This window comes from Hahella chejuensis KCTC 2396 (assembly GCF_000012985.1).
GTDB classification, from domain to species: Bacteria; Pseudomonadota; Gammaproteobacteria; order Pseudomonadales; family Oleiphilaceae; genus Hahella; species Hahella chejuensis.
In genome coordinates, this window is the sequence record NC_007645.1 from 4,624,670 (window position 1) to 4,681,007 (window position 56,338).

At 54.5% G+C, this 56,338-nt stretch carries 58 protein-coding genes (1 of these 58 only partly in view); 22 read left to right on the top strand and 36 right to left on the bottom strand.

Going from position 1 to position 56,338, the window contains the following annotated elements:
* The first annotated feature begins 285 nt into the window (after positions 1–285).
* Positions 286–1,308, top strand: a complete 1,023-nt coding sequence (locus HCH_RS20100; protein ID WP_011398266.1) for a Fe(3+) ABC transporter substrate-binding protein — start codon at positions 286–288, stop codon at positions 1,306–1,308.
* Positions 1,309–1,484: 176 nt separating this feature from the next.
* Positions 1,485–3,170, top strand: coding sequence for an ABC transporter permease (locus tag HCH_RS20105; protein ID WP_011398267.1), 1,686 nt, complete (start codon positions 1,485–1,487; stop codon positions 3,168–3,170).
* 66 nt (positions 3,171–3,236) lie between these two features.
* Here HCH_RS20105 and HCH_RS20110 read toward each other — a convergent pair whose 3' ends face one another.
* Positions 3,237–4,910, bottom strand: a complete 1,674-nt coding sequence (locus tag HCH_RS20110) for an AMP-binding protein (protein ID WP_011398268.1) — start codon at positions 4,908–4,910, stop codon at positions 3,237–3,239.
* Positions 4,911–5,472: 562 nt separating this feature from the next.
* Here HCH_RS20110 and HCH_RS20115 point away from each other — a divergent pair.
* The 6 genes from HCH_RS20115 (at position 5,473) to HCH_RS20140 (ending at position 11,975) form a co-directional block, all read left to right on the top strand.
* Positions 5,473–5,868 carry a hypothetical protein gene (locus HCH_RS20115; protein WP_011398269.1) on the top strand — a complete coding sequence of 132 codons (396 nt, stop codon included), beginning with the start codon at positions 5,473–5,475 and terminating at the stop codon, positions 5,866–5,868.
* Positions 5,869–5,982: 114 nt separating this feature from the next.
* Entirely contained in the window at positions 5,983–6,948 is a 966-nt protein-coding gene (locus HCH_RS20120; protein ID WP_011398270.1) for an ABC transporter substrate-binding protein, read from the top strand.
* Positions 6,949–7,015: 67 nt separating this feature from the next.
* The gene (locus HCH_RS20125; RefSeq protein WP_011398271.1) at positions 7,016–7,915 is read left to right on the top strand and encodes an ABC transporter permease; all 900 of its coding nucleotides are present in this window, start codon (positions 7,016–7,018) and stop codon (positions 7,913–7,915) included.
* Positions 7,912–8,706: an ABC transporter ATP-binding protein gene (locus HCH_RS20130; protein WP_011398272.1), complete on the top strand. Its 795-nt coding sequence runs from the start codon at positions 7,912–7,914 to the stop codon at positions 8,704–8,706. Before HCH_RS20125 ends, HCH_RS20130 begins: the two co-directional genes overlap by 4 nt.
* 194 nt (positions 8,707–8,900) lie before the next feature.
* Positions 8,901–10,031, top strand: coding sequence for an FIST signal transduction protein (locus tag HCH_RS20135; protein ID WP_011398273.1), 1,131 nt, complete (start codon positions 8,901–8,903; stop codon positions 10,029–10,031).
* Between the two features lie 33 nt (positions 10,032–10,064).
* Positions 10,065–11,975: a putative bifunctional diguanylate cyclase/phosphodiesterase gene (locus HCH_RS20140; protein ID WP_011398274.1), complete on the top strand. Its 1,911-nt coding sequence runs from the start codon at positions 10,065–10,067 to the stop codon at positions 11,973–11,975.
* Between the two features lie 178 nt (positions 11,976–12,153).
* Here HCH_RS20140 and HCH_RS20145 read toward each other — a convergent pair whose 3' ends face one another.
* Positions 12,154–13,146, bottom strand: a complete 993-nt coding sequence (locus HCH_RS20145; protein WP_011398275.1) for a threonine ammonia-lyase — start codon at positions 13,144–13,146, stop codon at positions 12,154–12,156.
* A 108-nt stretch (positions 13,147–13,254) separates the two neighbouring features.
* Between HCH_RS20145 and HCH_RS20150 the strand changes: the two genes are divergently transcribed.
* Entirely contained in the window at positions 13,255–14,100 is an 846-nt protein-coding gene (locus HCH_RS20150) for a sulfurtransferase (RefSeq protein ID WP_011398276.1), read from the top strand.
* 393 nt (positions 14,101–14,493) lie between these two features.
* On the opposite strand, the gene HCH_RS20155 is transcribed toward HCH_RS20150, so the two are convergent.
* From HCH_RS20155 to urtA, 8 genes are all read right to left on the bottom strand, one after another.
* Positions 14,494–14,853 (bottom strand): histone-like nucleoid-structuring protein, MvaT/MvaU family, encoded by a 360-nt coding sequence (locus HCH_RS20155; protein ID WP_011398277.1) that lies wholly within the window; start codon positions 14,851–14,853, stop codon positions 14,494–14,496.
* A 632-nt stretch (positions 14,854–15,485) separates the two neighbouring features.
* On the bottom strand, positions 15,486–16,061 hold the full coding sequence (locus HCH_RS20160; protein ID WP_011398279.1) for a hypothetical protein: 576 nt from the start codon (positions 16,059–16,061) through the stop codon (positions 15,486–15,488).
* A 379-nt stretch (positions 16,062–16,440) separates the two neighbouring features.
* The gene (locus HCH_RS20165; RefSeq protein WP_011398280.1) at positions 16,441–16,866 is read right to left on the bottom strand and encodes a hypothetical protein; all 426 of its coding nucleotides are present in this window, start codon (positions 16,864–16,866) and stop codon (positions 16,441–16,443) included.
* Positions 16,867–17,091: 225 nt separating this feature from the next.
* Positions 17,092–17,787 carry an urea ABC transporter ATP-binding subunit UrtE gene (urtE, locus tag HCH_RS20170; RefSeq protein ID WP_011398282.1) on the bottom strand — a complete coding sequence of 232 codons (696 nt, stop codon included), beginning with the start codon at positions 17,785–17,787 and terminating at the stop codon, positions 17,092–17,094.
* Positions 17,788–17,840: 53 nt separating this feature from the next.
* A complete protein-coding gene (gene urtD / locus HCH_RS20175) occupies positions 17,841–18,599 on the bottom strand; it encodes an urea ABC transporter ATP-binding protein UrtD (RefSeq protein ID WP_011398283.1) in 759 nt (252 codons plus the stop codon).
* Positions 18,600–18,608: 9 nt separating this feature from the next.
* The gene (urtC, locus tag HCH_RS20180; RefSeq protein ID WP_011398284.1) at positions 18,609–19,862 is read right to left on the bottom strand and encodes an urea ABC transporter permease subunit UrtC; all 1,254 of its coding nucleotides are present in this window, start codon (positions 19,860–19,862) and stop codon (positions 18,609–18,611) included.
* Positions 19,862–21,541 (bottom strand): urea ABC transporter permease subunit UrtB, encoded by a 1,680-nt coding sequence (urtB, locus tag HCH_RS20185; RefSeq protein ID WP_011398285.1) that lies wholly within the window; start codon positions 21,539–21,541, stop codon positions 19,862–19,864. The genes urtC and urtB overlap by 1 nt, the downstream gene beginning before the upstream one ends.
* A 103-nt stretch (positions 21,542–21,644) precedes the next feature.
* Positions 21,645–22,934, bottom strand: coding sequence for an urea ABC transporter substrate-binding protein (urtA, locus tag HCH_RS20190; RefSeq protein ID WP_011398286.1), 1,290 nt, complete (start codon positions 22,932–22,934; stop codon positions 21,645–21,647).
* A 322-nt stretch (positions 22,935–23,256) separates the two neighbouring features.
* On the opposite strand from urtA, the gene HCH_RS20195 reads away from it, so the two are divergent.
* The 10 genes from HCH_RS20195 to pdxH all read left to right on the top strand — a co-directional run bounded on the left by HCH_RS20195 (position 23,257) and on the right by pdxH (position 30,834).
* Positions 23,257–24,330 carry an urease accessory protein UreD gene (locus tag HCH_RS20195; protein ID WP_158304981.1) on the top strand — a complete coding sequence of 358 codons (1,074 nt, stop codon included), beginning with the start codon at positions 23,257–23,259 and terminating at the stop codon, positions 24,328–24,330.
* Positions 24,331–24,450: 120 nt separating this feature from the next.
* Positions 24,451–24,753, top strand: a complete 303-nt coding sequence (gene ureA / locus HCH_RS20200) for an urease subunit gamma (RefSeq protein WP_011398288.1) — start codon at positions 24,451–24,453, stop codon at positions 24,751–24,753.
* A 20-nt stretch (positions 24,754–24,773) separates the two neighbouring features.
* A complete protein-coding gene (locus HCH_RS20205) occupies positions 24,774–25,079 on the top strand; it encodes an urease subunit beta (RefSeq protein ID WP_011398289.1) in 306 nt (101 codons plus the stop codon).
* 63 nt (positions 25,080–25,142) lie between these two features.
* A complete protein-coding gene (gene ureC / locus HCH_RS20210) occupies positions 25,143–26,846 on the top strand; it encodes an urease subunit alpha (protein ID WP_011398290.1) in 1,704 nt (567 codons plus the stop codon).
* A gap of 16 nt (positions 26,847–26,862) precedes the next feature.
* A complete protein-coding gene (gene ureE / locus HCH_RS20215; protein ID WP_011398291.1) occupies positions 26,863–27,468 on the top strand; it encodes an urease accessory protein UreE in 606 nt (201 codons plus the stop codon).
* Between the two features lie 14 nt (positions 27,469–27,482).
* Positions 27,483–28,151 (top strand): urease accessory protein UreF, encoded by a 669-nt coding sequence (locus tag HCH_RS20220; protein ID WP_011398292.1) that lies wholly within the window; start codon positions 27,483–27,485, stop codon positions 28,149–28,151.
* 44 nt (positions 28,152–28,195) lie between these two features.
* Positions 28,196–28,810, top strand: a complete 615-nt coding sequence (gene ureG, locus HCH_RS20225) for an urease accessory protein UreG (RefSeq protein WP_011398293.1) — start codon at positions 28,196–28,198, stop codon at positions 28,808–28,810.
* Positions 28,811–28,862: 52 nt separating this feature from the next.
* Entirely contained in the window at positions 28,863–29,456 is a 594-nt protein-coding gene (locus HCH_RS20230) for a HupE/UreJ family protein (RefSeq protein ID WP_011398294.1), read from the top strand.
* 235 nt (positions 29,457–29,691) lie between these two features.
* Positions 29,692–29,982 (top strand): hypothetical protein, encoded by a 291-nt coding sequence (locus HCH_RS20235; RefSeq protein WP_011398295.1) that lies wholly within the window; start codon positions 29,692–29,694, stop codon positions 29,980–29,982.
* 213 nt (positions 29,983–30,195) lie between these two features.
* Complete coding sequence (gene pdxH, locus HCH_RS20240) at positions 30,196–30,834, top strand: pyridoxamine 5'-phosphate oxidase (protein WP_011398297.1); 639 nt, start codon at positions 30,196–30,198, stop codon at positions 30,832–30,834.
* A 37-nt stretch (positions 30,835–30,871) separates the two neighbouring features.
* Here the strand turns inward: pdxH and HCH_RS20245 are convergent, their stop codons facing one another.
* A complete protein-coding gene (locus HCH_RS20245) occupies positions 30,872–31,447 on the bottom strand; it encodes a hypothetical protein (protein ID WP_011398298.1) in 576 nt (191 codons plus the stop codon).
* Positions 31,448–31,671: 224 nt separating this feature from the next.
* On the opposite strand from HCH_RS20245, the gene HCH_RS32595 reads away from it, so the two are divergent.
* Entirely contained in the window at positions 31,672–32,217 is a 546-nt protein-coding gene (locus tag HCH_RS32595; RefSeq protein ID WP_049781032.1) for a DUF6231 family protein, read from the top strand.
* A gap of 47 nt (positions 32,218–32,264) precedes the next feature.
* On the opposite strand, the gene HCH_RS20255 is transcribed toward HCH_RS32595, so the two are convergent.
* Positions 32,265–32,984 carry a glutamine amidotransferase gene (locus HCH_RS20255; protein ID WP_041598824.1) on the bottom strand — a complete coding sequence of 240 codons (720 nt, stop codon included), beginning with the start codon at positions 32,982–32,984 and terminating at the stop codon, positions 32,265–32,267.
* 287 nt (positions 32,985–33,271) lie between these two features.
* Here HCH_RS20255 and HCH_RS20260 point away from each other — a divergent pair, with 287 nt between their 5' ends.
* Positions 33,272–33,556, top strand: a complete 285-nt coding sequence (locus tag HCH_RS20260; protein WP_011398302.1) for an acylphosphatase — start codon at positions 33,272–33,274, stop codon at positions 33,554–33,556.
* Between the two features lie 58 nt (positions 33,557–33,614).
* Positions 33,615–34,196, top strand: coding sequence for a tyrosine-type recombinase/integrase (locus tag HCH_RS33920; RefSeq protein WP_148212633.1), 582 nt, complete (start codon positions 33,615–33,617; stop codon positions 34,194–34,196).
* A gap of 884 nt (positions 34,197–35,080) precedes the next feature.
* On the opposite strand, the gene HCH_RS20270 is transcribed toward HCH_RS33920, so the two are convergent.
* The 24 genes from HCH_RS20270 to HCH_RS20385 form a co-directional block, all read right to left on the bottom strand.
* Complete coding sequence (locus HCH_RS20270) at positions 35,081–35,794, bottom strand: SMI1/KNR4 family protein (RefSeq protein ID WP_011398303.1); 714 nt, start codon at positions 35,792–35,794, stop codon at positions 35,081–35,083.
* A 68-nt stretch (positions 35,795–35,862) separates the two neighbouring features.
* Positions 35,863–36,429 (bottom strand): ankyrin repeat domain-containing protein, encoded by a 567-nt coding sequence (locus HCH_RS20275; RefSeq protein ID WP_041598825.1) that lies wholly within the window; start codon positions 36,427–36,429, stop codon positions 35,863–35,865.
* An 87-nt stretch (positions 36,430–36,516) separates the two neighbouring features.
* Entirely contained in the window at positions 36,517–36,756 is a 240-nt protein-coding gene (locus HCH_RS33925; RefSeq protein ID WP_011398304.1) for a hypothetical protein, read from the bottom strand.
* A gap of 65 nt (positions 36,757–36,821) precedes the next feature.
* Positions 36,822–37,103, bottom strand: a complete 282-nt coding sequence (locus HCH_RS20285) for a hypothetical protein (RefSeq protein ID WP_041598827.1) — start codon at positions 37,101–37,103, stop codon at positions 36,822–36,824.
* A gap of 117 nt (positions 37,104–37,220) precedes the next feature.
* Positions 37,221–37,670 (bottom strand): hypothetical protein, encoded by a 450-nt coding sequence (locus HCH_RS20290; protein ID WP_011398305.1) that lies wholly within the window; start codon positions 37,668–37,670, stop codon positions 37,221–37,223.
* Between the two features lie 100 nt (positions 37,671–37,770).
* Positions 37,771–38,223, bottom strand: coding sequence for an SMI1/KNR4 family protein (locus HCH_RS20295; protein ID WP_041598828.1), 453 nt, complete (start codon positions 38,221–38,223; stop codon positions 37,771–37,773).
* A gap of 96 nt (positions 38,224–38,319) precedes the next feature.
* Positions 38,320–38,649 (bottom strand): hypothetical protein, encoded by a 330-nt coding sequence (locus tag HCH_RS20300; RefSeq protein WP_011398307.1) that lies wholly within the window; start codon positions 38,647–38,649, stop codon positions 38,320–38,322.
* 314 nt (positions 38,650–38,963) lie between these two features.
* Positions 38,964–44,207 carry a fibronectin type III domain-containing protein gene (locus tag HCH_RS20305; protein WP_011398308.1) on the bottom strand — a complete coding sequence of 1,748 codons (5,244 nt, stop codon included), beginning with the start codon at positions 44,205–44,207 and terminating at the stop codon, positions 38,964–38,966.
* 207 nt (positions 44,208–44,414) lie between these two features.
* The gene (locus HCH_RS20310; RefSeq protein WP_011398309.1) at positions 44,415–45,158 is read right to left on the bottom strand and encodes a hypothetical protein; all 744 of its coding nucleotides are present in this window, start codon (positions 45,156–45,158) and stop codon (positions 44,415–44,417) included.
* A gap of 384 nt (positions 45,159–45,542) precedes the next feature.
* Entirely contained in the window at positions 45,543–45,935 is a 393-nt protein-coding gene (locus tag HCH_RS20315) for a hypothetical protein (protein WP_011398311.1), read from the bottom strand.
* Positions 45,935–47,800: a hypothetical protein gene (locus HCH_RS20320; RefSeq protein WP_011398312.1), complete on the bottom strand. Its 1,866-nt coding sequence runs from the start codon at positions 47,798–47,800 to the stop codon at positions 45,935–45,937. The genes HCH_RS20315 and HCH_RS20320 overlap by 1 nt, the downstream gene beginning before the upstream one ends.
* A 253-nt stretch (positions 47,801–48,053) precedes the next feature.
* Entirely contained in the window at positions 48,054–48,419 is a 366-nt protein-coding gene (locus HCH_RS20325; protein ID WP_011398314.1) for a hypothetical protein, read from the bottom strand.
* Positions 48,420–48,432: 13 nt separating this feature from the next.
* Entirely contained in the window at positions 48,433–48,849 is a 417-nt protein-coding gene (locus HCH_RS20330) for a phage tail tube protein (RefSeq protein ID WP_011398315.1), read from the bottom strand.
* 2 nt (positions 48,850–48,851) lie between these two features.
* Positions 48,852–49,226, bottom strand: a complete 375-nt coding sequence (gp17, locus tag HCH_RS20335) for a tail completion protein gp17 (protein ID WP_011398316.1) — start codon at positions 49,224–49,226, stop codon at positions 48,852–48,854.
* Positions 49,223–49,723, bottom strand: a complete 501-nt coding sequence (locus HCH_RS20340) for an HK97-gp10 family putative phage morphogenesis protein (RefSeq protein ID WP_011398317.1) — start codon at positions 49,721–49,723, stop codon at positions 49,223–49,225. Before HCH_RS20340 ends, gp17 begins: the two co-directional genes overlap by 4 nt.
* Positions 49,720–50,058, bottom strand: a complete 339-nt coding sequence (locus tag HCH_RS20345; protein ID WP_011398318.1) for a phage head closure protein — start codon at positions 50,056–50,058, stop codon at positions 49,720–49,722. Before HCH_RS20345 ends, HCH_RS20340 begins: the two co-directional genes overlap by 4 nt.
* Positions 50,055–50,342, bottom strand: coding sequence for a head-tail connector protein (locus tag HCH_RS20350; protein ID WP_011398319.1), 288 nt, complete (start codon positions 50,340–50,342; stop codon positions 50,055–50,057). Before HCH_RS20350 ends, HCH_RS20345 begins: the two co-directional genes overlap by 4 nt.
* Complete coding sequence (locus tag HCH_RS20355) at positions 50,342–51,535, bottom strand: phage major capsid protein (RefSeq protein WP_011398320.1); 1,194 nt, start codon at positions 51,533–51,535, stop codon at positions 50,342–50,344. The genes HCH_RS20350 and HCH_RS20355 overlap by 1 nt, the downstream gene beginning before the upstream one ends.
* 5 nt (positions 51,536–51,540) lie before the next feature.
* On the bottom strand, positions 51,541–52,098 hold the full coding sequence (locus HCH_RS20360; protein ID WP_011398321.1) for an HK97 family phage prohead protease: 558 nt from the start codon (positions 52,096–52,098) through the stop codon (positions 51,541–51,543).
* Positions 52,088–53,296 carry a phage portal protein gene (locus tag HCH_RS20365; RefSeq protein ID WP_011398322.1) on the bottom strand — a complete coding sequence of 403 codons (1,209 nt, stop codon included), beginning with the start codon at positions 53,294–53,296 and terminating at the stop codon, positions 52,088–52,090. The genes HCH_RS20360 and HCH_RS20365 overlap by 11 nt, the downstream gene beginning before the upstream one ends.
* On the bottom strand, positions 53,296–55,014 hold the full coding sequence (locus HCH_RS20370) for a terminase large subunit (protein WP_011398323.1): 1,719 nt from the start codon (positions 55,012–55,014) through the stop codon (positions 53,296–53,298). The genes HCH_RS20365 and HCH_RS20370 overlap by 1 nt, the downstream gene beginning before the upstream one ends.
* A 14-nt stretch (positions 55,015–55,028) precedes the next feature.
* The gene (locus HCH_RS20375) at positions 55,029–55,505 is read right to left on the bottom strand and encodes a phage terminase small subunit P27 family (protein ID WP_011398324.1); all 477 of its coding nucleotides are present in this window, start codon (positions 55,503–55,505) and stop codon (positions 55,029–55,031) included.
* A gap of 146 nt (positions 55,506–55,651) precedes the next feature.
* On the bottom strand, positions 55,652–55,939 hold the full coding sequence (locus tag HCH_RS20380; RefSeq protein ID WP_011398325.1) for a hypothetical protein: 288 nt from the start codon (positions 55,937–55,939) through the stop codon (positions 55,652–55,654).
* A 140-nt stretch (positions 55,940–56,079) separates the two neighbouring features.
* On the bottom strand, positions 56,080–56,338 hold the 3' end of the coding sequence (locus tag HCH_RS20385) for a hypothetical protein (protein WP_011398326.1). The gene runs 404 nt beyond the window's last position; only the last 259 of its 663 coding nucleotides appear in the window; its start codon lies off the right edge, out of view; the stop codon is at positions 56,080–56,082.

Below are 56,338 nucleotides of genomic sequence, written 5' to 3' on the forward strand. Positions count from 1 at the left end.
CTTGCAGGCTTTTTATCAACTTACTCAAACGCTGACAGGTTGCTTCTTGGATTAATAGATCAAGGCGTCATTGTTTTCATCAACATATTTTTACCCCCGCCTATCCAACGATATAGCGGCGCAACCGTCGTTAAGCGCTTGTTCTTGCAAGCAAAGCAGTTCGATTTTCCATACCTGCGACGAGATTTCAAATAGTGGGCTCAATTTATGCGGGCTTGACACGGTCACAAAATTACTGAGAATTATTTTCATTATATTTACTTTTATTTTTTGAGAACTCTTATCATGCCAAAAAAGACCGCTTCAGTTTTCAAAGCCGCTCTCCTTTCCACCTTCTGTTTGACGCCCCTGGCCGCTCAGGCTGCCGAGGAAGTCAACGTCTACTCTTACCGTCAAGAATTTCTGATCCAGCCTTTGCTTGATACGTTCACCAGCCAGACCAACATCAAAGTCAATGTCGTTTTCGCCAAAGAAGGCGTGGCGGAAAGACTAAAACGCGAAGGCGCCAACAGCCCCGCGGACTTGGTGTTAAGCACGGATATCGGACAATTGCAGGAACTGACTGACGCCAAAGTGCTGCAACCGGTAAAATCCGACGTATTGAACGCCAACATTCCGGAACAATACCAGGCGCAGGATGATTCCTGGTTCGGCCTCACCGCCCGTGCGCGCGTTATTTACGCTTCCAAGGAGCGTACCGAAGTGAAAAGCATTTCTTATGAAGACCTGGCCAAACCAGAGTGGAAAGGCCGCATATGCACGCGCTCTGGCAAGCATCCGTACAACATCGCCCTGTTCGCCTCCATGATCGCCCACCATGGCGAAGCTAAAACAGAGGAATGGCTGCGAGGCTTGAAAGAGAATCTGGCCCGCAAGCCCCAGGGCAATGATCGCGCGCAAGTCAAAGCCATTAAAGACGGCATTTGCGATGTTTCTCTGGGCAACAGCTATTACTACGGCTTGATGCTGACGGATGAAAATCAGATTGAATGGGCCCGCGCAGTCAATTTGATTTTCCCTAACCAGAATGACCGCGGCTCGCACGTGAACATCAGCGGCGTCGCGCTGACAAAAAGCTCACCCAACAAAGCGAACGCCATCAAACTGATGGAGTTTTTGACAGAGAAACTGGCTCAGAAGATGTACTCCGAGAATAACTACGAATACCCGATTAAGCCCGGTGTGGAGCCATCTGGCCTGGTGCTTTCCTGGGGCGAATTCAAGCGCGATGAGCTACCTTTGTACAAAGCCGGCGAGCTGCGCGAAAAAGCAGTGAAAATGGTGGATAAAGTCGACTTCGACGGCTGATCGCACGCAACGACCGCCCAATAACAAGCCGAAGCCCGGACGCTTCGGCTTTGGCGGCTAGCCGCGGGAGACGGGGCCTGCGCATGTCAGGCCCCGTCGTTGCAGATAAATAGAAGGGAGCTATTTGTCTGCCTGATTAATATAAACTCGGGAACTGGCGGTAAGGTCACCCATTAATGGAAGCAGTATCAGCCCCGGTTATACGGGAGCTTTCCAAACACGCGACGACGGACTCTCCAGACGCCCGCCCCTGGCGTTATTTCAGCGCGATTGTCGCTTTGATCGCCGTCATACCTCTGCTCGCCGTCATTTATGTAGCGTTTTTTCCCACTGAGAATATTTGGCCTCACCTTTGGAGCACGGTGTTGCCGCGCTACCTGGAAGCCACATTTTTTCTGATGCTTGGCGTGGGGTTGTTGGCCACTTTTTTTGGCGTCACTTCCGCCTGGTTGGTGGCGTTTTATCGTTTTCCCGGCCGCAAACTGTTTTCCTGGGCGCTGCTGCTTCCTTTTGCAGTGCCGGCCTATGTCATCGCCTACGTTTATACTGACTTGCTGGAATACTCTGGTCCGGTGCAGGCGCTGTTACGGGAGTGGTTCGGCTGGCGCACGCCGCGCGATTACTGGTTCCCTCAGATTCGCAGTCTGGGCGGCGCCATCATTATGTTCTCCCTGGTGCTGTATCCCTATATCTATCTGACCTGTCGGGCGGCCTTGATGGAGCAGTCAGACAGCCTGCTGATGGCCAGCCGCTCTCTGGGCGCCGGAGCCTTGCGCACTTTTTATCGCATCGTGCTTCCGATTATTCGCCCCGCTCTCGCAGTCGGTCTGGCGCTGGTGCTGATGGAAACGCTCAATGACTTCGGTACTGTCAGCTTTTTCGCTGTGCAGACACTGACGGCCGGGCTTTACGATACCTGGCTGAATCTCGGCAATGTAGGCGGAGCGGCGCAAATCGCCGCGCTCATGGTGGGCATCGCCCTGGCCTTGCTGTATCTGGAGCGCGCTTCACGCCATAAGTCCAAAAGTTATCAAAGCGGCGGCCGCACGCGCCCGCTGACGCCCACGCAACTTACCGGAAAGTCTGCGTACATCGCCTCCGCATTCTGCTTCCTATTGGTATTTTTCGGCTTTCTGGTTCCCGCCTCCGTGCTCGGGTACTACTCCATCGAATACTTCGACGTCAGTTGGAATTCGGAATTCTTCCACCTGGCGATGAACTCATTGAAACTGGCGACTATCGCCGCTGCGCTGCTGGTCGTTGTCGGCGCGTTATTGGCCTACTCTCAACGCATCGCTCCCAGCGCTCTCAATAAGTCCATGGCGCGTTTGGCCTCCGTCGGCTACGCCATGCCCGGCGCTGTACTGGCTATCGGCGTCATTGTGCCTTTGGGCGCATTGGATAACAGCATCGACGGCGTCGCCCGCGATTATTTCAACACCAGCACCGGATTGATATTCAGCGGCACCATCGCCGCCATTATCTACGCCTATTCCGCACGTTTTCTGGCCATATCCCTCGGTTCCGCAGAGAGCGGGCTGGGTCGCATCACTCCTTCCATGGATCAAGCCGCCCGCACGTTGGGACACAGCTCTTTATCCATTCTCACCAAAGTGCATATACCTCTGCTCAGTCGCAGTATGTTGACGGCGGCGATTATCGTGTTCGTCGATGTGCTGAAGGAGCTGCCGGCCACACTAATCCTGCGCCCGTTCAACTTTGAGACCCTGGCGACATATCTGTATCAATACGCGTCGGATGAATTGCTGGAACACAGCGCCCTGGCCGCCCTGTTTATTGTGGCGACGGGAATTATTCCCGTCATTCTGCTGAACCGGGCCAGTACGGCGAAACAATATTGAGGAAAGGCGACGCGCCAAATCGGAAAACGGCCAGGGGAGCATACTCCCCCGGCGCCTGGCGATTACTTACTGCCAGATAACCGGCGCTTTAGCGCTATACCACTGCTCCAGGTGAGGCTTGTAGGCCTCTTCAATGACATTGCGCTTCAGTTTCATGGTGGGAGTCAGAAAATTATTTTCGATGGTCCATTGCTCAGACACAACCGCAAGAAACTGCAGACGCTCATGGGGATCGACACTGGCGTTGATGTCCTGCAACAGGTTTTGCAAACTCTTCTCCAATGACTGACGAAAGTCCGGATTGGTCCGTTTCGGATAAGCATCATCCGACAGCATGACCAGACAATGAGGCTGGGGATAGTCGGAGCCCGCCACGCACACCATTTCAATCTGAGGATGGCTGATGATGCGGTTTTCAAGCGGCGCAGGGGCCACATATTTGCCCTTGCTGGTTTTGAACAACTCTTTCTTGCGTCCGGTCAGCTTGAGGCGCCCCAGATCATCCACCTGACCAAGGTCGCCGGTGCGCAAAAAGCCGTCTTCGGTCAAGGCTTCAGCGGTTTTATCCGGCTCTTTGTAATAGCCCATCATGGTGGCTGGACTTTTCACCAGCACCTCGCCATCGTCCCCCAGACGTACATCCACGCCAGGAAGCGCCTCCCCCACATAACCCACTTTGGTTCGTCCCGGCTTGGTCATATGGGAATAGGCGAAGTTTTCCGACATGCCGTAGCCTTCCAATAGCTCCAGTCCGAGTCGACGATACCAGCTGAGAATATCCTGAGATAAAGGCGCTGAGCCGCTACCTGCGAATCGAACATGCTCCAACCCCAACCCTTTCAGTACTTTCTTTCTGATCAGATGCGATACGCCGGGGATTTTCAGCAAGAGATTCAGCTTTTCCTCCGGCATTTTGCTCAAGACGCCAGCCTGAAACTTGGTCCAGATCCGGGGAACCGCCAGAAACAGGGTCGGCTTGGCCGCTTTCAAGTCTCGCACGAAGGTGTCCAGGGATTCAGCGAAAAACACGTGGAAGCCGGTATATAACGCGCCCATTTCCACCACAAAACGCTCAAACACATGTGACAGCGGCAGGTAAGAGAGCATCCGCTCATGAGAGCCGACATCCAGAAAGTTCACAACGCCATCCGCCGCGAAGGCCAGATTATTGAACGACAGCATCACGCCCTTCGGCATCCCGGTGGAGCCAGAGGTATAGACGATGGTCGCCAGTTCTTCATGTTTTCTGGCCGGGCTTTCCTCCAGAGGATGCGTATTGGCGACAATATCCTCCCAGGTGGGGAAGTCGTTGGGGGGGCTGAGCGGGTAGGAAATACAATGTACGTCTTCTGGAACGCCGGCTTTCATGCTGTCCCAATCATCCAGCTTGCCGACGAACAGGACCTTGGCCTCGCTGTGCTCCAGAATCTGTCGAACGCTTTCCGCGCTCAACGTCGGATATAAAGGAACCGATACATAGCCCGCCATCCAGATGGCCAGATCGCTCATGATCCAGTGGGCGCAGTTTTTCGACAGGATGGCCACCTTGGCGTCTTCCGGCAATCCCAGCGAACGCAGATACGCCGCCATGCGACGCGCTTCCTGCGCAGTCCGTTGAAAGGTGTAATCGACCGAAAGGTTATTCCCCATCGGCTGGGTCATGAAAACATCGCCTGGACGGCTTTTTTCCCAGTGGTAAAGACGTTGCAACGGGGTGGGAATATGCGTGTGCAGCTCCATAGTGTGTCCTTGCCTTCTATTATTAGTATTGTTGGTTATTTATAAATTATTGATTATTAGACTTATTCATTGTACGGACAACTGTCTCCACGAATAGGGTATTCGTTGCGGATTCAGCCCATTATCCTAATTACTGCGTCAACGCAGCGGGTCCTTGATACAGCTTAGTGTATCCCCCTGCCCCTTGTGAATCCGGGCCTGATTCGCAAAATATCCTAGTCCGATTGACGCAACAAGCGCAGCCTTTGACCTCTCCAGCTTTTGAAAACGCTGTAAAACTTGTCCGCAAACGCCGTGAATCGTGGACCTGCCCCGCCAAGCGGCTATAATAACCCGCCAATACTGCATATATTGACATGTGCTCGTCGGAATCGTGCGAGACCATTCCAATCACACCGCCAGAGCCCCGAGTCGCCAGTTCTTTGTCGCAATATGGACAGCAGACTGACAGCTAAGGCCCCCTGTGAAAGGAAGGTTCAAGCCCGCGTTTCCTGAGGAGAATCCATTAAGAAGATAGATCGAAGGCGCCCATCGCCAGGATCTTTACAACAGGAAAATAATAATGTCTTCTTACCGCTGCCGAAAATGCAAAAATGGAATTCTTATTGCCGCCGTGCAAGGGCACAACGAGACGGAACTTACGGAAACATACGAGTGCGACGCCTGCGGACATGTCGCAGTGATACCGTCGCGAATGATTATCTGCAGTCAGATGGTGACGAGCTTCATCGGCGGCCTGATTACCGCCTACCTGTTCATAGAACAACTGTCGATTTTCGTCACCGTCGTGCAATTTAACATCGAACGGAATCTCACCCAGAATATTGTGTTGCTGGTCGTTTCCCTGCTGTTTCTGGCGGGCTTCGGCTACACCCTCTATACGGGCATGCAGGGACTGGCGAAAAGGAAGTTTTATCTCAAGGCGCCGCAGCGAAATAAGCGGTTCCGCGCATCGTAGCGAGGGTTGACGCGGATTTCCGGTTTTAGAAAACTCCCCTGCCGACTATAATCCGGCTCCCGGCGCACAGGAGTCAGGCGGGCAAAAACCATAACTCATAAAGAGAGATCGTGTATGTCGAAGAAACTGTTGGTGGGCTTGTTGTCCTTGTTACCCTTCATGAGTCCGGCGGCACTGGCTGCCGACGAGAAATTCGTAGCCATCACCCAGATTGTTGAGCATCCAGCTTTGGACGCCTGCCGTAAAGGCGTGCAGGACGAACTTGCCGAAAGAGGTTTCAAAGTTGGCGAAAACCTGAAATGGATGTACGAAAGCGCTCAGGGCAACCCGACTACCGCCAACCAGATCGCCAAGAAATTCGCCGGTGAAGAGCCTGACGTGATCGTCGCCATCGCCACCCCTTCTGCGATCACAGCCGCCGCCGCCGCACGCAACACGCCGGTCGTATTCTCCGCGGTCACCGATCCTCTGGGAGCAAAACTGGTCAAGACGCTGGAAAAACCTGGCGGCAAAGTCACCGGCACCATGGATATGCTGCCCATCGACAAGCACCTGCAACTGGTAAAACGCATTGTCCCGGAAGCGAAAATTATCGGCACCATCTATAACCCGGGTGAAGCTAACTCCGTCTCCCTGGTGGAAAGGCTGAAAAAAGAAAGCGCAGACGCTGGCCTGGTTCTGCGTGAGGCCGCCGTCACCAAAAGTTCAGAGATTCTGAATGCAGCGCGCTCACTGGTAGGAAAAGTCGACGCCATTTACCTGCTGACTGACAACACCGTTATTTCCGGGGTGGAAGCGGTCATCAAAGTCGGCGAACAGAACAAGCTGCCGGTCATCGCCGCCGACACAGACACCGTCACTCGCGGCGCCATCGCCGCTTATGGTTTTAACTACTACGACGTAGGCAGACAAACCGGCGGCATCGTCGCGGATATTCTTGAAGGCAAAGCCCCTGGCGACATCGACGTACAAGGCGTGGAAAAGCTGGAGCTTTACCTGAATCCAGGCGCCGCTGAGCGCATGGGCGTCAAACTGGATTCCAAATTGTCTGAAGAAGCCAAGGAAATCGTAGGCGGCTGATCCCGCTCTCTCCAGGGCCTCAAGGAGAGGCCCTCTCCCATCATTGCAGTTGTTCCCGGAGGTACTTTTGTCCCAAATCGCATTTCTTGGCGCTATTGAAGTCGGCCTTGTATTCGCCCTTGTCGCCTTCGGCGTGTTTCTGTCTTTCCGCATTCTGGACTTCCCCGACCTCACTGTCGACGGCAGCTTCCCACTAGGCGGAGCAGTATGCGCCACTTTGATTACGTTTGGCTGGAATCCCTGGCTGGCCACGCTCGCGGCGATTACTGCAGGCGCAATGGCTGGCAGCGTCACCGCCTGGCTGAACGTACGGCTCAAGATACTGCATTTGCTGGCCTCCATACTGACCATGATGGCGTTGTACTCCATCAATTTACGCATCATGGGCAAGCCCAATGTCGCCTTGCTGGGAGAACCCACAGTCCTCAGCGTGTTTGATACTCTGGGCGTTAAATATTACTACGCCGCCCCGATTGGCTTTGCCATCGTCGTCACCGCCGTCGCCGGCTTGCTGCTGTTTTTCCTGAAGTCCGAACTGGGCCTGGCGATGCGCGCCGCCGGGGCGAATCCGCATATGGCCAAAGCCCAGGGAATTAATACCGGTTTCATGATCATAGTCGGTATGGCGCTATCCAATGGGTTAGTGGCGCTGGCTGGCGCCTTGTTCGCTCAGTCCACCGGTAATGCGGACATCACCATGGGCGTCGGCGTTATTCTGGTCGGCCTGGCTTCAGTCATTGGCGGCGAAGCGTTACTGACGCCCCGTACTATTTTATTGGCGCTGCTGGGCTGCATCATTGGCTCCATTCTCTATCGTCTGGCCGTGGCGGCGGCGCTTAACACTGATTTTCTGGGACTACAGGCTCAAGACCTCAACCTGATCACAGCTGCGCTGGTGGCCATGGCGATTGTTCTGCCTACCGCCAAGCGCGCCGTATTCAAGCCCACAGGGAGGCCTCAAGCATGATCCAGGTATCCAATCTACACATCTGCTTTGGCCGCGGCACGCCGCTGGAAGTCTATGCCCTACGGGGCGTCGACCTGACTATTCCCCAAGGCCAGTTCGTTACCGTTATCGGCAGTAACGGCGCGGGCAAAAGCACCCTGCTCAACGCCGTCGCCGGAGAAATACAGCCGGAGTCCGGCAACATCGTCATTGGCCACCAGGATGTCACCCAGGCGCCGACTCACAAACGCGCCAAGAATGTCGCTCGCGTTTTTCAGGACCCCAAGCGAGGCACCTGTGAAACCCTCACCCTGGAAGAAAATCTGGCGTTGGCTTTGGCGCGCGGAAAACGTCGCGGTTTGCGGCCGGCGATCAAGTCCGCGGACAACAAGCGCTTCAAAGAGCTGGTGGCCCGCCTGGGGCTGGGACTGGAAGATCGCCTGGGCGATCAGATCGGCCTGCTGTCCGGCGGACAGCGCCAAGCCATGAGTCTGTTGATGGCCACTCTCCAGCCTATTGAAATTCTGCTGCTGGACGAACACACCGCCGCCCTCGACCCCAAAACCGCTGCGTTCGTTCTGGAGCTGACAGCGGAGATCGTCGAGCGGGAAAAATTGACGGTTCTGATGGTGACCCACAGCATGCAGCAGGCGCTGGACTACGGCGACCGCACGCTGATGCTGCACGAAGGCAAAATCATCTTCGACATTGAGGGAGACCAGCGCAAGTTCACCACCATTCCAGACCTGTTGAAACTGTTCGAGACCAAGAGCGGGCATGGGTTGGCCGACGACTCGCTGTTACTGGGCTAGTCTCCTCCCAGCCTAAACATACTGGCCGCCCTAAACAGGCCGTTAACCCAGTGCGGCGGGAAAAACTTTGTAAATTACATTGAGCATTCCTCGCCGCGTTATCTATAGTTAGGATATAAAACATAATTACCTGTCAAAACAGGCAACGGGCGATCGATCATCATTTACGGGTCATTTGCGCGGTAGTCCTCTAAATGCAGATTCAACAATTTATCCGGAAAAACGGTCAGTGGATGACGCCCCTCCCAGACCAACCGGAGCATGATACGGTTTTACTGCTTTGCTTCGGCCGGCAATCCCTCCTGTTTACCGATGATGTTGACGCCGCGTTACGTTACAGTTTCCCTCAGGCTCAAATAGTAGGCTGCTCGACCGCCGGGGAAATCATGGGGACTAAAGTGCTGGAGAACACACTGACCGTTACGGCGCTCAGCTTTTCCCGCGCCACTATCGCCGTCGTCTCCACCCCTGTTCAGGACAATTCAGATAGCCGCGCCGTCGGACGCAACATTGCGCGACAATTACCGCCAGAAGGGCTGCGTCATGTGTTGTTATTGTCCGATGGCTTAAAGGTCAACGGCTCCGAACTGGTGCATGGCGCCCAGGAGGCTCTGCCTCAGCGAGTCAGGATTACTGGCGGACTCGCCGGGGATTATGAAGACTTCACTGACACCTCCGTCTGGGTTAACAGTCCCACACGAGAGGGTCTCGTGGCGGCGATCGGCTTTTACGGCGACTCATTGCGCATCGGATACGGCTCCATGGGGGGGTGGGACGCTTTTGGTCCCGATTGGCGCATCAGCAAATCCGAGCGCAACAAACTGTTTGAATTGGATCAGCATAGCGCGCTTTCTCTTTATAAAGATTACCTGGGCGACTACGCGAACGGGCTGCCGGCCACCGCACTGCTGTTTCCCCTACTGGTCAAGCTCGCCGATAATCACTATGTTGTGAGAACCATTCTCGGCATCAATGAGTCGGAACGATCCATGACCTTCGCCGGCGATATGCCTCAAGGCGCCGCCGCCCGTTTTATGAAGGCCAACTTCGAGCGTCTGGTGGAAGGCGCCGCCTCAGCGGCGGAGCAAAGTCGCTTTTCCGGCGGCCGGCAACCGCAACTTGCGTTACTGGTCAGTTGCGTCGGACGCAAAATGGTGTTGAAACAACGTACGGAAGAAGAAGTGGAAAGCGTTCGAGAAGTGCTCGGCGCCGATACCGCTATATGCGGTTTTTATTCCTATGGCGAAATCAGTCCGGTAGTTGATGGGGTTGGCTGCTCTCTGCATAACCAGACGATGACGATTACAACAATCAGCGAAGACTAAGAATGCAACATCAACCAGGCTTTATGATCACCTATGCATAGGCTGTTAGAGCGTCAGTTGAAAAAACTGTTGCCCGCTGACCTTCCAGCGGAGCGGTTACGCGCGCTTCTGGACGCGATTGACGCGGCGTACATCCAGGCTGACGAAGAACGCAGCATGCTCGAACGCGCCCTGGAACTGTCTTCGCAGGAGCTCACCAAACGCAACCAGGAACTAAAGCAGCAATTACAGGAAATTTCCACGACCAAACAGGAGCTGGAGAATTCGGTTTCCCTGCTTAACGCCACCCTCAATTCCACCTGCGACGGCATCATTGTCTTCGACCAGGACAATCGGGTGATCGCCTGCAATAACGTGTTTCTGAAAATGTTCGACATGCGGCAGGAAGTAGCGGAAAACATCAACAAACACCACATCCGTCCTTATTTACGGGAAAAAGTGAAGAACCTGGATGAGCTGACCCGACTTTGGGAGTTCAATAAACGTTTTAATCAGCGCTCCAGTTATTGTTTGCTGGAAATGAAAGACGGTCGCTTCATCGACTGCTACACCAATCCACGCATCCATGAAGGTAAGGTGCTCGGCCGGGTGTGGAGTCTGAGTGACATCACGGAACTCAAGCTCAGCGAACAACAGGCGCTGTTTCATTCCTATCACGACAACCTGACCGGCCTGCCCAACCGCACTTTGTTCCACGAACGCCTCACCCACGCCATCGAGCGCCGAGGCGTTCAGCAGCGGGATCTGGCGGTCATGTTTCTGGATCTCGACGGCTTCAAGGACATCAACGATTCCACCGGACTGGAAACCGGCGACCAGTTACTGCAAATGGCCGCGCAACGCATCAAGGAAACCCTGCCGCCGGAAACCACCGTCGCGCGTTATGGCGGCGACGAATTCATTGTCCTGCTGGAGAACATCAAGACGTCTTTCGAGGCGACCCTGGTTTCCGAGCGCCTGCGCTCCGCCATTGATCGTCCGTTTACGGTCGACGATCAGACTTTTCATCTGACCTGCTCGATCGGCATCGCCCTCTATCCAACCGACAGTCGCGACGCCGACGCATTGATCCGCAAAGCGGACATGGCGATGAATCACGCCAAGAGTCGCGGCCGCAACAATTGCCAGTTCTTCGCCGACGAATTTGAAATTCTCACCTCCCATCGCCTGAGAATTCGCAACAATCTTAAGTCTGCGTTGGAAAAGAATGAGTTCAACTTGCTGTACCAACCCAAAATCGCCCTGCACAGCAATATGATCATCGGCGTCGAAGCCCTGATACGCTGGCGGCGACCGAGCGGCGAAGTGGTTTCTCCGGCGGAGTTTATTCCCGCCGCGGAGGAAAACGGCCTGATCATCGATATCGGCAACTGGGTTACCGAGGAAGCCTGCAAACAACTGCAACGCTGGGGACGGGAGAATCACCATAACTTTTCCGTCGCCATCAATATCTCCCCGTTCCACTTTCAGCACGCCGACATCCTGAGCACCATCACTCAGGCATTACGACGTTATTCGGTACGCCCCGAGCTGTTGGAAATCGAGCTGACGGAAAGCGCCTTGATGGAGGATATCGAGCACACTATCGAAATACTGGCAGAGCTGCGCAAGCTGGGCATCAGTTGCTCGGTGGACGATTTCGGCGCCGGCTATTCCTCTTTGAATTACCTTAAGCGGTTGCCGGTGGACACACTGAAAATCGACAAGATGTTCATCGACGACATCACCAAATCACAACGTGATCTGGCGCTGGTCGACACCATGATCAACCTCGCCCACCATTTGGACATGCTGGTCGTGGCGGAAGGCGTAGAGACGGAAGAAACGGTTCATCTGCTCAAGGAGAAACGTTGCGACCTGGCCCAAGGTTATTACTTCAGTCGTCCCGTGAGCGGCAAAGTGATCAGTGAAATGCTGACCACACGCCTGCAGGATCGCGCCTGACTGTCCCCTCTCCTTTTACGATCACACTTATTAATCAGACAGACAAATAGCTTCCTTCTATTTGTCTGCAACTACAGGGCCTGCCCATGTCAGGCCCTGTCTCCCGCGGCTCTTCGCCGCGCAGGCGCATCCATGCGCCAGATATTAACATGTCAATATCATTGCCATATTAATACAACTAGAGTTCCTCAGGTTTGCCGCTGCGAAAAGCGGATAAGGTGTAGGCTTCCTCCAGTTCATCCGCCGTCGCCACACCACTGCTCATAAACAGCACCACGGTCTTACTCCTGAGTTTTTGTCTGAGCAGATAGGCCGCCATGATGGGCGCGCCGCCCGCCGCATCCACCATTTGCCGGGTATGATGCGCCGCCAGCGCCACGCCTTCGTACAAGCGATGTTCCGGCAGCAAAACAAAGTCCGCGAGTGAGTCCGCATACAGACTGAAAGGCGTTTCAAAGGCTTTACTCATACCCAGTTCTTGCGAAAACGTTCGACTTTCCTGACGTTGCAGCGCGCCGGTTTTCCAGGATAAATAAGCGGCAGGAGCCGACTCCGCCTGCACGCCAATCACTTTCAACTTGGGATTGAGGACGCTCGACGCCGCCAGCGTGGAAGCAATACATCCCCCCATGCCCACAGAGCCGATCGCCACATCCGCTTCAGGCAGTTCCTCGATCATTTCCAGGGCGGCGGTGGCGCAACCATGAATAAACTGCATTTCGTTGGCGGGATGCACGAAGTAATAATCGCCGTTTTCCTCCATGCGGCGCGCGATCCGTAACGACTCTGGAAAGTCGATTCCGCTGGCGCGTACTTCAGCCCCTTGATCCTGTATCGGTTGAGTCAATGACAATGGGCTTTTTTCCGGAACCACCACCAGCGCGCTCATGTTGAACAGACGGGCCGCGCAAGCCAAAGCCAGCCCCGAAGCCCCGTTGGCTGCGGTGACGATGCGGGTGACGCCATTACGCCGCAATTCCCACGCAAGATTGACGGCGCCGCGTATTTTTTGGCTGGCCGTGGGGTTATGATTCTCGTGCTTAATATAGATATCAGCGCCAATCAGCCTGGAGAGGCTCTCGTAGCGTAGCAATTGAGTCGGCTTGAGATTTCGCGAAACCGTTTGACGGGCTTTGAATATGTCGCGAATATCAACGACTTGGTCCTTCATAAGTCAGTCTCAGGCAATGTGGGCGATGGCTAGCATATACGCAGGCGCGTTCAGGCGCTGTGACTGCATTCAAAGTAAAGAAATGTAACAAGGAGCAAAAGGACATCCATGCTAATTTCCCCAGCATCCCTGCATTCGCATTTGGGCGACGCCAAGTATCGCATTATCGATTGCCGCTTCGCGCTTAACGACCCGGAATACGGACGCCTCGCCTATCTGCAGGGCCATATTCCAGGCGCCGTATACGCCGACCTGAACAAAGATTTATCGGCGCCGGTGATTCCAGGTAAAACAGGACGCCATCCACTGCCGGAGGTCCACAAGTTTCTAGGCTGGTTACAGCAGGCCGGCATCACCTCAGAAGATACTGTCGTCGCCTATGACGACGGCCCCGGCGCTTACGCCTCTCGCTTGTGGTGGTTGTTAAAATGGCTTGGGCACGATGACGTCCGCATTCTGGACGGCGGCCTGAAAGCCTGGCGCGCCGCGGGTTATGATCTGTCCACTGAGCCAGCGGCGCCCAAGCAGGTTGATGCGTACGAGGCGACGCCCGACGACCGTCTGCTGGTGACGGCGGAGGAGTTGCACAGCAAGCTGAACGACGCGTCGGTCAATATTCTGGACGCCCGCGCGGCGCCGCGATTCGCAGGAGAAATGGAGCCGATAGATCCAGTCGCCGGACACATCCCTAACGCAATCTGCGCGCCCTTTGAAGAAAACCTGACCCCCGAAGGCGTATTCAAACCGGAAGAAGAATTACGCCGCCGCTTCGCCAACTATTACGCCCACGGCAAAGCCTGGGAAGTCATTTGCTACTGCGGCTCCGGCGTCACCGCCTGCCACAACATCTTCTCCGCCCACCTGGCGGGCTACCCCATGCCCAAACTCTACCCCGGCTCCTGGAGCGAGTGGATCACCGATCCCAATCGTCCCATTGCCGTCGGCAACGAATAGACTCAAGCGTTATACCAACATCTCAGCGGCGTCATTACCTTACAATGACGCCCCGATAATCCTTGGATTAATAGATCTTCGACAGGACCTGACATGTGCATCCTATCCAACATATAGGAAAGTAAAGTGTCGAAGGGCTTTCCTATCTTGTTCTCTTGGTCAGAAGTATATTGAAATCACTCGTTGCCTGCTTTCGCTCTTTAACCTGAAACCTGAGCATGTCACTTAAACCAGGCGTTTCTTATTTACCTGATATCAGTAGGGAGCGGCATACGAAAAACGCCTCCATATAGGAGGCGTTTCCGAACAGGCTCAGGCAGAAGCTTACACTAACAACAAACTCTTAAAAGGATGTATATGAAAGCGCCGCCCGATTACAGCCTTATAAAACCATTAAGCAGCCAACCAGCTCTCAACAGTTTCTTTGCCGTATTGTTCTTTCCACGCGTTAAGAACTTTGTGGTTACCGCCGCGGGTTTCAACTACTTCGCCGGTTTCTGGGTTTTTGTACACTTTCAAAGGACGCGCGCCACGACGCTTGTCAGAAGCAGAAACTTTAGCTGGCGCTTTATCTCCACGCAACAGGTTCAGCACCTCCTCGGAAGAAACGTCGTAGCTTTTCATGAGTTCTTCAAGTTGCTTTTTGAATTCCAGGCTCTTTTTCAGTTCGTCGTCATTTTCCAGCGCTTCCAGTTTCTTTTTAAGCGCTTCGATTTCAGCAAGAGTAGTTTCGTAGGCGTTGATCTTTTTCATTTCTTATCCCCAATGTAATTATGAAAACTATTGATTCCGGGCCATTTACAGCCTGGCCAATAAAATACGAGTTGGAGGCGCAGTATAACGCAAAGTTATTAAGCATCAAGCATTTTCATTTATACAACACATTTATTTACTAATAAATAACATTACCGTCATTTTAATTCTTGTTGTATCGACTCTACCTCCGCATAAATTCGATCAATTTACAATCAACCCTATTGCAATGTGAATGATACAACCGAATAAAACGAGTTATACGTAGACGGTCTAGCGCAACGTTAATAATATGGCAAAGATATTGGCATGTTAATAATCAGGCCCATGGATGCGCCTGCGCGGCTGTTAGCCGCGGGAGACAGGGCCTGACCTGTGCAGGCCCTGTCGTTGCAGACAACCTGTAGTTGCAGACAAATAGAAGGAAGCTATTTTTCTGCCTGATTAATAGCCAGGCATCCTCGGTAACAGCGAGGTGATGAGATACGGCGCCAGCATCAGTTAGACGTTTAATATGATTGGCGCACTTGCATGATTAAAATTCAGACATATTAGAAGTGACTTATTCCTCTATCCCCGGGAAATTAACATAGAAGAAACCAGTGGGACCACTGGTTCCTGCAACGACATTTTTACTTATTTTTTAACTCGCTAAGGGTCTTGTCCATGCTTTCCATCACTGCTAGCTGTTTATCCATAACCTGAAGTGATCTATGTATGGGTCCCCTCCGAAATAGGAAATAAAAGAGAAATATAACCAGCCCCAGCACAAGTACAGGTTGCATAACAGCCTGGATAAACGAGTAACCCCATTCCCTGTCACGCTTGTCCGCCTCGTACCTAAGCCACTCCTCATTCGTCATCCACACATCGACTACGGGGTTAAAGACAAGTTTTCTATTAGTCATAAAGGACTTAATCTCTGGCTCCCTATTCAGCTTGCCTTCCAGTTGTACTTGGAGATTTCCGTATCTATATCCATCTGCGCCATACTCGATGGAAACTGCCGTAATTTCAGCAACGCCATGGAATCCAAAGCTGTCGCTATCAAGCTGATATTTTCCATCACCTAATGCACTAAAATTAGTAAATAACTCCTCGTTTTCCTGGATTCTTTCCCATGCCCTGATTAGCTCTTCTTGATTACCAGAGTATGCATGTGAAGTAGAGGAGATTAGCCATACGCAAAGGAGTATGAGTTTTTTCATTATGTAAATCGCTTACCTGCTGTTATTCGGGCATTCATCAAAACATTTCAACAGGGTATATACTTGAAACAGGAGAAAATAACAATTTTCTTAGCGAGATTTACTGGGGCCTGTTCACACTAAAGAACTAATCAGCTATTAGTGCAAACTGAATGAAGAGTTTAAACGTGGCATCAAGCTTATCAAATCGGTATAAGATTTTTCTGAAGCCCTTTAAACACAGGAACACCCTATCAACCTCACTGCGCGTTTATAAACATACACGTCATACTACCTCCGTCAATCCTCTACTTTTCGGTGGGACGACTGGCGTCACACCAGATCAGACACCAATAGGCGGGTTGCGTCACCTTCGTAGGCGCTCTCATTAATGACGTGTCTAATCTTTGTGGGCAGGATCATCTTCTCTATCGGCGATTACCAAATCGTTCACATCGTCACATAGCTTCTTAAAGCTTTCCACTATCGCCGTGCCGCCCACTTCAATGTAGTAAACCGGGCATTTTCCATCTTCCGCATTTTCAATATCAAGAAACAGCAGGCTTTCCGGTTGCGCGATTACATCCAGATCGCCCACTTCAAAGTCGCCTTCAAGAAAGCCGGTCACTAGAAATGGAATTTTGGTGTCTAAATCCAGATTCTCAGGCATGCCGTCGCAGAATAAGTCATCAAAAAAACTCTCCGCGTCGTCTTCATCCACCTGGGAGAGGTCGAAAATCATCGCATTACGAGCCTCGCCCTCAATCTCGACGGAAACGGGACGCCACATCAAATCGGAATACTTTGCATAGATGCTTTTTAACATGCTTTTACCTCTAACCTTGGAAATGAGAAATAACACAGTTCTAACGCGGCGCCATTTCCTTATGGGTCAAAGCGAAACGACTCTATTAAGAGTAGAGTATGTCAGAGAATTCTTTATATGAAACTTTAAGGGCTAAAGCGCTGGCGCGAGATAATGCGCAAGCAGGAGATAAAGTGTAGGTAACAGATAGAAAGGCGGCGTCAAACTCGTCCCTGAGCCAGTTCTTCACACCGTCATGTACCCTCTTACCTGCTCTTTATCCATATCCGCTTTCTGGCCGGACAGGACAACAGAGCCGCGATCCAGTACGGCGTAGTTGTCGGCGAGTTCGTAGGCGAAGTCGAGGTACTGTTCGATCAGGACAATGGCCATATCGCCCCTGTCGCGCAGTCTTCCGATGACGCTTTGGATATCTTTGATAATGGATGGCTGGATGCCTTCCGTCGGCTCGTCCAACATCAAAAGCTTGGGACGGGTGACCAGGGCGCGGGCGATGGCGAGCTGCTGTTGCTGTCCGCCGGAGAGGTCCCCGCCACGGCGTTTAAGCATACTTTTCAGTACGGGAAACAGCGTGAAAATTTCCTCTGGAATGCTGCGTTGGCTACGAGGAATAGCGGCAAAGCCGGTTTTCAGATTCTCCAGCACCGTGAGCTGGGAGAATATCTCGCGTCCCTGGGGCACATAAGCGATGCCCAGTTTGGCGCGATCATGGGGCGACAAGCGCGCAATATCGCGCCCCTGCCAGAGCACCGCGCCTTTCTTGACGGGATGGCGACCGGACAGCGCCCGCAACAGGGAGGTCTTGCCCACCCCGTTGCGCCCCAGAATGCAGGAAACCTTCCCCGCCTCCGCTTCCATACTGACGCCATATAAAGCCTGACTGGCGCCGTAAAACAAGTCTACGTTCTGTACGTTCAACATATGACATTACTCGATTATTCCGCCGCTGTTTGATCCAGGGGCTCCACTTATTTTTACCGCCCCAGATAAACCTCAATCACCTGCTGATTCTTCTGCACCTGATCCAGCGATCCCTCCGCCAGCACGCGTCCTTCGTGCAACACTGTGACTTTGCATTGCAGGGCGCGCACGAAATCCATGTCGTGCTCCACCACCACCAGGGAATGCTGCTTGGATACGGCTTTAAACAGCTCGGCGGTTTTCTCGGTTTCCACGTCGGTCATGCCCGCCGCCGGTTCGTCAATTAGCAGTAATTCCGGCCCCTGTATCAGCAGCATGCCAATCTCCAGCCATTGCTTCTGACCATGAGACAGCGCGCCGGCGAGTTCGCCCGCCCTGGCGCTGAGATCCACCAGCGTCAGGATTTCATCGATGCGGGTTTTCTGCGCCTTGCTGAGCCGATGAAAGAAGGCCTCATACACCTTGCGCCCGCCTTGCAACGCCAGCTCCAGGTTTTCAAGCACCGTCAACGATTCAATCACCGTCGGCTTCTGAAATTTGCGGCCGACGCCCATATTGGCGATCTCGGCCTCGTCGTGCTGAGTCAGGTCGATGTGATTGTTGAACAGCACCTGGCCGACGTCAGGTCGTGTTTTGCCAGTAATGACATCCATCATGGTGGTCTTGCCTGCGCCATTCGGACCGATAATCGCGCGCAATTCCCCCGGCGCTAAAATCAATGACAGACTGTTCAGCGCCTTGAAGCCATCGAAACTGACGGATACGCCGTTTAAATAAAGAATGCTGGGTTGTTCCAGATGTTTTGCTTGCATGGGCTTTCCTTATGAGCTGGGACTGACTTCAACCGGCTTGTCGGGATGGCGATCAGATGCGACAGGACGTATAGACCCACCCGAATCCGCTAACAGCGTTTCAGTTTCAGAAGACTCGCCGCCATCACCCGCTTGTTCCGGTCGTTCTGGCGTGACAGACCCGCCGCCTGACCAGATGCGTTCAAACAATCCCACCAGACCTTTAGGCAAAAACAACGTCGTGACCACGAATAACGCCCCCAGGCAATACAGCCAAAGCTCAGGGAACGCCCCCGTGAAATAACTTTTCGCGTAGTTCACCGCGATGGCGCCAATGACTGCGCCATACAGCGCGCCGCGCCCGCCGACAGCCACCCAGATGATGATTTCGATAGAGTTAATGGGAGAAAACTCACCGGGATTAATAATGCCCACCTGAGGGACATAGAGGGCGCCGGCTATTCCCGCAAGCACCGAGGAAACGACGAATACAAAGAGTTTGTATTTATCCACCCGATATCCCAAGAACCGCGTGCGCGCTTCCGCATCGCGCACCGCCACCAACACGCGTCCGAGTTTGGAGTTAACGATGCGACGGCATAGAACATATCCCAGCATGAGCGCCACGGCGGAAGCGATGAACAAGCCGCAGCGGGTGGCGTCCGATTGCAGATTGAAGCCCAGCAAATCCTTGAAGTCCGTCAACCCGTTATTGCCGCCGAATCCCATATCATTGCGGAAGAACGCCAGCATCAGGGCGTAGGTCAGCGCCTGGGTAATAATGGAGAGATAAACACCGGTGACTCGCGAGCGAAACGCCAGCCAACCGAACACGAACGCCAGCAGACCCGGCGCCAACGCCACCATCAGCATGGCGAAGCCGAAGTTATCGAAGCCATGCCAATACCAGGGCAACTCTTTCCAGTTCAAAAACACCATGAAGTCCGGCAGTAACGGGTCGCCGTAAACGCCCCGATCGCCGACCTGACGCATCAGATACATTCCCATCGCATAACCGCCCAAGGCAAAAAAAGCGCCGTGTCCCAGACTGAGAATCCCGCAGTATCCCCAAATCAGGTCAACCGCCAGCGCCAAGAGGGCATAGCAGAGGTACTTTCCGAGCAACGTCACCGTGTAGGTGGATACATGCAGCGCCGATCCCGGCGTCATGGTCAGATTCAACAGCGGCACAACTACCGCCAATGCAGCCAGCGCCAGCAGCAGGTAGCGGCCGCCTTTATCGTTCATGAGAAGTCGAGTGACAGGTCCCAATTTCATCGTCATCAGCCCTCCACCGCGCGGCCCTTGAGAGCGAACATGCCCCGCGGGTATTTCTGGATAAACAGGATGATGAAGACCAGCACCAGGATTTTCGCCAGCACCGCGCCGGCGAAGGGCTCCAACAGTTTATTGGCGACGCCCAACGACATGGCCCCGACAAATGTGCCCATGAGGTTGCCCACGCCGCCGAACACCACCACCATGAACGAATCAATAATGTAGGCCTGTCCCAGGTTAGGCCCCACATTGGTCAACTGACTTAACGCCACGCCGGCGATACCGGCGATGCCTGACCCCAGGCCAAAAGTCATCGCATCCAGCCAGCCGGTGCGAATCCCCATGGAACTGGCCATCGGCCGGTTTTGCGTCACCGCCGGCATTTGCAGACCGAACTGGGTTTTACGCAGCAACGCCGCCAGCGCCAACAACACCAAGATGCTGAAAATGATGATGTACAGACGGTTGTAGGTCAGCGACAGCGCGCCATTGATTTCAATAGAGCCCGACATCCAGTTTGGCGTGGTGACGGATTGATTCAACGAACCGAAGATAGTTCTCACCAGTTGCTGCAGACACAAGCTGATGCCGAAAGTGGCCAGCAGAGTTTCCAGGGGGCGGCCGTAAAGAAAACGGATCACGCCACGCTCGATCAGGACGCCCGCCAGACCGGACACCAGAAACGCCGCCGGGATCGCGACAAATAAAGAGTACTCAATATGGTTCGGCATCCATTGCTGAATCACAAAGGTCGTGTAAGCCCCCAGCATGATCATTTCACCGTGGGCCATATTGATAACGCCCATCACGCCAAAGGTGATGGCGAGTCCTACCGCCGCCAGCAACAGCACCGCGCCCAGACTGATGCCGAAATAGACGTTTTCTACGCCTTTATTGAAAGCGACCAGGCTTTCTATCGACGCCAACGCATCCTGCGCCGCCTGTCTCACTGCCGGGTCCGGCTCCAGGAATTCGCCTTGGCCATTGGTGTTCAAAAAGCTGCGCAGCAAAGAGCGTACTTCCACATACAGCTCGCCCTGCAATTGTTCTATCGCCGCCACTCTATCCGGCGTTGTTTCGCCATGGCGCGCCTGCAACATGGCGAGATCGACAGCCAGCAAGCCCCGAACGGAGGCGTCCTGCTCTTTTTCCAGCGCGCGCGCCAGTAGAGGAATATTGGTCGCATCATCGGACTTCATCATGTTGCGCGCCGCTTCCAGGCGCACATTCAGATCCGGCGAACGCAATTGCAGCGCCGCCAGGTTTTCCCGCAGCAACTGTCGCAAGGAGTTATTCACGCTGATCTTCTTGAACGCGCGCTTCTCAACGTCCTCCGCCACTTCGCCGGTCAAGACGTTTTCTGCGCTATAAAGATCATTGGCGTAGCGCAGGATAACCACCTCGCCCTCGCCTTTCTTGGCGTATTGCAGATCGCCTTCCAGCAACGCGGTGAGAACAGGAACAACCTGCGGATGTTCTATTTCACTCAGATCACGCACCAGTTGCTCTTTTTCTGAGAAACCCGCCGTTTTCAGTTGCGCCAGTATCGGCGCCATATCAGAGTTGGCGGCTGCCGCCTGAGCGCCAAAGCTCAACGCAAGCAGGATGGGAATCAACATAACGCGGCCCGGATTGAAAAAGTCGAGCCGCCATAAAAAGGAAAACAGGAGGGAAAGTCGTCGCATGTGTCATTCTTTCCGTAGCGTTTACGCCCAGCGGAAGTTTGCGCCGGGACGCCGGCCGCAACCGGCGCCCCAGCTAATTCCACGATGGGATGGGCGAAGTCAATTAATAGTTTTGCCCGGAGCACTTACCGGTTTTGACGTTGAAGTTGCCGCAGCTTAGCGGCATGGTCCAATCCGCGGTCAGGTCTTTGCTGCCCGGCAGATAGTCAGACCAGGCGTCGCCCATGACAGCGCCGGAAGTACGCCACACCGTTTCAAACTGACCGTCTTCCTGAATTTCACCGATCAGCACCGGCTTGGTGATGTGGTGGTTCGGCATCATGGTGGCGTAGCCGCCGGAAAGGTTGGGCACTGTCACGCCGACAATAGCCTGCCCTACCACGTCAGGATCAGTGGTCCCTGCTTTTTTGACCGCTTCCGCCCACATGTTGAAGCCGATGTAGTGCGCTTCCATGGGATCGTTGGTGACGCGCTTTTTATCCTTGATAAAGGTTTTCCAGGAATCGATGAAGTCATCGTTGACTTCCGCGTCCACGCTCATAAAGTAGTTCCAGGCCGCCAAGTGGCCCACCAGAGGCTTGGTATCCAGGCCGGACAACTCTTCTTCGCCGACCGAGAACGCTACGACCGGAATGTCTTCCGCGGAAATACCCTGGTTGCCCAGCTCTTTATAAAAAGGCACGTTGGCGTCGCCGTTGATGGTGGACACTACTGCGGTCTTCTTGCCGGCGGAGCCGAACTTCTTGATGTCGGAGACAATGCTCTGCCAGTCGGAATGCCCGAAAGGCGTATAGTTGATCAGGATGTCTTCCTGTTTGACGCCTTTCGATTTCAGATAGGCTTCCAGGATCTTGTTGGTGGTGCGCGGATACACATAGTCGGTGCCCGCCAACACCCAGCGCTGCACGCCCAATTCATCCATTAAATAGTCCACCGCGGGCACCGCCTGCTGGTTCGGCGCGGCGCCGGTATAGAAAACGTTTTTGGAGGACTCTTCCCCTTCGTATTGCACCGGATAGAACAACAGGCCGTTCAGCTCTTCAAACACCGGCAATACGGATTTGCGCGAGACGGAGGTCCAGCAACCGAACACCACATCCACTTTGTCTTTTTCCAACAGCTCACGCGCTTTTTCTGCAAACAGCGGCCAGTTGGAAGCGGGATCAACCACGACGGCTTCCAGCTTCTTGCCAAGCAGGCCGCCTTTCTTATTTTGCTCATCCACGAGCATGAGAACGGTATCCTTCAGAGTTGTCTCGCTGATAGCCATGGTTCCGCTCAGGCTGTGCAGAACGCCCACCTTAATGGTGTCCGCCGCCTGCGCCAGGGAGGCGCTGATCGAAAGGGCCAACGCGCTCAAACCAGTCCCAACACGCCTAGACATTTTTTTCATTGTACGAACTCCGATACGGGTTAATGTTGTGAGTTTCTCCCGTCGCAAAGCAACGCACGCAGTGTTCCACCACTTTTTTATCTCTTTGTTTTCATAACGTTACATTTGAAAACCCAAGGATACGTAGTTTTACGGAGCCGCCATTCGCACCAGTGTGACCCATGTCTCATGCATGGGGGCACAATATCGGGGCGCGCTCAAAAAATGTCTGACGACCCACTTAAGGCGCACCAAAGCCATGAACCAAAGCGGTGCAAAAACAAAGTCCCTGAACGCTTTTAAACCACCGCCTCCGCCCTGTCAGCGCCAAAATGGCGAGGGGTTGGCACAGCATTCGCTTAATGACTTGCCACAACGAGACAGAAACGAGCGCGCCCACGCATTGTTTCAGGGCGCAGCAGGTAAGAAGAAAGTCGCGGACAGAGATCGCGACCTCAGCGTAAAGGTACGCAGCGTAATGCTTGCAGAGCAATTCACCGATAAAAACAAGCATGCGGAGCAGGAATTGAGTCCTGGCTCTTCCGCCGTCACCGGCGCCAGAAACTGGCGGGCGTCGCTCACGCTAAACCTGACCAAAGAGTCAAATCGCACCATATTGAAGCAAGCCGCTCACCAAGGCCCTCTGCGGGTGCAGCGACCGTTTTATCCAGAGGGCGCGCAGCGTCCCCACATCTATATATTGCATCCTCCAGGCGGTCTGGTTTGTGGAGATGAAATCGAGATTGACGCCAAACTGGAGCACGGCGCGGAAGCGCTGCTCACGACCCCCTCCGCCGGCAAAATCTATCGCACTGACGCCGCCGGACACCGGCAATGTCAGACCGTTCGGCTCAACTGCGCCGACGCCCAAAGTCTGGAGTGGCTGCCCCAGGAAAACATCATTTATGACGGCGCCGAAGGCGCACAGACATTGCTGTTGGAGACCAGCGCCGCCAGCCGCTTTATCGCCTGGGAAATCACCGCGTTGGGGCGTCCGGCGGCGGACGCGCCATTCGCCAGCGGCGCGTTTACCCAAACCACCCGGATTTTGCGTGACAGCGCGCCCTGCTTCTTCGAACGGGTCGCGTTACGCGGCGAAGGTCCCGGATTTCAAGAGCCCTGGGGACTGCAGGGTCAACAGGTTTACGGATCGCTGTTGGCCGGATATGTGCAGGATTCGCCGCAGAAGCGGCTGCAACAGTGCCGCGAGGCGTTACAGGCAAATACAGCCATCGCCGCCCTCGGCGATAGCAAAGACCTGCGCTGGACCCTGACGCGCAAGGACGACCTGATCATTCTGCGCGCCCTGTGCCAGCAGTCGGAACCCATCAAGCGGTTGTTTATGGCGGCGTGGTCACTACTGCGTCCAGCGTTAATCGGCGTAGAGAGCCATCCGCCGCGGATATGGGCGACCTGACGCAGGCCTGTCTTATGGCGAGAACCGATAACGCTCCAAAGACTGCCAACACCGCAGTAACTGAAGCATCACAGTCATCGAAGAATAAAAGTAACCGCAAGATAAAAGAGGAAGTTCACCATGGAACTCACCCCCAGAGAAAAAGACAAACTGCTGCTGTACACCGCCGCACTGGTGGCGGAGCGTCGCAAAGCACGGGGATTGAAACTGAATTATCCAGAGGCGATGGCCTACCTGAGCATGGAAATTGTGGAAGGCGCCCGGGACGGCCGTAGCGTTGCGGAATTGATGGCGTACGGCCGCACGCTGCTGTCTCGGGATGACGTCATGGAGGGCATACCGGAAATGATTCCAGAGGTGCAGGTGGAAGCAACGTTTCCGGACGGCACCAAGCTGGTCACTGTCCACAACCCTATCCCTTAATCGCCTGCGGAGATCCAACCATGATTCCAGGAGAAATAGACGCCCTCCCCGGCGACATCGACATTAACGCCGGCCTGCCGACCGTCACTGTGGAAGTCACCAATACCGGCGACCGGCCGGTGCAAGTGGGCTCTCATTATCACTTTTTTGAAACCAACCCGGCGCTGTCCTTTACGCGAGCGCAGACGCGCGGCTTCCGCCTGAACATCGCCGCCGGAACCGCCGTGCGCTTCGAGCCCGGACAAACCCGCACTGTGGAGCTGGTCGCCCTGGGTGGAGAGCGCAAGGTTTACGGCTTTCGCGGCGATGTCATGGGCGACTTATGACGACGCCCGGCGCGACAAAAATAATGCAGCACGCAAACAGGTTACACAGCAGGACTTATCACCATGGCAAAGATTTCTAGAGCCGCCTACGCCGACATGTTCGGGCCAACCGTAGGCGACCGGGTGCGTCTGGGCGACACCGAATTATGGATCGAAGTGGAAAAAGATTACGCCACCTACGGCCACGAAGTGAAATTCGGCGGCGGCAAGGTCATCCGCGATGGCATGGGGCAGTCGCAACGCCCTAATACAGAAGCGGTGGACACCGTCATCACCAATGCCTTGATCCTCGACCACTGGGGCGTCGTCAAGGCGGATATCGGGCTCAAGCAGGGTCGCATCGCCGCCATCGGCAAAGCCGGCAACCCGGACATACAGGACAACATCGACATCATTATCGGTCCCGGCACGGAAGTTATCGCTGGCGAAGGTATGATCGCCACCGCCGGCGGCATCGACGCCCACATACATTTCATCTGTCCGCAGCAAATCGAAGAAGCGTTGATGTCCGGCGTCACCACCATGCTGGGCGGCGGCGCCGGTCCCGCCACCGGCACCAACGCCACCACCTGCACGCCCGGCCCCTGGCATATGGGCAAGATGCTGCAGGCCGCCGACGCTTTTCCCATGAACCTGGGCTTTCTCGGCAAAGGCAACGCCAGCCTTCCGGCAGCGCTGGAAGAGCAAATGCTCGCCGGCGCCATGGGCTTGAAGCTGCATGAGGACTGGGGCACCACTCCCGCCTCCATCGACAACTGCCTCAATATCGCCGAAAAATACGACGTGCAGGTGGCCATCCACACCGACACGCTGAACGAATCCGGATTTGTGGAAGACACGCTGGCGGCGTTCAAAGGACGCACCATCCACACCTATCACACCGAAGGCGCCGGCGGCGGTCACGCGCCGGACATCATCAAAGCCTGCGGCGAGTTGAATGTGCTGCCCTCCTCGACTAATCCGACCCGGCCTTACACCATCAACACGGTGGACGAGCATCTGGACATGCTCATGGTGTGTCACCATCTGGACCCGGATATCCCAGAAGACGTCGCCTTCGCCGATTCCCGCATCCGCAAGGAAACCATTGCCGCGGAAGACATCCTGCACGATCTTGGCGCATTCAGCATGATCTCCTCCGACTCCCAGGCCATGGGCCGGGTTGGCGAGGTGGTTTGCCGCACCTGGCAGACCGCCCACAAAATGAAAGTGCAGCGCGGACCGCTGGCGCAGGATTCCGAGCGCGCCGACAACTTTCGCGCCAAACGCTACATCGCCAAGTACACCATCAATCCCGCTATTGCTCACGGCATCGCCCATGAAGTGGGATCGCTTGAGCCCGGCAAGCTGGCGGATATCATTTTATGGCGGCCGGCCTTCTTCGGCGCCAAGCCCTCTCTGATCATCAAAGGCGGCATGATCGCCGCCGCTCCCATGGGCGACGCCAACGCATCCATCCCGACGCCACAGCCGGTGCATTATCGCCCCATGTTCGGCGCGTTTGGTCGGGCCATGCAGCAGACCCGTCTCACCTTTGTCTGTCAGGCCGCCCTGGATAACGGAGTAAAAGAGCAGTTTGGTTTGCAGTCCCCGCTCAGCGCCTGTCGCAATACCCGCACCGTCACTAAAAAGAGCATGGTGCTGAACGACCTGACGCCGCAGATGGAAGTGGATTCGCAGACTTATGAAGTGCGCGCCAACGGCGAGCTGCTGGTCTGCGAGCCCGCGAAAGTGCTGCCTCTGGCGCAGCGTTATTTTCTGTTTTAAAAGGCGGAGACAAAGCATGATTCGCATCACCGAACGCTATATCGAGACCGAACAGACGCCCGTCATCGCCGGCGTCATCAGTCTGACTTACGATGAACGCAAACGCGGCCGCTTGCGCGCCAAAACCCAGTCTGGAGAAGACGTCGGCCTGTTTCTGGAGCGCGGTAAAACGTTACTCGACGGCGACCTGCTGATGGCTGAAAACGGCGATATTTACACCATCAGCGCCGCGCCGGAAACCGTCGCCACAGCCCAGGCCAACGATCCGCGTCAGTTCGCGCAAATTTGCTATCACCTGGGCAACCGACATACGCCGCTACAGATTGGCGAGCTCTGGGTGCGCTTCCAACCGGACCATGTTCTGGAGGATCTGTGCCGCCTGTATGGGTTGGATGTCGTTCGAGAGTCCGCGCCTTTCAATCCGGAAAACGGCGCCTATGGCGGACATAGCGGACATAGCGGACATAGCGGACATAGCGGCCACCATCATGGCCATGACCACTCCCATGAGCAAAGTCGCCAAGACGCTAAAGAGCTCAGTGCGCGCTACCACTTTCACGCTCCGGACCATGAGCATCCCCATGGCCATGTTCACCTTCACGCGCACCCGCACGAGCATTAGAGGACTCGCCGCCCATGCCGCCTTTAGCGTTGCTGAAACTCATGAACCTGATCAGCCCGGCTCTGCCGGTGGGCGCTTTCGCCTACTCGCAGGGATTGGAGTGGGCCATAGATCACGGGGGCATCGACACGCCGGAGAAAATCCACGACTGGCTGCAGGGCGTGATCAGCCAGGGGCTTGGGAAAACCGATCTGCCTGTGCTGTTTAAACTACTCCAGGCCTGGGGCGCCAATGACCATGAACAAATCAATTCCTGGAACGCCTGGCTGCTCGCTGCTCGCGAAACCCAAGAGCTACTGGACGAAGACCGCCATGTCGGCAAAGCCCTGGCCAAGCTTCTGCGCGACCTGAACGTCCCCGGCGCGGAGCCGTGGCTGGAACGACCGGCGTCCCTGCTGACATTGTGGACGCTGGCCTGCGCGCATTGGGACATTGATGCGGAGAGCGCCGCCCTGGGATTCCTTTGGAGCTGGCTGGAAAACCAGATCGCCGTGGCGGGAAAGACATTGCCATTGGCGCAAACCGCAGCGCAACGCATATTGCAGCGGCTGATGCCGGTTCTGACGGAAACGGTTGCGGCCGCCACACAGATAAAAGAAGAGGATTTCGGCGCGTCCCTGCCCGGCTGGGCCATGGCCTGCGCCAATCACGAAACGCAATACTCGCGCCTGTTCCGATCCTGAACAGGGTCGCAGGACAATAAACATCATCTGGAGGTAACGCTTTTATGAGCACACAAACTTTGCGCGTCGGCATCGGCGGCCCGGTGGGCTCCGGCAAAACAGCGCTGGTGGCCCGTCTGTGCCAGGAGCTGCGGGAGCGCTTTAATATCGCCGTGGTCACCAACGATATCTATACGGAAGAAGACGCCCAGTTCCTGATCCGGCATCAGGCGCTCACCGAAGACCGCATCATCGGCGTGGAAACCGGCGGTTGTCCCCACACCGCCATTCGGGAAGACGCTTCCATGAACCTCGCCGCCATCGACACGCTGACCGCGCGCCATCCCGGACTCGATCTGGTGTTGGTGGAAAGCGGCGGCGACAATCTGAGCGCGACGTTCAGTCCAGAGCTGTCCGACCTTACTCTTTATGTTATCGACGTATCCGCCGGCGACAAGATTCCCCGCAAAGGCGGCCCGGGCATCACCAAGTCCGATCTGTTGATCATCAATAAGACCGATCTGGCGCCAATCGTGGGCGCTTCATTGGAGGTCATGGATCGCGACGCCAGGAAAATGCGCGGTGACAAACCCTTTATTTTCAGTAATATGAAGACCGGCGAAGGCCTTCAGGACATCATCCGTTTTATTATTGACCAAGGTATGCTGCAAGCGGCTTAACATTGCAAGCGCACGACGACACAGCACTCATTTCCAACAAGGGAGCAGATAAATGCGATTCACCAAAGCTCAACTACTATTACTCACTACAGGCCTGGGCGCCTCCATGGCCGCTGTCGCCCATCCGGGTCACGGCGTCGTCGGCGGATTTTTCTCAGGATTGACTCACCCCATATTCGACCTGGACCACCTCGTCGCCATGCTGGGCGTGGGCTTCCTCGCCTGGAAAACCGGTCAGAAAGCGCGTCTGTTGCTGGCGTTTCTCGGCGCCATGTTGGCTGGCGGCCTGCTGGCGGCGTCAAGCGTGAGCCTGCCGATTCCTGAAGCCATGATCACTGCCTCTCTGTTCGTGCTGGGCGCGGCGCTGCTGGTGGCGGGAAACAGCCGTATGCTGACTCTGGCGGCAGCGCCGCTGGTTGCGTTGTTCGCGGTTTTCCATGGCTACGCTCACGTTGCGGAACAACCTGCCGGCGCTGATTCTTTCAGCTATGTCAGCGGATTCATTCTGGCGACAGCGATGATTCAGCTTGTGGGCTGGGGCGTTGCGGCGCTGGCCAAGCGTTATGAAAAAACCAACGCTACCCGTAAAACCCTTGGCGCTGGCGCAATCGCCACAGGCGTCGCCGCGGTGGCTTCCGCTTTCTGATATTGAGCGACTCCCTGCGTCCGTGTTGGCGGCTGCCCACGGACGCACTCTCCCCGACAGCTCTCACAAGCCGACTTCGCAGAACTATTCTGCGCCACTGAAAAATCAGCGTTGGCGTTTCCCTCAATTTTTTCCTATGTTATTACCCTGCAGTAACGGAATAACGAGCAGTATCGGAGCTAGTAGTCCGCAGTTAGCGATTAATAAATGAAGGCTTCCGGCAGGAGTTCATTGGATGATCAGCGTCAAGTCGCCTCTTAATGCGCGCAATCAAAATGAAACCTGCTATCTCCACAATAAAACTGCAACCTTAGTGAGGGAATACCACATGCATAATCAACAACAATTGGAGACTTTTTCCGACATCGAACTCATGCGGCTCGAAGAACTGGTCGTGATGAATTTCGACGCCTCCGATGAAGACAGCCTGCGTGATTCGCTTGATTTTCTGCATTCCATCGAACGGGAACTGGGCTATCGCGGCCTGACGGAAAGCTTCGGCCTGAACCACTCTCAGGCGGCCTGAACCGTTCCGGGCGAATTAGGCAGTATCGCCCTGTTTTTTATTTCTCTTATCTCTCCTGTCTTCAACTCTCCTTGCCCGACTCTCCCTTGTTCGCCCTCAGGCGCGCCCTCCACTTCTCCGGTGAGCGAATCGGCGTGAATTGCCGTACAATACCAGTCATACCGTCGGCGGAATCATCCGCTAAATCATCAGCTTGTCCGGATTGCAGCACTCATGAAACTAGACGACATCAGACGCGAGTACCTCTACGCCGGCCTGTCCCGTAAAGACCTGGCCGACGACCCCATTGTTCAGTTCAAAAACTGGTTGCAGACGGCGATCGACGCCGATCTCAACGCCGACCCCACCGCCATGTCCCTGGCGACGGTCAATGCGCAGGGCGTTCCCAGCCAACGCATCGTATTGCTGAAAAACCTGGACCCCTCCGGATTCGTGTTCTACACCAACCTGGGTAGCCGCAAGGCGCAGAATATCGCTGAAAACGCCAACGTCAGCCTGCATTTCGCGTGGCTGCCAATGGAGCGTCAGATATGCGTCACCGGTGTGGCGGAAAAGCTCTCCATCGCCGAAGCCACCCGCTATTTTCTGAGCCGCCCCCATGAGTCACAGGTCGCGGCATGGGCCTCTCAACAAAGTCAGGGAATAGGTTCGCGCAAACTACTGGAGCAGGCGTTTGAACAGATGAAAAACCGTTTCAAGCAAGGCGAAGTGCCGTTGCCGTCATTCTGGGGAGGATACAGGGTGAAGCCAGTTACGATTGAGTTCTGGCAAGGCCGCGCCAATCGGTTGCATGACCGCTTTTTGTATAAAAAGACCGATGAGAATTGGGAGATTGAGCGACTGCAGCCGTAAGCTGCAGTCCCTTGCGATATCTGTAATCCGACGACAATCAGTCGCCTATACCACCGCCGCTCTCGTCCATAAATTTACGCAGCTTGCTCATATGCGGTTTGACCGCTTCGACATCCGCGGGCGGCGCGTTTTTGAACTTCTCCATCATCGCCAGGCCCTGCTGCATCATGTCGCGCATCATTTGTTTCTGCTCGGCGCTGATATTCGGATTCTTCTCCAGCTCCGCCAATTGCTGCTTCATGGCGTCCATATCGACTTGCTGCCCCTGCATCTCAATCGCCGCATAGGCGCCGAAAATACGCAGCGCCGCGCTGGCCCACTCTTCTGGAGTGGAGAAACCGTAGCCTTCCACAATATCTTCAACCTGACCATACAAACCTGAGGCTTTCAGAGGCGCGACAATGTCGTCGATATTAGTGGGGATCATCTCATTGTCTTTTTCATATTTGGATAATTCTTCTTCGTGCTTCTCGCCCCACTCCTGCACGGCTTTCTGAGACTTAATCCAGCGGTCAATGAGGTCTCCGGTCAATGGGGCTTCCGCCTGAACAAACAAACTGAAGCAGAATGTGAACAATGCCACACCTATTTTTGACAGAGTTCTACTTTGCATATATTTCTCCGAGTTTCATTGAGTTGCGCTATCGAATAAAAGCGCTTTCTAGTTTGTTATCGCATTTCGAGAATACGCTTTCGAGTTTAATGGATAATCCGTCTAACGCGCCAGCATAGGCTTTACTACACTCTAATTGTCTGAAGCAATTCAGAGTCTTTTTCATTTCATTTCTTCGTTTACCCTGCTTAAATACTTGCAGATACCAAGTAACAGTAGCGCTGATGGATCAGCGCTTTTTTTGTATTCGCTCCGCTATCCGTACTGACTGCACCATAGGTGGAATCCAAGTGGCCACTTCGCCAAACGACCTGCTATTCGACTGGCTGACCGTCATGTCCCCGACTTGCGTCCTGAACACCGGTCCGGCGCAACCACCCGCGTTGCGCAGATACAGTGAAGACAGGCAGGTGAATGTGGCCTGCGCCGCCACGACGGCGGAGATTGCGGGAATCGATAGCCACCCTGAAGCCGCCATCATCAGTGATACGGTAGAGAGACTTCCCTTCCTGGCAGGACAAGCATTGCTGGCTGCCCCGCGTAATCTGCTGATACCCAATGTGCTGGCGACCATAGATCATAATCAATCGCCTGAGTGGGACTTTAATCACTTGATTGCACTGGGATTTCGTCGCCTGGAGATTTTTACCGACCCTAATCGGGCGCTGGCGGTTTACGCTTATTCCATCACGGATTACAACCCCAAACGGGCGTGGAACAATGCGGAAAACTGGGCGAACCCGGAGATGTTCGGCAAGTATTGGTGGTGAACCCAACACGCTCCGTCTATTAGCCAATCACTTCAAACAAGGCGGCTCTAAGCAAAGCCGCGCAGGCACCCTTCCGCGAAAATCTCCAACACTCTCTGAGCGTCAAAACAATCCTGCAAATGCGCCTCCAGTTGCAGTCGTTGCGCCGGCGGAATCTGATCACGGTATACGGACAAGTATGCAGACATGATCGGACAGGTAAACTCGGGATGGAACTGCACGCCCCAGGTACGTGCGCCATAGCGGAACGCCTGATGCTTCACCCGCCCGCTGCTGGCCAGGTTCACCGCCCCTTCCGGTAGAGTGAGTACAGACTGCGCATGCGTCAGGTGGGCATGAAAAATATGAGGGAGTCGCGAAAAGATATAGTCGTCGCTGTCGAAAGCATGATTGGTGATCAGCAGGGAGCCGATTTCACGTCCGTCAGGTTGATAGTCCACCACACCGCCCAGGGCGTCAGCCAATAATTGGTGACCGTAGCAGACTCCCAGCAGCGGCAGACCTCGCTCTATCGCCAGTCGCATCCAGCGTCCCAGATCTTCCGACCATTGCGCCCGATCCGTCACCATCGCCGGTGAGCCAGTGACGACGCAACCAATAAAATCTCCTTCCGGCGCGTCATGGTGCATATGGGTATTCCACAAATGGGTGGATATCCCCATTTTGTCGAAAACATCAATAAACCAACTATCAAAATTACCGAACTCTTCAAGGATCGCCGGATGCGTGTCCCCACAGAGCGCGATCAGCAGTTTTCCTGTTTCCATATCACCCAACGCCTTCATTAAAGCCAAGCCGCCCGCACTGAGACTTCAAAGGAAACCCCATGAAGCAGTCACCGCATCTATTATAATTTAAGCCTCTACACGCGCTTTTTACTAAATATAGTGATAAACCTATCAGAAGTATGCGCTCTTAGACGCCGACAGATAAGCTTGGTGATTAAAAGCGGCCTTCACACCGCCTAAAAACAAAGAAAAAGCCAACGAGCCCCGTTCTGCGCCTTGGCGTAGCATGACTAAAGAGAGCGCAATCAACGCAACAAGCGAAGGAGATGAAAGTGCAGGATAAACAACACATCCGCGCCTGGGTCAGCGGCAAAGTCCAGGGAGTCTGGTATCGCAACTCCACCCGCCAGGTCGCCGAACGCCTCCACGTACTCGGCTACGCCAAAAACCTGCCGGACGGCCGCGTCGAAGTCCTCGCTTACGGCGACACCGAAGCCGTCAACCAACTCATAGACTGGCTCCACGACGGCCCCGAAGCCGCCATCGTCACAGAAGTCAAAACTAAGCAGGTGGAGGGAGAAACGCCGCCGTTGGGGTTTGAGGTGTGTTAGGGAGAAAAGGGCTTTAGCGCAGAGCTGTTCCCGTCTATACGAAGAAGTGGGCCGGCTTATGAGCCGCTTGCCGCGAGAAAAATTACGAGAGACTCACTGCCTCCTGAGTTTAACGGCTATCCGCGCCTCTCCGCTCATTTTCTTTATCCAAGTCTTTTATGCCTGGCGCACAGCGTCATTAATCCAAGAAAAGACCCGGAAACGGCTTTCCTTAGATGAGTATTTACGAATTAGATTTCATTCTCCAGCATGGATGAAAAACGCAATGGACTTAGCATTGCTCACCCTTCAGCGTCGTGAAGACATTGTGAAAATGAAGTTTGAAGACATCAAAGATGGATACCTATTTGTTATCCAAGAGGAGACCAAAAAGCATGATACAGGCTACTTAAAAATCGAGATCGGACAGCAGTTAGGCGAATTATTAAAACGTTGCCGTAGTGACATACCGAGCCCCTATGTCATACACAGAAGACCAATACGTAAGAAAAAGAGAAAGGGCGATTATCACTGGACTCAGATTGGTCCTGAGATGGTGTCTAGAAACTTCAAGTCAATCAGGGATTCTCAGGTCGGAATGTTCGATGACTACCAAGATGGAGAAAAACCGACCTTCCATGAAATCCGAGCACTAGGTTAAAAACTGTACATAGACCAGGGAAAAGCCCCTAAAAAATTAGGTGGATGGGCATCAGAAAAAATGGTGAAGAACTACGACTCCGGACACAGCGAAATTAGGTGGATAGATGCGTCAGCAGACCTAAAATTAGGAGAAATTAGCGAAAACTTTTGAGAATTCTTTGAGAAAATTTTGAGACAATAAAAAACAATAATTCCAATCGAGTGTGTAACTTATTGAAATTAGAAATGAAAATTGGTCGGAACGGAGTGATTTGAACACTCGCCCCCTTGCACCCCATATCATTGCTGATAGCGGCGCAACAGACTGATTATAAAGGGATTTTTCAGTTTATCCCCTAGTGTACAAATAGGAATTTCGGCCCCTTATAAATCAATGAGTTACACCCTTATTTTGCAAAACTCACCTCGATAAATAGCTTCATAATATTTTGTAGCTTTTTCCCTGCAAAAAAGCCCTTATTTCAGTAACTTCCGCCCCTGGAAGGATAATATTTTTCTATTGAAAACAAGAAACTCCTCTAAGAATCACTATCATGGACGAGTTTACAAGAATTCTTTTTCCCGCCCCCCCTTATAAACCAGCCCATATCCTACATCTGTAGGGTACAAAAACTAGACGAAACCAGAATAATTAAACCAGCTGGCATCACTTAAACACACCATATAGCATCCACGCAGGTCACCAAAGTGGTCATCTAATCAGATTCCAGAACTGAAGCCGATATGGCTGGCCAGGAAGAATTGCTGAATCTGCCCTTGAGAGATTAACGCCTCAATCAAAGGCTCAGCGGAACGGAGCCAATTTTTGGGTAAAGTGGAGCGCAGCGACCGGCCACAAAATTTGCGGAGTGTAGCTGGGTCCTTTGCATTGACTTGTTAAACCTATTCGACAGCATAAGGAAACGTGGCGCCTTCATTAAGCTTCCTATGGATCTCATACAATCTTCGATTTCGCTCACTATAGGAAATCTCACCGTCCTCTTTATGCAACCCCTGGCTAATAACAGCCGCGCCAAATTCAAGCATTGTAGTAAGATTAATATAACTATACCACGCACCAGATTCTGTAAAATAGAACACTATCGGGCTTGCAAGCTTAGGTGTATCTGTGCATTCAAAAAAATACCACTCATCCTGAAACTCGAATATCGGAAACCAATCTGAATTCCAATCAGGCATATCGTAATTTCGCAGCTCTTTATTCTTTGATATTGAGTCTTCAGCCGACATCAATTTATGATACCAAATAAAACTGTCATCACTACCGGCCATCGAAGTACCATTGATAATCGACCATATCCGGTATATCTCTTCTGGAGGCTCACACGAAAATTCAGAAAATAACTTCTTTACCTCTTCTTTGGCGATAGGCGGATTGAGAGTTCTTGATACTAGAGTATTCTGAGATTTATGGTAATTCAGAATTTGAATCGTCAACTCCTCAACCCTTGATAGATCCGAGGCGGTTAAGGCTATTTTCCTATGGTCATCTGTTAGTTCTACAATTTGCGGTTGGTACACCTCCTCGGATAACTCATCCTTCTTGGAACACCCAAAAACAACTAAAAGAACGAGAAATACAGAGAGCTTCCGCATTAGAACCCCTATTGGTTTAACGCCCCGCTCACATTACGGAGTCCGGTGGAGCTGCTGGTTAGGTTAATTTATTTTGTGTATGCCTTAAGCAATTTAGAGACTTCTTCGTTTTTAAATCTTTTTGCTTGCTCTAAAGCCGTCCGACCTGTTAGGTCTTTGTAATTAACATCAGCGCCATTGCGTATAAGGCTTTCTATAATTGCGGGACTTTTATTTATTTCTGCCGCTATTATCAACGGCGTTTTATCATTACTACCAACCACTTTATTTATATCTGCACCTAAACCTACAAGCGCATCTATTATTGCTGGGTTAGTAGCATAGCCAGCTGCTGCACTCAATGGTGTTCCTGAGAATACACCAGAGTCCGCTTCATTTACATTAGCACCACGCTCAACCAGCGCAGTAATTACTTTTGGGTTGTTTGAGCTAGTTGCTGCCCACATTAGTACTGGCCCATTTTTATTACCTGGGAGCAAGGCCTCATCAGGTATTGAATACACATCTTCAACTGTAGCCGTTTCCCAATATGCTTGGCGGCTATATTTTTTATATGGATTACTTAGTTGTAAATAGGCAATAAATGCGATTACAACTAATAAAACTATTATCAATTTAGGATTGACAGCTTGCACTTTTTTTCCTTATCATGAGCCTAATGCCAAGTGTTAGGGCGGCGCACTTTTTGCGCCGTCCCAGCCGAAGGCGACAACACCGCCTGGTTATGAATTTTTGCTTTCATACACGTTACTACCAAAATGAGCAACAAATCGATTTCGAATTTCTCGGAACCATTTTTTCTCATACTCTGGATTAAGCCCTTCACTAGAAATAACATCCTTCGCAAATTCGTCCGCCCTCCAAACTCCAAGAGATGCGATACGATCTTGCTCTATAGGCGGTAAACAGAACCCCAAGTCTACGCACAGTTTCCCTAATAAATTTTTGATTTCTTTATCCAATTCGATTACTCATAATCGCCGCCAGCAGGGGCTTTACTGCTTGGCTTTGTGAACTTTGACCCCGGTTAACCCTTTGGAATTGGTTCGTAACCGCCCTCTCCTGCGTGCCATATTTCTATATCTTTATGAAAGAGCTCATTTTTTACAAAGCAAATTAGCTCATGCGTATCTGGCGAACTAAATTTAACCACCCATGGATCGGAGATTATGACCCGATCTTCATCTTCATATTTTCTCAATGAAAACTTTGTACCCCCGGAGAGGATGCAATAGTCATCCCCAATATAGGAATAGCCAAGCTCTTCATCTACATCTTCAAAGTGCCTTTTTTCGAGGATTTTTGGCATAGCTCTAAAAGTTAACGCCTTGCTAAACCGTGACAAGCACGGAGCTCCCTTTGTGTGATACTGAGCAAAGCGAAACACAAAAGGTGCGGAGTGTTTGGTATCGGTTTGAGCACCTTGTTAGGCATTTTTCTCGACCCATATTTTGTATGCAAGGTTTACACGAACCTTATGCCTTTCGTAGGCTACAGGTGCATTAACCTTAATTTTAGCTAGAAGCTGTTGAAACTGAACTGCCACACTTTGTAAGCGTATATATAGTAACGAACGCATTAGATAAGTGACAAATTGTTCTCCAGCGTAGGTGACTTTCTCAGCGTTCTCGATCTCCAAAGATGTAACAAAATAGCCTGTCACTTTCTCAATATCTGGTTCAACAGCTTTCCTCAAAATCAGCTCATTTAAGATGGCAAGCCCATTTACAAGATGATTATCTGAAATTCTTTTATCCATAATTTCGATAATTTTGACATAGCCTAAATCTGGTTTTTCCAGGAAATAATCCATGACACCTTTTGGAACGCCATACCTACAAAGCTCTTTCTCGAGTTTCTCAGTATTCCATGCCATAGTGTTTCGTATTTCCTAACGCCTCAAACACGGGCCGGAGCACGTAGTGCGGAGGTCCAGCCAGCTGTGCTGGCGAGCGTGCTTTGACTTGTTACGTGTTTTACCACCCGCGAACCTGCTTTGCCATATAGTCAAAAAAGCTTCCAGACAAATCGCTTTCCTCCGGTGGTACGTCATAAGCCCAATAAGTGATTAGATATTCCCCTGTAGCCTCATCGAATGTTTCCATATCAATACAATCAAGATCTTCATCATAGCCGACATTTATTATCAAAAGATTTGGTGGAATACGCTCATTTTCTTCGACTTCTTCACGCCATAGCCGATTTATATTGATTATATGATTCGGAGACTCAAAATCTGGGCCGATACTAGCTAGCCAATCACCATAGTGCGCAGATTTCTCACAAAATCGAATATGACTCTTAGGCAATGCACACCCAAAGTGCTCTTCAATTTTTGCCACAGACTCTGGTGTTGGTGGCGGAGCACTATTCAAATGTACATGGCGCTGAGCATCGTATTGTTGCGCCAGACGGTCGATTTTTTCCATTACACGTAACGCCGCCATAAACGGCTGCCGAAGCAACGCGTAGGCAGTCCGGTGGAGGCTACACCTTTCGTGGCCGTAACGAATTTTATGGCCTTGTTAAGCATACTTGTCTCGACCTTCCCAGCTAGCCTTTACTGCGAAGCCGTGGAAATGGAGAAGAACCCCGCACCCCATTTCCTCACCATCACTATACTGCTGCTCGCTATTCTCGAAATTCACATCACCGGAATAGTCGCAGCGACCAAAGCTGTGCCCATTTGCATTTAACTCATCCACAAGAGCCTCAACAAAATCGACAAGAAACTTCGACAAGTTCTCACGCCCTTTATCCTTATTGGATTCATAGGCGTCACGAAGCCGGGAATTTATATATTCCTGCAAAGCTAATATCTTTGAGTAATCCCCAAGCTCTACTTTGTCTTCCATGGCCTTCTCTTGTCTGCTTAACATTTGTATATCGCGCATGCGCGTTTTTCCATTCTAATATTTTGAAGATAGTTCCTCCAGCCCACTGATTCCAGTGTAAAAAACCCGAAAAGTAAAACCATCTCATTTTCTAAAAACCGTCCGTGCGCATATACACTTTCTTTGGGGGGCTCGTTATCACAACAAGCCAGATCCCAACTTATTGAATCAAAGCACTTTTCAGAACCAGTTTCCATTGAGGCCGAGAGCCTAACTCCAATTTCACAAACTCGGCATTTACTCAAATCGCGCAGGCGTGAGGAGGAGCGCCCTCCTCAACCACAAAGATACTTACAAGAAATCAATCTCTCGTCGCTTCCCTCCTCTGTCCAGTTAATCGCCTCGCGGGCCTCCGCGATGGTGTAGCTGCGCAGCACGTCATCCTCCTGTCGCATGCCAACGCCGGGCCGGCTTGAGGTGACGATGTAATCGCCTATCTCGATGTCGCCGCTTTCGCCACACACCAGGATCTGACCTTCCCCCAAGGCGTTCATGATGCCGGCGGTATACGTCTCCTCCAGCTCCGCAAACGCCTCGTCCGTCATGTCAAAGTGTTCCGGGTTAATGACGGTGGCGGAAACATAAACGCCCGCTTTGCCACGCTGGCGCGGCTTCAATGACAGGCGCACTTCATGCAGTACGTTGGATAAATCCCGGCGGTTGATGACCTCGCCATAGACCAGGATTTGTCCCGGCTTGGGATCACTGCCGGTACGCAATAAGCAATCGTGCGCGCCGGTGAAAGGACCATAGCCGCCAAAGTTGGCGTAAACCGCGTACTTGCTCCCCTGTGCATTCACCCCTACCCCGCCCGCACTGCTCGCCTTCACGCCAACGGATATCGGATCGTGCGACATGTTGAGCGCATAAATAGCGGGGCTGGTCCGTGCGGTCTGGGACTCATGCACCGCAAACAGAGGCATGCCCGTATTCGATTGCGCCATGATCGCGACCGTATCATTGGAGTGCGCCAGTATGCCCGCCCGACGGTTCCCCGGGTTCTGGTTCCCCACCTGCATCACATACTTGTCGCTTCCGAAAGGACATATGCCAATGGTCGCCAGCTCCTGGATCGATCCGTCTCCCTGATCCCCGTAGAAGTGGGCTTCATTGGTGGCCGAGGACAAAACAATCCGCTTGCCGCCGCCGGCGGTCTGCATGGTGGAGCCCGTCACCGTGGCGCCGGTAATGCTGGTCCCGTTGATCGCGCCGCCAGTAATGGTGGTCCCCGTGATATGCGTCCCTTGGATGGTTCCGCCGCTGATCGTCGGCGCGCTCAGACTGACGCTCGCCGCCACGCTGGTGGCCAATACGTCCCCGCGCACGGACAGCACGGAGCCGTTCCAGCTTAGGCAGTTATTCACCGCGCCGGCGTTCAGGACGAAGTGGCCGTTTCGGTCCATGTAGGTAGTGAAGCGGCTGCCGTTATGAAAGCCAAGGTAGTCCGCCGTCAGGTTCAGGCCCGGCGTAGCGCTATCGGAAAACCGTTGTGGAATGCCGGACACCTGTCCCCAGTCCGCCCCCTTGGTGGCGCCGTCCTGAATGCCTTGCAGCTTGCCGGCTTCCGTTGGGTTAATGGACGCCAAAGAACTGGGGCGATCCTGCAGGGACGCGTAGCCCTTGCTCCCCGGCGCGACGTGAATCTGACCGTAGACTTTGAACGCCGCCGCCGACTGATCCCAAATAGCGTATGAGCCGCTGCTTTGATCGCCCAGCAACACGTCGCCGTTTTCCCTGACCTCAAATATGGGCGCATTGGCGGCGCTCGCCTCCAGCACGTTGTAATAGCCGTCGCGTTTGAGCGGTCCCAGGATCACTTTGGAGCCGCCGTATTCGCTGACCACATTGCCGCGCACGATCAGGTTGTCGCCGTCGCTCAGTTCGCCCGCCGGGTTGAAGGCTTCCGTCTTGAAACTGAACTCCGGGGTCAACTCCCCGTCGCCGAACTCATCCGCGCCCAGCAACCGGAAATAATAGGTGGTGTCCGGCTGCAAGCCTTCATGGATAACCGGGTTGGTGTAGCCGTCATACACCAGGTTATCCGGACTGGGCGTAAAACCTTTCACCGTTGATCGGTAGACCTTGATGGATTTGAAATCCGGGTCGGTAATCTCCGTCAGATAGGTGCGCGCCGTGCTGATCCCGGCGACCGTATTGTTGACGGTTACCTTGGGCGCCGGGTTAGACACGCTGATAAACACCGCTTGTCCGGTCTGGTTCTGCTTCCCCCGAGGTCGCACGCTTAAACTGAACTCCCGGCTGGCGCCGTCCTCCAGGTTCATATTGCCCGTGTAGGTGTAGCTTCTGCCGGTAATGTACTCCCGCCGCACCTGCAGGCCCTTGTGGTAGATGGTTACCTCATAGAAGGCGAAGTGCGGCGGCTCCTGGTAGTTGGAGCCATAGTAAATATAGAAGTGCGCATCCCTGCCCATAAAGTGATTGGCCTCTTGCCCTCTATCCACCAGCATCACTTTGGGCGTCACCAGAGGCAAAGCCTCGCGCACGTCAGGCGAGCCAGTTTCAATGCGCGAGACCGTGGCCGTCGCAGCGGCGTAGTTAGTGGAGCGTTTGCCCGACTTGCTCACGCCGAAGGCGCGGAAGTAATACGTCTTGCCATCGCTCACCAGCTGCAGGGTCAGCTCCGGCGACGCCGCGCCCAGGTCCGTCCAGCCTGCGCCGTCCGCCCGTCGATACTGGAAGAAAGCGTGGCTATAGCTGGGATCGTCGGGCGGAACGGCGCTTAATTCCAGGGTAGAGATATTGCCGTCCGGCGTGCGCGGCGTATTCGCCGACTCCGTGACACTGATACGCAGCGGCTTTTTCGCCACCTCTTCCATGACAATGGGCGGTTGATAGCCGGACAGGATCTGCACCCGATGCCAGGACTCCGCCATATTGGGCGCCTGCCCGGTCGCTTTGGTCAGAAAGCCGCGCACGGCGTTCTCGCGCTCGGGTCCTAGATAGTTCCCCACGTAGGCGGAGGCGACTGCTTTATTGATCCCTTCAAAGGACGGGTCCCAGCTCGCGCCTACCGTGTCATTTTGATGCTTACGGCCTTGGATGAAATAGACGCCGTCCTGCACCGGGCTGACGCCATAGCGCGCCGTGCTGTTGCCCACGGTGACGTTGGGCGGGTTGTATTTGCCGTCGACAAGGTAATACACCGCACCGGGCGCGCCGCCGGCGCCGCTGCCGGATTTGAGATAGGCTTTAGGGTCCATGTTCCCGCCGATCTGGCGCGGGCTGCCCAGTTCGCCATCCACGCCGCTGGTGTCCACCCGTCCGTTGGCGCCCAGGTCGATGCCGCGCGCCACCACCAGCAATCCGGCGCCGCCTGCGCCACCGCGTCCGCCGGGTGTTTCTCCCTTATTGCCGCCGTAGCGGTTGACGGCAGCGCCGCCGCCATGGCCGCCGTTGCCGCGAATATCCGCCGGCAAGCCCTGCAGGTGACCTTGCGCATCCACATTTAAATTAAGGTAAGCGACGTTATCCCGCGCGGCGCGGGCGTTGATGCCGCCGCGGTTGTTGGCGGATTCGAAGCGGCGACGGTCTCCCGATCCCAAACCGAAGACAATCCCGTCTCCCGCCACGGTGGAGCCGATACCGGTTAGGGAAACAGATTGTCCGCCAGCGGCTCCCGCGATGCCTCGGCCCTTGCCATCCAGGACGCCGTTGATCTGCAGAAAACCTTTGACCCGCAGTTGCACGTTGCCAGACAGAACCACTGTCACGCCCGCGTCCACGGTTAAATCCCGGTCGCAGTAGTAAACGGACTGATGCAGGTCCGCCCCGCCATTCAGGCTTATGTCGCTGACGATACGCACCTGCATATCAGTGACCAGCACTTTGCCCGGGAAGCTGGCCGCGTTGATCGCCACGCCGGCGGAGCTGTACCACGCATCCGGCAGCGCCGCGCCATTCTGATCCGGCGGCAAGGCGCCCGCCGGCTGCGAGGAGCCCAGCAAGGCAAGCTTCACCCGCCCCGTCACCCAGTCCGTGGCGATCTGCTGGATTTCAAAGTTACGGTCCAGGCGTCCGTCCGTCATGGAGCCGGTGTAATCCTGCACATGCTCCAGGTTAACGCGGACAATGTCGCCCACTTCCAGGTCGTGGTTGTCCATGTCGGCCACAACATCGAGGAGCAAAGGCGGCCCGGCGTAGGCGTCGCGCAAGGCGTCGAACTGATGCTTGATGGCGGAATAGGCGTGGCGGGAGCTGTGCAGGGTTTTAAACTTCAGCTCCTTTAAATCAGACGCGCCATGGGTGGCGATGGAGTCCGGGTCCACCAGCACGTTGGCGCGGCGGTACTCTTTTTTGTCCGGGTCATAATGCCAGTGGATAGCGATCTGATTGATGATCGCGCCCATGTCATGACGTAGCGCGTCCACCTTCAGCAGATTGCTGGCGTTAAGTTCTCTGACGTAAGCCCCGCTGGACATGATCGCCGTGCGACGACGCAGCCCCATTTCCCCATTGGCGTAGATCGGCGAAAACGCGCCCATCATCAACAGCAGTTGCTCTTCAATGAACTTCTTGCCGTCGATCTTGGTTTGCCCACGCACCACCGCCGGCAAGCCCTTGTCTGCGTCGGCCACATCCCAGAGGTCCGCGCCGATATTGATAAAGTCGGACGTGCGCACATATTGCGGATCGACGCCCAGGTGCCAGTGGTCTGGGTAGCGTTTGCCGGGATAGCCGTAAATATAACCGGTCAGCAATCCATACAGCAGCATGGGCGCCGGCTGCTCGATGTAGACATACTCTTCCACCTGCGGGGCGTTGTCGGCGTTGGTGTCCTCGGACTTTTTAACCGTCGCCACCAGATGCTTGGTGCCCAGCGCGCCCCACTCACAGCCCCAAAAGGCGGTGGGGGTGGTGTATTTGTAACGCACGATGCAACCGTTGGGCATTTTGAGATAACCGACGGTCCGGTTGGGCGCATCGGTAATGCCGCTGCCGCGCGGCTGGTAGACGGGCGCAAACCCTTCCGTCGAATAAACCTGAATCACGTCGCCATTACCTACGGCTGACGCTAACAAGCCGACTTTTTTAACGTCGAAAATATCCTTACGCAGCGTCCGTTGCACATCGGCGCAACTAAACGAATAAACCCCGTCCAGGAACTCGGCGTCCTCCACAATCTGCGTGGCCACCAGGACAAAGTCCGACCACGCCAAACCCCGCTCGCCGATCCAGACGCGCACGCGTTTTCCGCGCAGACCCTTACCATCATCCAGCTTGGCTTTTTGCAGTGCGGTCAGGTTGTGGTCCAGCGCCTCAAATTCCAGACTACCGATAGACGCCAAGCCTTTATCCGGCTGGATTTTTTGCGATGTGCCGGACAAGGTGCGGGCGTTCAACACGCCGTCATACACCACGCCAGACAAACCCGTTACCGGGCCGCTGGTCAGATACACCACGTCCTCGTTGGCGCGGTCGAACGACAGCTCGACGACATAGACGGGCGACACGCTCTCGCCGCTCCAGGCGGAGACGAATTCGCTATTGCTTACTCTCATCAGGTTAGATGCCTACAAAGAATTTAAGGAGAGACGGAGCGCCAAAGCGTCCTGCAGGAGGCGAGGAGGTCAAATACTCCCGCACTTAGTCAAAAACTTTCTTTTATGTGATAGTGAATAACGGTGCCCCCAGAAATCTGGAGGCACCGTTTTCATCTAAAAATGGTCTCGCATTTCAGAAATGCCGCTCATTTTAATATCAAAATATTATCTAACTTCTACCGTAGCTATTTTTATTGGCTGGGAAAAAAGATCCTCTCTTTTATATGTATCTTGATATTTTTTCAAAACACTACGAAATTCAAAATTGACAGTTTTTGTCGGAACTCCAGCAGAGTTCGTCTTTACAGGTATTTCATAGAATGATAGCTTCCAGACTCCTGGAATATTCATATCAAATGGCTTGTAGATAAGATATCCTGTTACTGTTCTATTTGGAAGAAGCTCAGTATTTTTACTAATTAACCTGATAATACCTTGATGGCTTATTAGTTTATCTGTTCCTGCACAAGGCCGCTCCTGCATCAGATATGAGGCAAGCTGCCCCTTATCAAGCATATCATATTGATTATCGGCAGGATCAAAAGCAGTAATAACCACAGAGTTCAAACGAATAACATGCCCTGTATTATTGGTTATTGACACTTTCTCCAACATCGTATCCTTCGGTATCGCAAGCTCATTTGTCAATTTCGGCTTGCCATCAATACCGACAATTGGCAGCTGCGTTTCTCTATCGCAACTTTGCACTGGCAGATAGAATTCATCAGGCACATTTTTAAGGAAGTAACGCTCAATACTTATACCTGAATCAGTTTTCTTTGTTAAATCACCTTGAAATGGCTCAAAGTCAACTCTGGTTTTAACAAACGTAGAAGGCCCGCACCCAGATAAAACAAGCGAGAACATAATAGAAGAAACAACACCACGGACAATACGCACCACATCCATACTTCATCTCCTCCAGAAATCATTCAAATTAGACCACCATCTTCATTGATAGAAAAATTATCTTCCAGTGATCTGCAAATGTTAGCCCCGGTTTATGTAAACAGCAAAATTATTGCAACCCTCCCCAATACATCATCCAGCAAAAAAATACACAAACACAAACCTTTCAAATACATTAATATAAAAATTAAAACAAACAACACAAATAGATATTTAGTTGAAAACAACAGATGCAATTCGTTTCTTATAACAGCATTCAAAAAACAACCAGATCAGGAATTACAGATATATAAAATAAGATAGTTAACAAATCAGCCCACAAACCCAATGTGAATTGCAAATAAAAACATACGCTCACCTTAAAAATCATATATATCCAAAGCTTCAGACTAGCCTTACTTTAAAGGAGAAATGTAAATAATCGGTCGTCCCATACCTTTCCACGTTATATACCACTGGATGAAGCATAGCTGTTTGAAGAAGCCCTGCTCCATCTCCCATCAAGTCAACCTTGAAACTCTCGCCCCCGCACACGGAGGCCAGGAATTCGTGCAGCTCTGCAATCTGATCCAGGTCGTCGGTGTACGCCGTTGCGATGTCATAGGTCTGGTCGAGGCGATGAAATAATGTCTTCGCCTTGCCGTTCAGGGCGATGGTGGTGTGGGTTTCCGGTTGCGGCTCGTACTTGCAGCGGGTTAATTTCACATCCAGCCAATACAAGCCGCCCTCAGTGTGGTCCGGCTTAATCTGCCGCTTTGCTGTGTATTCGATATACATTAAAGCCCTCTTAGTTGCTGGCCGTTGCGGCTGTTCGCTTCCACAATCACAATGTCTTTCTTGCTGACAATGTCCCGCAGGTGCGGCGCGATGGCGTCGGCGATCAGGTAGGGATCGCCATTCACGGCGCCGTTAAACTGAAAAATGATCTGCGCGCCCTCGCCTTTACCACTGGCGGGGCCGCTGGGGATCGTAGGTTGTGGCGGCTGGTAGGTGTTGGGCGGCGCTCCGCCTCCGCCGGCGCTGACGGTTCCGCCTCCGCCAAACTTCTGCGATTTCAGTTTTTGAATTTGCACAGCGGTGGCGATCACGGACGTGGCCGCAAATGCGGCTCCGACAATGGGGCCGCCGATCTGTGCGCCTTTGTTGTAAGAATGCACCGCCGCTTCATAACCAGAGACCAAGGCGTTGGCGATGGCCGCCTTCTTGCCGATCTCAAACAGCTTCTTGCTTTTCGTGTCCATCAAGGTGGAGAGGTTGCCCAGCATGCCGGTCATGACCGACACCCGCTCCTGATGCTCCGCCTCCGCCAGGGCCTTGCGCCTGCCCTTCTCCCGCTCCTCGATCTCCGTCAGCGTGGCTTGATGCTGCGCGGACAGCTCGCCCAACAACTCCATATGCTGCGTTTGGGTCAGCAGTTTTTCGTCCAGCGCCTCCTGCAGCATGTCCCGCCGGCGCTGGTAGGACTCCCGTTCCGCCTCCTCTTCGGTCAGCAGGGATTCGCGGATGCTTTCAACATTGCCGCGTATTTCGTTCTGACGCTGTAGCGCGGCGTTGGCTTCCTCCTGGGCCGCCTTCACCCGTTGCAGGTTGTCCGCCACGGTGGCGGTCACGCCTTGGTAGTCCTGCAGGGTGACGACGCTCTCGCCCAGCGTCACCTTGAACTTTTCCGTCTCCCTGTTCGCCCCCTCCATCTCCGCGAAAATGTCGCCGGTGGCGCCGCGCAGATTCTCCTGCATGGCGTACAGCTCGGCGTCCACTTTCGCCACGTCATCGGAGAGCTTGCCCAGGTAGTAGGTCCCGACCCGGATAAACTCGATCACGCTGGCGCTGACCTCCAATGCGCCGGCGGCGAGCAAGCGCACCGCCTGCCCGCCCAGCTTGGCCGCCTCGGGCAGCACATCCCCCATGAAGTGCGCGACGCGCTCGATGGTCGGCCCCAACGCCACGGCCATGTTATTGGTCATGCCCGTCAGCGCCGCATTCATCTTGATAATGGCGGCATTGGCGGCGGTGGCCTGGGTCGCAAAGCTGGTGCTGATGGTGTTGCCGGTGCGGTCGGACTCCTCGCCCATGGCCCGAATGGCGGCGCTGCCGCCCTCCATGGTTTGCAGCAGGGCGACGCCTTCGGAGTCCAACAGTTTCATGGCGAGACGGACCCGGTCCGACTTCGCCGGCACTTCCGCCAGTGCGTCCGCCAGCACTTCAAATTGCTGTTCCGGTCGCAGTTGCTGGAGCTTCTGCGCGGATAAGCCCAGCGCTTTGATCGCGCCGATAGCTTCGCCACTGCCGGCGGCCGCCTCGGCGATGCGTCGGGTCATGCGCTGCAGGCCGGTTTCCAATGTGCCGGCGGCGACGCCCGACAACTGCGCCGCGTAAGCGAGACGGCTCAGCCCTTCCACGCTCACGCCCAGGCGCACGCTTAAGTCGCCCAGGTGATTCGCCGCGTCCAGGCTGCCTTTGATGACGCCGCCAAACACGCCCGCCGTGGCGATGGTGGTCAGCACGGAAAACATCTTGCCGGCGTTGTTGGCCGCTGACGCCGTGCGCTCCAGATGGGTGTTGACGCTTTTTAGCCCGTCTTCGACCTTGGCCGTTGCAAGGCGCAGATCGATGGACAGCGCGCCGATCATTTCTTGGCTCATTAGCAACCTGTAGGAATTACGAAATAGAAGGGTTAGGCATCGCGCCAGGCGTCGCCGAACAGGAGGTTTTTCAGGGCGTCCGCCCGCTCCGCACTGCTCTGGCGTTCACGCTCGAATTGCTCGGCGTAGGCGTCTAAGGACTCGTAAGCCATCCACTCGGCCAGCTCGGCGGAGTCGATCTCCTGCAGGAGGGTTCTTACGGTCTTGCCTAATTTGGCGGCGAGGTAGAAGTAAAACCGGCGCTCGGGCCGGCTCAGGAGTTTTTTGCGGCGTTCTCCACTTCGCCTTGAGTTAAGCGATTGAGTCGGGCGGCGACGTGGTAGACGCGATCCAATGCGGCGCAGGATTTGGCGCCCAGGGCTTTAACGTCGCTCTCGCTGAATAAGCGCTCGCCTTTGTCGTCCACCAGACAGACCGCCACCAGCTTGGCGCGGATATTGGTCAGGTCCCGATGCGCGGTTCCATCTGGGGCCAGTCGAATCAGTGAGCCCTCGTAATCATCGCGGGCGGCGCCGCTCATCAGGGCGACCCGCACGGTCCCGCCCCACTCCGGCACGTCTACGTCGACGGATTCAATGTCCTGGGCGGATAGAATTTGTTGCTTGTTTAAGTAGCTCATAAATGGGCCTCGTTTACTGTTTTGCGAAAGTGGGTTTACCGGTGATGCGCAGCGCGGCGGAGCCTTCCAGCATCCCGCTGATCCCGCCGGAAAGGCTGGTCGCGTTTTTGACGTACGCCTTAAAGGTCGCCGTGGTCAGGTCGGGAAACGTGATCTTGACGGTCTTCAACGCTCCAGACAGCTCGGCGGCGCGGATCTCGTTTTGGCCGGGATCGCTGTAGTTGATAAACCAGTCCAGAGAGAAAGAGCCCCAGTCGCGCTTGCCGAGAAAGAACTCGGACGCCTCGCTGCTTAAATCCGTGTTGTCGATTTCCGGGCGTTCGCCATCGAAGCCAGAGAAGGATTTAACCCCGGTCACCTCCGTGTCGGGCGTGCCTGGGGTTACTGTATCAACCTCTATTTTCGTACCGTCGGCGGGCATTTTCGCCATGGTCAGTCCTCGTAATATATGAATGAATAATCCAGCCTCAGCCGGTGCAGCTGGGCCGCGTCGTCGTACTCGTAGGTTTTGCCGTTGCGCACAGCGGTGAAGTCTTGGCCGCGTGAAGCCAATGCAGCCATCGCAGCCTTTGCTAACTGGTCCGCCTGCTTGAGCGTCGGCGCCCAGGCGTCTATCTGCGCCCGCTCGCGGCGGCTGTTATCCTCTCCGCCCAGGTCGTTGACGGGATCGTCGCCGACATACAGCAGAGACAGCGCCGGCGTTGCCGCGTGCGGCGGCAGGAAGCGTCCGTGGATCGCGGACGGCGCAACCAACGCCTTAACCTGATCCGACTTGCGCAGTCGCTTCAGCAGTCGCGGGATAATCATCGGCGCGCCCTCGCTTGAATGATCGAATGCCACATGCGTTTGCCGGCGGCTTTGATCGCCGCATCCTTGGCGCGCAGAAACGCCGGGCGCAGGAAAGGACGTGGCGCAATGCCGGGATGGTTAACGCCGGCGACCACCTGCGAGCCGATGCGCAGGCGCTTTTTGTTTTTGCGCTTGTTTCTCCCTCGTCCGGTGGTCGGGTTGGGAATAGCGTGCGGCGCCGCGCCAAACTCGATAAAACGGGCGTAGTAAGCCTTGGGATGCACGCCTACGCGACCGGTGAAGCCGCGCCCGCTGCGATCCCTGCGCAACTTGTAGCGGATGTGTTTACGCAGGTGACCGCTTTTCACGGGCGCGCCTTGGCGGATCTCTTTCCTAAACGTTTTCGCCGCCTCGGTCAGTCCGTCCCGCGCCGCCTTGTTGGCCGCCTGCTTGCCGAGTTGTTGTAAGGCTTGGTGCAGCTCGCGCAAGCCGCTTATCTTGACGCCGCTGCTCATACCGCCGCCCCTGTATCCGCGCACATCAGCACCCATTCTTTGTTTTCCTCGCGGGTGTTAATGGCGGAATGGATGTCATAGACGCGCCCCTGATAGATCGCCCGGTGATCCTGGGACGCGAGCCCGGCCAGGGTCGGCTCCCAGCGCAGCACGATGCGGGCGGTCAGCTCGGCGCGGGGGCCGCTGGCGGCCAGGAACTCCCGACCGGACAGCGGCTCTACGCCCGCCCAGCGCGTGGCGAGATCTCGCCAGCCTTGCACGGTTTCGCCGTACTCGTCCTGGGTGGCGACGTTGGCTTGAATCGTCACCCGCCGCCGCAGTCGTCCCGCTCTCATAGCCTGCGAATCCGTAGCAGGTCGAGCAGCGCTTTGGAGCACAGCGGGACTTGCGAAACCGTCGCCGCCGTCTGGTCCTCCCGTTGCTCGTACAGGGTGGCGATGATCATTTTTATGGCGTGCTTGGCCAGTTCGGGAATACTCTCGCCCTCCGCCAGGGAAAGCCCGGAATACTCCTGCGCCAGATTGCGCGCCACCGCGATCAGGGTTTCGATGTAGGCGTCTTCCTCGTCGTGCTCCACGCGTAGATGCTGCTTGGCTTCTTCTAAGGTGATGGGGGCCATTACGCCCCCTTACTTAAGGTCAGCACCTTAATGGCGTTGGAGTCTACTAGCATGCCGCCCACCCGCTTGGTGGTGTAGAAGTGAACGAAGGGTTTATGGGTGTAGGGATCGCGCAGCATGCGCGCGCCGATGCGGTCCACAATGCTGTAACCTCGCATGAAGTCGCCGAACAAGATGGCGTTAGCGTCCGCCGCCACTTCCGGCATGTCTTCGTTCTCCTCGATGCCGTAGCCCAACAGCAACGAAGGCTGGCCCGCCTCGATGCCGGGACGCCACATGTAGTTGCCGTCCGCGTCCTTGAACTTGCGCACCTTCTCCACCGTGGTTCCGGTCATCATCCAGTTGGCGTTGCGGCGAAACGCCTTCTTGAGACGGTAGATCACGCTTAGCAGGTTATCCGCGTTGAAATCGCCCGCCTTGCCGCTGATCACTCGTTGCAGCTTGCCGAACTCGCGGGAGGCGTCCGGGGCGGTGTCCATGGCGTAAGCCAGGATGCCTTTCGGTTTGCCTACGCCATCGCCATTTAGAAAAGCGTCGGCTTCGCGGTCGACGAACTCTTGCGCCACCTCGTCGGCGATCCATTGCTCAACGTTGAAATACACGTCGTCCAGCGCCTTTTGAGTCGTGGCGGGGTTCGCGTAGATTTCACCCATGAAGGCTTCGATCTGCGCCAGCTTGGGTGTGTTGGTTTCCGGGCGGGCGTCGGTCTCGCCGACCCAGCCGGAACCGGCGCCGCCCAGGTTAACGAGACGCTTGTAGCCATCTGTGGACACCTGGATATTTCGGCACAGCGCCCGCATGGGAGACAGTTCGCGCTCCAGCTCCAGGATCTGGCGGTCCAGCTCCTCCGGCACGCCAAAGCCGCCGTCCTGATTCGCGCCCAGGTTGACGGCCTTGGCTTCAATGTCGGCGGCGTTGTTCTTTCGCATCCACTGGTCGATAAAGTGTTTGCGGTATTCCGCATCGCCCTCCACCGTTCCGGGGCGGTTCTGCTTTTTATAAAGGCCGTCCAACTCCTTTTTCAGGGCCTCCAGTTCGCTCAGCTGGGCGTTCAGCTTGTCGGTTTTTTCGGTGAGTCTGATTACCTCTGCGCGGGTGGCCTCCATAGAGGAGTCATTGGCTGATTTAAATTCCGTAAAGCGGCTGGTCAGTTCTTCCGCTACGTCTTGAATGTCTTTTAATTCAACTGGCATCAGGGTTAGTTCCTTGTGGTGAATAAATTTTTTAAGGATGAAATAGCGGCCAGAGCTTGTGCGTGCTCGGCGTTTCGCTGGCGGTGTTTGACTTGCGCAATGCGCGCTTCGTCATTGGCGGGGAAAGTCACCAGGGACACTTCCCACAGGTCAATTTCTTTAATCAAAAAAGCTTCTTTGGCGCTGTCGTATTCCATGCCGTTGGACGGGACGGAATAACCAATAGAGAGGCCGGAAATAGAGCCGGCTTTAAGGTGCCCGTATGCGCGCTTGGCTAACGGGTCATCGTCGATCAGCAGACGCCCGGACAGCTTCAGACCGTGCTCGTCTTCCTCCATGGCGGTGTAAACGCCGATAGGCTCGTCCATGCGATGCTGCCATAACAGCGCCGGCAGGCGGCCTTGTTGTTTCCAGCGCGCCAGGGAGGCGTTAAACGCGCCTTTGACGACAATGTCGCTGTAGGAGTCTTTAACCCCGAATACGGAGCCGTACCCCTCAAACTCACCGGTGTCGGACAGGGACTTGATCTTTAATGGAAAATCTAACTTTTGCTTACTCAGCACTTTCGGCACCTCCCGTGGGTTGTCCGTTAACGGCCATGTTCAATGGCGTCAGGTAGGTATCACCGCCTTCTCTGGGGTTCATATCCTCCAGGATGCGGACCTCGTTGGGCGACATGACGCCGTGTTGGATCATGGCGGTGTAGTACTCGCTGCGGGTCTTCATGTCGCCGCGCATCAGGGCGTTGATGTTGAACTTAACGAAATAGGCGACGCGCTCTTTGTCGGACAGCAGCGATTTGTTAACGCGCTTCTCGATGCGCGTGCAGTATGGGATTAATGAATGCCGCGCAAAGGCGAGGTCTTGGTGTTCAATGTTGCTGAAGGTGGCCCGCTCCAAGTCGCCGATCATGTGCGGCGGCACCCGGAAAAAGCCGGCGATCTCCGAGCGCTGAAACTTTCTCGTTTCTAAAAACTGGCTGTCTTCCGCCGTCATCGATACCTGCAGCCACTTCAGCCCGCCGTCGAGGATCATCTCGCGGCTCTGGTTGGCGACGCCGCGGTGCAGCTCCATCTCCTGTTTCAGGCGCTCGTATTGTTTGTCTGTCAGCGCGTGATCGGTGGCGAGCACGCCCGAGGGTTTGGCGCCATGGGCGAACAGTGTGGAGCCATGCTTTTCCGTCGCCTTGGCCAGCCCCAGGCAGTGGCGGTTGTATTGAATCGGGTTCAGCCCCGTCAGGCCGTCCAGGCTCCATAAGCGAATATGCAGCACCTCCTCCGCCGGCAGCGTGCGCACAGGCCCCGCTTTAAACTGCACGTCATAGGTCAGTTCGTAATCGTTGGATAGCTTTGGCGTCACTGCGTCCGGGGCCATGGGCAGCAGCTCCAGCACCCGACCCGCCGCCGTGCGGTTGATGTAGCTGTAATGGTTGCCGCGCAAACACAGGTGCGCGACGATCAGTTCCTTGTATTCCTGATCGGTCAGGTAGTCGTTCGGTCCATGCTTCAACAACGTCTGCAGCGGGTGGTTAGCCGCCTTTTCCGATCCGCCGCCGGGCAGCTCTTTGAAGAGGTTCAGCGGTAGCATGCCGATGGATTCCGTCAGCACTTTGATGCACGAAAACACGGCGCTGATCTCCGGGGCGTTGCCGGGAGTGATCTGTACGCCGGCGTCGGCGTCATACCATGCGCCCAGCAACTCCGCGAGCTTGGCCGAGCTGTCAATCACCGGCGCGCTTTTACGTCTGAATAAATTAAACATCAGGCAAACCTTATGCTGGGACCAGTGGTTTCCGCCGCCAGCATGGCGCGGCCCACGGCCATGATGAGCGCGACCGCGCCGTCGATTTTCTTATCTCGGTGTTCTTTGGTGGGGCGGACGATGTCGTCATCGGCGCCGCCCATGTAGCGCCCCACCACGTTGCCCATACACCAGGTTAAAATGGGGTGGCCGTCGTGATGAAAACGCCCGGCGGCGATGGCCGCTTCAAGCTCCTTCATGCCGGCGGACATGCCGGAATAGTTCTGCGTAATCTGCACCGGGTTCAGGTTCTCGTCGTCCAGGCGGTGCGATAGGTTCAGCGCGCCGTGCGGATCGATGCCGATCTCCGCAATGGGGTGGCGTTGGTTGGTGTCGGTGACTTCCGCCAGCACTTCCAGATAGTCCACCTCGGCGCCGTCGGTAGCGGTGAGCGCCCCCAGGTTGACCCACTTCTGATAACGACTGGATAGCTTGCGGTTATCCGGGTTGTTGACCGTATCCTCGGGCGCCCAGAACACCGGCGAGAGGCAGTAGTAATGCCGGCGGGTTCTTCCGTCCTCGTCCATCAGGTCGCGGTAGAACAGTTTGACGAAAGCGTTTAAATCCAGCTTGCCGGCCAAGTCGAGGCCGCCGATGCACTCCTGACCTTCGAAGTCGTCCGCGTTCAGGCCGGGGTCATAACATTTAGCCCACTGCTCCATATTGAAGAACGCCGAGCGCGCCGTAACCCAGATGTTTAAATGCTTGATCTTGAATATGTTCTGGAAGCGGGCGGAGCGAATCGCCTTCTGTTGTTGGCTTTCCAGGTATTTTTTATACACGCTAACGCCCAGATTCGGGTTAGCCATGGCCAATACGTCCGGGTCCGCCCAGCGCTCCGGATCGTCTACCCCATACATCAGCGCAAACAGCTCGTCATTGGGCGCGACGCCGTCCAGCATCTCTTGCGCTTCGGTCTGCTTGCCGTAGCAGGGACCTTCGATGTTGTTGCCGGCGGTGGTGATAATAAACGTCAGCGGCTGCCGGCGTGCGCCCTGCCCCGTCACCATGGTCTCGTATAAGTCGGGGGCGTCGTGTTCGTGGTATTCATCGATCAGCGCGCAGGAGAGGCTTGCGCCATCGCCGGGCTTGCCGATAACCGGCTCAAAGCGCGCCTCATCCGCCGGGCGGTTCAGGTTCTTGGCGTTAACGGCAATGCCCTTGGCCTTTTGCAATAACGGCGTGCGCGAGACCATCAGCTTGGCGGGACGGAACACCTCCCAGGCTTGGCGTTCGTTGGTGGCGCCGCTGTAGACCTCGGCGCCAAACTCGTTGTCGCAGGCGAACATATACAGCCCCACACCGGCGGCGATAATGCTTTTACCGTTCTTCCTTGGCACGCACCAATACACCTCGCGGAAGCGTCGCAGATCATCGGCCTTACTCTTCCATCCGAAGATGTTGACGAAGCCGAACACCTGCCAGGGCTCCAGCTTGATAAGCTGACGCTTGAACGCCCACTCGCCCTTGGTGTGCGGCAGCAGTTCGACGAACTCGCAGACGCGCTCGGCCTCGGCCTTGTCGAAGTAATACGGATAGTCCGGGTCGCTTTCTTGGGCGAGATCGTCCAGGTAACGCTGGCATGCGAGGCGCGTGTACCGGTACGCCGGGATAGATCCGTCCAGCACGGCGCGGGCGTACCGCGTCGCCGCCTCGACGTGAGGATATTTAGCCGCCATGGAGTAACCGAAAATCAGAATTTATCGAAGGGGTTTGATGCGTCTTGATTGCCGCCGCCGGTCAGTCGTTGGCGACTGGATGGGTCCAGGCCCAGGAGCGCCCCGAAGGTCGCCAGTTGTTTTAAGGATTCGTTGGCGACGGTGGCCGCCGGGTTCTTCTTCAGGCCGCCGTTTGCGTCCGTGATCGTAATGCCGTACTGCGCCAATTCGCGCTCCGCCTGACGCCAGCGACCATAGGCGGCGCAGAAGGCTTCCAGGTTATGCGCGTCGGTAATGGCGATGATCTTTTGCGCGCAAAGCTCCGGGGCGATCAGCGCCCACATACGGCGCGCGTCGTCGCCCAGCCAGTCCGGGCAATCGATGTTAGTGATCTGTGAAAACTGGGGTTCGTGGGTGTTGAGTTGACGCTTTCCGGGGTTGCCGGCCAGGAGCTTTTGCGCGACAGGCTTGGGCTTCCGCCCCCGTCCAGCTCTGGTTGCGGTTCCACTCATAGCGTTTATCTGAAATTTTTAATTTCGCGGGTATAAAAAAAGACTTAAGGGTGCGGTGTTGGGCGCTCAGGTGTCAGAAATTTGACCCGCCCCGCCCCTTCCTGTTTTCGTTATTTGATCATTATTTAACCAGCCCACCTCGCCCCCTAGTGGCTGGGCCCTTCTGTCTCAAGCAGGCCGTCCAGCTTTTCCAGTTCGACATCTGCGAGACTGAATAAGTAATCAAAGCTTGCTTTCCCTACATGCAGCCTTAGATTGTTTAAGACACATTGGCAGGTTTGTATCTGAAGCATAATGTCCGGCATATCTTCAGCAGCAACAGCTAGCTCTGAGAGCTGCACAAGCTTATTAATAATAGAGTTGAGAACACTCTCTTCAGGCGTATCAATGCTTCCCGCAATAGCCCACTCAAAGTCGACATATGGCTTCGTCATTATTTACCCCCTATTTACTCTATTATAGCTAACCAACTCCAACTATCGAGCCATCCAACAAGGTCTTGTCTCAATGGCATGCCTGACATATCCCGCGTAAGTTCGCCTATCGAACATCACCGCCTTGCGTCTTGGGAAGGTCAGTTGAACTCCATAGCTACCAGCACTCTATCCGTAGCCTTACAATACAGGAAGTGAAGGTCAGCATTCAGATGGTATGTATACGCTCCTGAGTACGCATGGCCGATATACTGATATGCATTACCTTTACTATCAAAGCATGATCCATATTGGTTTCCATACTCGTCGCACTCATCCAGCAACTCCCAATGAATAGCGTCACGTATCCCTGTAAACCAATTAGAGAACCTATGGATTTTGTTTCTTGGCGTAAAGAGA

Excerpts from the sequence above, each read along its gene's own strand:
- HCH_RS20205 (WP_011398289.1), top strand. The coding sequence starts at position 24,774 with ATGATTCCAGGAGAAATAGACGCCCTCCCCGGCGACATCGACATTAAC.
- HCH_RS20235 (WP_011398295.1), top strand. The coding sequence starts at position 29,692 with ATGATCAGCGTCAAGTCGCCTCTTAATGCGCGCAATCAAAATGAAACC.
- HCH_RS32595 (WP_049781032.1), top strand. The coding sequence starts at position 31,672 with ATGGATCAGCGCTTTTTTTGTATTCGCTCCGCTATCCGTACTGACTGC.
- HCH_RS20145 (WP_011398275.1), bottom strand. The coding sequence starts at position 13,146 with ATGAAGGACCAAGTCGTTGATATTCGCGACATATTCAAAGCCCGTCAA.
- HCH_RS20140 (WP_011398274.1), top strand. The coding sequence starts at position 10,065 with ATGCATAGGCTGTTAGAGCGTCAGTTGAAAAAACTGTTGCCCGCTGAC.
- HCH_RS20315 (WP_011398311.1), bottom strand. The coding sequence starts at position 45,935 with ATGTATATCGAATACACAGCAAAGCGGCAGATTAAGCCGGACCACACT.
- HCH_RS20375 (WP_011398324.1), bottom strand. The coding sequence starts at position 55,505 with ATGAGTGGAACCGCAACCAGAGCTGGACGGGGGCGGAAGCCCAAGCCT.
- HCH_RS20245 (WP_011398298.1), bottom strand. The coding sequence starts at position 31,447 with ATGCAAAGTAGAACTCTGTCAAAAATAGGTGTGGCATTGTTCACATTC.
- HCH_RS20220 (WP_011398292.1), top strand. The coding sequence starts at position 27,483 with ATGCCGCCTTTAGCGTTGCTGAAACTCATGAACCTGATCAGCCCGGCT.
- HCH_RS20370 (WP_011398323.1), bottom strand. The coding sequence starts at position 55,014 with ATGGCGGCTAAATATCCTCACGTCGAGGCGGCGACGCGGTACGCCCGC.
- HCH_RS20105 (WP_011398267.1), top strand. The coding sequence starts at position 1,485 with ATGGAAGCAGTATCAGCCCCGGTTATACGGGAGCTTTCCAAACACGCG.
- ureE (WP_011398291.1), top strand. The coding sequence starts at position 26,863 with ATGATTCGCATCACCGAACGCTATATCGAGACCGAACAGACGCCCGTC.
- HCH_RS20320 (WP_011398312.1), bottom strand. The coding sequence starts at position 47,800 with ATGAGCCAAGAAATGATCGGCGCGCTGTCCATCGATCTGCGCCTTGCA.
- HCH_RS20260 (WP_011398302.1), top strand. The coding sequence starts at position 33,272 with ATGAAAGTGCAGGATAAACAACACATCCGCGCCTGGGTCAGCGGCAAA.
- HCH_RS20100 (WP_011398266.1), top strand. The coding sequence starts at position 286 with ATGCCAAAAAAGACCGCTTCAGTTTTCAAAGCCGCTCTCCTTTCCACC.
- pdxH (WP_011398297.1), top strand. The coding sequence starts at position 30,196 with ATGAAACTAGACGACATCAGACGCGAGTACCTCTACGCCGGCCTGTCC.
- ureC (WP_011398290.1), top strand. The coding sequence starts at position 25,143 with ATGGCAAAGATTTCTAGAGCCGCCTACGCCGACATGTTCGGGCCAACC.
- HCH_RS20350 (WP_011398319.1), bottom strand. The coding sequence starts at position 50,342 with ATGGCCCCCATCACCTTAGAAGAAGCCAAGCAGCATCTACGCGTGGAG.
- HCH_RS20135 (WP_011398273.1), top strand. The coding sequence starts at position 8,901 with ATGCAGATTCAACAATTTATCCGGAAAAACGGTCAGTGGATGACGCCC.
- urtA (WP_011398286.1), bottom strand. The coding sequence starts at position 22,934 with ATGAAAAAAATGTCTAGGCGTGTTGGGACTGGTTTGAGCGCGTTGGCC.
- HCH_RS33920 (WP_148212633.1), top strand. The coding sequence starts at position 33,615 with ATGAGCCGCTTGCCGCGAGAAAAATTACGAGAGACTCACTGCCTCCTG.
- HCH_RS20290 (WP_011398305.1), bottom strand. The coding sequence starts at position 37,670 with ATGGCATGGAATACTGAGAAACTCGAGAAAGAGCTTTGTAGGTATGGC.
- urtC (WP_011398284.1), bottom strand. The coding sequence starts at position 19,862 with ATGACGATGAAATTGGGACCTGTCACTCGACTTCTCATGAACGATAAA.
- HCH_RS20160 (WP_011398279.1), bottom strand. The coding sequence starts at position 16,061 with ATGAAAAAACTCATACTCCTTTGCGTATGGCTAATCTCCTCTACTTCA.
- HCH_RS20365 (WP_011398322.1), bottom strand. The coding sequence starts at position 53,296 with ATGTTTAATTTATTCAGACGTAAAAGCGCGCCGGTGATTGACAGCTCG.
- HCH_RS20285 (WP_041598827.1), bottom strand. The coding sequence starts at position 37,103 with ATGCCAAAAATCCTCGAAAAAAGGCACTTTGAAGATGTAGATGAAGAG.
- urtB (WP_011398285.1), bottom strand. The coding sequence starts at position 21,541 with ATGCGACGACTTTCCCTCCTGTTTTCCTTTTTATGGCGGCTCGACTTT.
- HCH_RS20325 (WP_011398314.1), bottom strand. The coding sequence starts at position 48,419 with ATGAGCTACTTAAACAAGCAACAAATTCTATCCGCCCAGGACATTGAA.
- HCH_RS20120 (WP_011398270.1), top strand. The coding sequence starts at position 5,983 with ATGTCGAAGAAACTGTTGGTGGGCTTGTTGTCCTTGTTACCCTTCATG.
- HCH_RS20355 (WP_011398320.1), bottom strand. The coding sequence starts at position 51,535 with ATGCCAGTTGAATTAAAAGACATTCAAGACGTAGCGGAAGAACTGACC.
- HCH_RS20340 (WP_011398317.1), bottom strand. The coding sequence starts at position 49,723 with ATGAGCAGCGGCGTCAAGATAAGCGGCTTGCGCGAGCTGCACCAAGCC.
- HCH_RS20130 (WP_011398272.1), top strand. The coding sequence starts at position 7,912 with ATGATCCAGGTATCCAATCTACACATCTGCTTTGGCCGCGGCACGCCG.
- HCH_RS20380 (WP_011398325.1), bottom strand. The coding sequence starts at position 55,939 with ATGACGAAGCCATATGTCGACTTTGAGTGGGCTATTGCGGGAAGCATT.
- urtD (WP_011398283.1), bottom strand. The coding sequence starts at position 18,599 with ATGCAAGCAAAACATCTGGAACAACCCAGCATTCTTTATTTAAACGGC.
- urtE (WP_011398282.1), bottom strand. The coding sequence starts at position 17,787 with ATGTTGAACGTACAGAACGTAGACTTGTTTTACGGCGCCAGTCAGGCT.
- HCH_RS20115 (WP_011398269.1), top strand. The coding sequence starts at position 5,473 with ATGTCTTCTTACCGCTGCCGAAAATGCAAAAATGGAATTCTTATTGCC.
- HCH_RS20255 (WP_041598824.1), bottom strand. The coding sequence starts at position 32,984 with ATGGAAACAGGAAAACTGCTGATCGCGCTCTGTGGGGACACGCATCCG.
- HCH_RS20300 (WP_011398307.1), bottom strand. The coding sequence starts at position 38,649 with ATGGAAGACAAAGTAGAGCTTGGGGATTACTCAAAGATATTAGCTTTG.
- HCH_RS20165 (WP_011398280.1), bottom strand. The coding sequence starts at position 16,866 with ATGTTAAAAAGCATCTATGCAAAGTATTCCGATTTGATGTGGCGTCCC.
- HCH_RS20155 (WP_011398277.1), bottom strand. The coding sequence starts at position 14,853 with ATGAAAAAGATCAACGCCTACGAAACTACTCTTGCTGAAATCGAAGCG.
- ureA (WP_011398288.1), top strand. The coding sequence starts at position 24,451 with ATGGAACTCACCCCCAGAGAAAAAGACAAACTGCTGCTGTACACCGCC.
- HCH_RS20230 (WP_011398294.1), top strand. The coding sequence starts at position 28,863 with ATGCGATTCACCAAAGCTCAACTACTATTACTCACTACAGGCCTGGGC.
- ureG (WP_011398293.1), top strand. The coding sequence starts at position 28,196 with ATGAGCACACAAACTTTGCGCGTCGGCATCGGCGGCCCGGTGGGCTCC.
- HCH_RS20270 (WP_011398303.1), bottom strand. The coding sequence starts at position 35,794 with ATGCGGAAGCTCTCTGTATTTCTCGTTCTTTTAGTTGTTTTTGGGTGT.
- gp17 (WP_011398316.1), bottom strand. The coding sequence starts at position 49,226 with ATGATTATCCCGCGACTGCTGAAGCGACTGCGCAAGTCGGATCAGGTT.
- HCH_RS20110 (WP_011398268.1), bottom strand. The coding sequence starts at position 4,910 with ATGGAGCTGCACACGCATATTCCCACCCCGTTGCAACGTCTTTACCAC.
- HCH_RS20310 (WP_011398309.1), bottom strand. The coding sequence starts at position 45,158 with ATGGATGTGGTGCGTATTGTCCGTGGTGTTGTTTCTTCTATTATGTTC.
- HCH_RS20150 (WP_011398276.1), top strand. The coding sequence starts at position 13,255 with ATGCTAATTTCCCCAGCATCCCTGCATTCGCATTTGGGCGACGCCAAG.
- HCH_RS20345 (WP_011398318.1), bottom strand. The coding sequence starts at position 50,058 with ATGAGAGCGGGACGACTGCGGCGGCGGGTGACGATTCAAGCCAACGTC.
- HCH_RS20305 (WP_011398308.1), bottom strand. The coding sequence starts at position 44,207 with ATGAGAGTAAGCAATAGCGAATTCGTCTCCGCCTGGAGCGGCGAGAGC.
- HCH_RS20295 (WP_041598828.1), bottom strand. The coding sequence starts at position 38,223 with ATGGAAAAAATCGACCGTCTGGCGCAACAATACGATGCTCAGCGCCAT.
- HCH_RS20330 (WP_011398315.1), bottom strand. The coding sequence starts at position 48,849 with ATGGCGAAAATGCCCGCCGACGGTACGAAAATAGAGGTTGATACAGTA.